A 55,480-nucleotide genomic window follows, 5' to 3' on the forward strand; every position below is an offset into this window, starting at 1 on the left:
GAGGATGTCGTCGGACTTCACGGTGAGCAGCTCCTGCAGCGCGTACGCGGCGCCGTAGGCCTCGAGGGCCCACACCTCCATCTCACCGAAGCGCTGGCCGCCGAACTGGGCCTTGCCGCCGAGCGGCTGCTGGGTGATCATCGAGTACGGGCCGGTCGAGCGCGCGTGGATCTTGTCGTCGACCAGGTGGTGCAGCTTGAGGATGTACATGTAGCCGACCGAGATCGGGTACGGGTACGGCTCGCCCGAGCGGCCGTCGAAGAGACGGGTCTTGCCGCTGGAGTCGATGAGACGCTCGCCGTCGCGGGTGAGGAGCGTCGAGTCGAGCAGACCCGCGATCTCCTCCTCCGAGGCGCCGTCGAACACCGGGGTCGCGACCTTGGTGCCGGGAGCGGCCTCGAGCGCCTCGGGCTTCAGCTTCGCGGCCCACTCCGGAGCGCCCTCGACCTTCCAGCCCTGCTGGGCGATCCAGCCGAGGTGCACCTCGAGCACCTGGCCGAAGTTCATGCGGCCGGGGATGCCGAGCGGGTTGAGGATCACGTCGACGGGCGTGCCGTCGGCGAGGAACGGCATGTCCTCGACCGGCAGGATCTTCGAGATGACGCCCTTGTTGCCGTGGCGGCCGGCGAGCTTGTCGCCCTCGGTGATCTTGCGCTTCTGGGCGATGTACACGACCACGCGCTGGTTGACGCCCGAGCCCAGCTCGTCGTCGTTGTCGTTCTCGGCGTCGAACACCTTGACCGCGGTCACCGTGCCCGAGACGCCGTGGGGCACCTTCAGGGAGGTGTCGCGCACCTCGCGGCTCTTCTCGTTGAAGATCGCGCGGAGCAGGCGCTCCTCGGCCGACAGCTCGGTCTCGCCCTTCGGGGTGACCTTGCCGACGAGGATGTCGCCCTGCTTGACCTCGGCGCCGATGCGGATGATGCCGCGCTCGTCGAGGTCCTTCAGCGCCTCCATGCTGGCGTTGGGGAGATCGCGGGTGATCTCCTCCTTGCCGAGCTTGGTGTCGCGGGCGTCGATGTCGTACTCCTCGATGTGGATCGAGGAGAGGGTGTCGTCCTTCACCAGGTTCTGGCTGAGGATGATCGCGTCCTCGAAGTTGTGGCCCTCCCACGACATGAACGCGACCAGCAGGTTCTTGCCGAGCGCGAGCTCGCCGTTCTCGGTCGCGGGGCCGTCGGCGATGACCTCGCCGGCCTCGATGCGCTCCCCCGCCTTCACGATGACGCGGTGGTTGTAGTTCGTGCCCTGGTTCGAGCGGTCGAACTTGCGCATGAAGTAGGTCTTCGAGCCGCCCTCGTCGTGCTGCACGGTGACGAAGTCGGCCGACACCTCGGAGATCACACCCGACTTCTGGGCGGTGACCACGTCACCGGCGTCGACGGCCGCGTAGCCCTCCATACCGGTGCCGACGACCGGCGACTCGCTCATGACGAGCGGCACGGCCTGGCGCTGCATGTTCGCGCCCATGAGCGCGCGGTTCGCGTCGTCGTGCTCGAGGAACGGGATCAGCGAGGTCGCCACCGACACCATCTGGCGGGGCGAGACGTCCATGTACTGCACGCGCTCGGAGTCGACCAGCACCACCTCGGAGCCGCGGGGGCGCGCGAGCACCTGCTTCTCGGCGAAGTGGCCGTCGGCGGTGAGCGGGGCGCCGGCCTGCGCGATGAGGTACTCGTCCTCCTCGTGCGCGGTGAGGTAGTCGACCTGGTCGGTGACCTTGCCGTCGACGATGCGGCGGTACGGGGTCTCGATGAAGCCGAAGGCGTTGATGCGCGCGAAGGTCGCGAGCGCGCCGATCAGGCCGATGTTCGGACCCTCAGGGGTCTCGATCGGGCACATGCGGCCGTAGTGCGAGGGGTGCACGTCGCGCACCTCGACGCCCGCGCGGTCGCGCGAGAGGCCGCCGGGGCCGAGCGCCGAGAGGCGGCGCTTGTTGGTCAGGCCCGCGAGCGGGTTGTTCTGATCCATGAACTGCGACAGCTGCGAGGTGCCGAAGAACTCCTTGATCGCCGCCAGCACAGGGCGGGTGTTGATCAGGGTGTTCGGGGTGATCGCCTCGATGTCCTGCGTGGTCATGCGCTCGCGCACCACGCGCTCCATGCGGCTGAGGCCGGTGCGCACCTGGTTCTGGATGAGCTCGCCCACCGCACGGATGCGGCGGTTGCCGAAGTGATCGATGTCGTCGGTGTCGAGGCGGAGCTCGATCTCCTTGCCGTCGCGCACGCCGGGGAGCGTCTCGGTGCCCGCGTGCAGGCCGACGAGGTACTTGATGGTCGCGACGATGTCCTCGAGCGACAGCACCGAGTCGGTGATGGGGGCGTCGAGGCCGAGCTTGCGGTTGATCTTGTAGCGGCCGACCTTGGCGAGGTCGTAGCGCTTCGGGTTGAAGTAGCTGTTGTCGAGCAGCGCGCGCGCGGCCTCGATGGCCACCTGCTCGCCCGGACGCTGCTTGCGGTAGATGTCCTTGAGGGCCTCCTCCTGCGTGAGGATGCCGTCCTTCTCGAGGGTGAGCGCGATCGACTCGTAGCCGGCGAACTCCTCGAGGATCTCCTCGCTCGTCATGCCGAGCGCCTTCAGGAACACGGTGACCGACTGCTTGCGCTTGCGGTCGATGCGCACGCCGACCTGGTCGCGCTTGTCGACCTCGAACTCGAGCCACGCACCGCGGCTCGGGATCACGCGGGCGGTGAAGACGTCCTTGTCGCTCGTCTTCTCCTGGGCGCGCTCGAAGTAGACGCCGGGGCTGCGCACGAGCTGCGACACGATGACGCGCTCGGTGCCGTTGATGATGAAGGTGCCCTTGTCGGTCATGATGGGGAAATCGCCCATGTAGACCGTCTGACTCTTCAGCACCTGGGTCTCGGTGTTGTAGAACGCCGCCTCGACGTAGAGCGGGGCGGCGTAGGTCTTGCCGCGCTCCTTGCACTCCTCGATCGTGAACTTCTGCTCGTCGAGGATCGGATTCTCGAACGACAGCTGCATGGTGCCGGCGTTGTCCTCGATCGGCGAGATCTCGTCGAAGATCTCCTCGAGGCCGCTCTTGAGCGCGATGTCGTCGCGCCCCTCGGCCTGAGCCTCGATGACGCGCTCCTTCCACGCGTCGTTGCCGACGAGCCAGTCGAAGCTCTCGAGCTGCAGTGCCAGCAGATTCGGCACCGACAGCGTGTCGGAAATCTTGGCGAAGGAGAGCCGCGAGTGATTGCGACCGTTCTTCGGTTGGGTGGTTGACGATGCGTTGCGCGCAGCAGCCAAGGAAACTACCTCCGTGGGCCCCGTCGGGCCGGTTGACCTGGTCTTGCGAGAATTGCATCGGATCACGCGGGCGAGGCTCATCTGCGCTTTCGCGCCAGCTCCCGGGGCCTACCGCTATATGAAGGCATACTGGTGTCCGTAGTGCAACTATCAACTGTAACACCATCGTTACAAGCTGTCCAGCCCGCATCGGGATCGTCAACCGCTCCCAGCATATTCCCTGCTCGCCCCGTTCGCGAACCGGGATCGCCGATCGGAGGATGCCGCATGCGGTGCCGCTCAGGGGGCATGGATAGCGTAGAGGCCATGTCCGAGTCGCCCACCGCCGCCGTGCCGCCCGCGCACCTGCGCAGAGCGGTGCCGTGGGCCGTGCTCGGGCTCGTCGCCGTGCTCGCCCTCGGCGCGTATCTGCGCTTCGCGGATCACGGGCCGCTCGGCATCGACGAGTGGTGGCACGGGATCGCCGGCGTGACACGGGGCTCCGCCGCCTACGCGATCGCGGTGTTCATGGCGGAGGTGGGCGGCGGCGTCGGCGCGGCGGCGTGCACGGCGATCGCCGCCGCGCTGCTGTTCGCCGTGCGCCGCACCCGCGACGCGATCGCGGTGGCGACGACGATGCTGCTCGGCGTCGTCTGCTCCGAGATCGTCAAGGCGCTGGTGCTGCGCCCCCGCCCCTGGGATCAGCTCTACGCCTCCCACGGCGGCTCCTACCCCTCCGGCCACTCGATGGGAGCGGCGGCGCTGGCCGTCTCGCTCACGCTCGTGGTCGCCGGGTTCCGCACCCTCCCCCGCGCGGCGGGGAGATGGGCCGCGGTCGCCGCCGCCTGCTGGATCCTGCTCATGATGTGGAGCCGCACGGCGCTGCACGTGCACTGGCTGAGCGACACGATCGCCGGCGCGGTGCTGGGGCTCTGCGTCGCGATCATCGTGCGACGGATCTGGTTCGGCCCGGCGCGGGCCGCGCGCGTCAGACGGTGAGCAGCTCCTCGGCCGTGGCCGCGGGGAGCGACAGCGTGACCTGGGTGCCCCAGGGATCCTCGACCACGATCGAGCGCCCAGTGTCGGCGAACGCGAGGCCACGGCCGCGCAGTCTCGCGGCGAGCGCGTCGAGGTCCTCGCGGGCGGGGAGCTCGATCGCGACGTCGCCGAGCCCGAGCCGCGCCGCGCGCGGGCCGGCGCCCCGGCTGTTCCAGGTGTTCATCGCCACGTGGTGGTGGTAGCCGCCCGCCGAGGCGAAGAGCGCACCCGGGTAGCCGGCCACGGTCGCCTCGAAACCGAGTGCGCCCACGTAGAAGTCCCGCGCGCGGGCGACGTCCCCCACCTGCAGGTGGACGTGGCCCACACCTCCCGACTGCCGCTCCGCGTTCGCGAGCACCGTCTCGTCGAGGTGCGCGGCGAGGTAGGCGTTGGGATCGAGGTGCAGCGTGTCCATCCTGAGCTCGCCGTTCTCGTAGCGCCACGCCTCGCGGGGCCGGTCGACGTAGAGCTCGATGCCGTTGCCCTCGGGATCGGTGAAGTAGAAGGCCTCGCTCACCAGGTGGTCGCTCGATCCCGCGAACCGGCTGCGGGGATCCCGCGCGGCGCGGTAGACCGTCGCCGCGAGGCTCGCCGCGTCGTCGAAGAGGAACGCGGTGTGGAACAGGCCGGCGTCGCGCGGGTCTGCCTCGGGCAGGTCCGGCGTGTGGACGAGCCGCACCATCGGCGTGCTCCCGCGGCCGAGCACACGATGCACCTCGCGGCCGATCGGACGCTCCTCGATCGGCACCAGCGCGAGCGCATTCCCGTAGTAGGAGCTCATCTCCTCGAGGTCGCCGACGCGCAGGCTGACGGCGCCCATGGCGAGTGCGGCCGAGAGCGTGCTCTCGGAGACCGGTGCGATGTCCGGGGTCATGTGATTCGATCCTTTCCGGCCGATGGGAGGGCGCGCTCAGTCGTCGATGGAGAAGCCGCCGGTCCAGGAGATCTTCTCCGCCGCCGCGAGCGTGAGCTGCAGGAAGCCGATCGCCTCGAGCTCGTGCGCGCGGGCCAGCGAGCCGGCATCGATCGCACGGAGCCCGCCGGCCACGACATCGGCGATGAGGACCGCCTTGGCCTCGGCGTCGTCGCCCGCGACCAGCACGGTCGTCGCACTCCCGCCGACCGTGCCCGAGGCGAGGGTCGCGGCGAAGTTGGTGTTGAACGCCTTGAGCACGCGGGCGCCGGGCAGAGCGCGCTGGATCTCGGCCGCGGCCGAGCTGCCGAGGGGCACGACGAGGCCGTCGAAGGTCTCGAAGTCCAGCGGGTTCGTGATGTCCACGACGGTCCGGCCCGAGAGCTGATCGGCGTAGGCGCCGAGGATCTCGGCGACCGCGGGGTAGGGCACCGCGAGCACGACGACCTCTCCGTTCACCGTCGCGCCGGCGCCCTGCTCGTGCGAGATGTGCTCCACGGACGCACCGCCCGCCGCGAGGACGCCCCCGATCGCGACGGCCATGTTGCCGGTGCCGAAGATCGTGTATGCAGTCATGTTAGTGGTCTCCTTCTGTTCTGCCGTCCCGCTCTGCGCGCAGCGCCCCAGCGCTCTCCCAGAGAGCGCCCGGTCGCCCTGCGCGCCCGACGCCGTCGCATGGGCGGAACCGCTTTGCTTGCAGGTACAACTAAATAATAGACACGCTTTACTTGCGAACGCAACTAAATTGCTAGAATGGCCGCATGACCGCACCGCTCTCCCATCCCGAACGGGTCGCCGTCGCGCGTCTGCACGCGCTCCTCGAACTGCTGCCGACGGCCCTCGACAAGCGGCTCGCCCCCCTCGGGATCACCGCGTTCGAGCACGTCCTGCTCGAGCGGCTCGCGGAGAGCGAGGAGCACCGGCTGCGCCTGAGCGCGCTCGCCTCCCGCACGAACGCCTCGCTCCCCCGCATCTCGCGCGTCGCCTCGTCCCTCGAGCGCCGGGGGCTGATCGAGCGCGCGCCCTGCCCGGAGGACGGCCGCGCCACGAACGCCGTGCTCACCGCGCGCGGCGCCGAGCTCCACGGGCGCTCCCGGGACCTCTACGCCGCCGCCGTGCGCGAGCTGATCCTCGACGGCCTCGCGGTGCTGCCCGGAGACGGTGTGGCCGGTCTCGCCGAGCTCGCCTACGCCGTGCTCGGCAGCCTCGACCCGGAACGCCGCGGCGGCGCATGGGATCTCGCGCCGGGCGGGGCTCCTGCGCCGGGCGGCGCCTGCGCCGCGGATCCGGCCCCCGAGGCCGCCTCGAAGCCCGAGCCCCCTTCGGGCCCCGTGACCGACGAGTGCCCGGCCGACCCCCGGCCCCCGGCCGATCCGGGCCACCGGGCAGCGGGCGGGTCCGGGTGCCCGGCCGATCCGGAGGCCGGATCCGCGGCGGAGGCGGCACCCGGTCCGGATCGCGCGTCCGGCGCGCCGTCCGATGGCGTAGAGTCGGGTGCCATGGAATCCGAGGGAACGAACGAGCGGGCCGCCGCGCGCGATGACGCGCCCACGGGCGGAACGATCATCTTCGGCGCCGACTGGTGCGGCGACTGCCGCCGCGCGAAGCTCGTCTTCGACCGCGCGGGCGCGCCCTACACCTACGTCGACCTGGTGCGGGATCCGGCGGCGGCCGACGTGGCCCACGACATCAGCGGCCGCACGAACATCCCCGTGATCCTCTACCCCGATCGCAGCCACCAGGTCGAGCCCTCCAACGCCGACATGCTGCGCAAGATCGAGGAGCTCGGACTCGCGGCCGGCGCGGAGTCGCGGGCGTGATCCTGCCCGGCCCGATCACCCTGAGCTCGGGCCTCACCGCCGAATTCGAAGAGGATCGCTGGGTGCCAGGAGCGGTGCAGCTGGTCGTCGACGGCACGCCGCAGTCCCATGTCAACCTGCGCGACCCGTCCGAGCTGTTCTTCGAGTACATCCGGCGCATCGGCCACGTCATCGACCTGTTCCGGCCTGCCGCGCAGCCGATCTCGGCGCTGCACCTCGGCGGCGGGGCGTTCACGCTGCCGCGCTACGTCGAGGCCACCCGCCCGGGCAGCCGGCAGCAGGTGGTCGAGCTCGAGGGCGGGCTGGTCGACCTCGTGCGCGAGGCGGCGCCGCTGCCGAAGCGGGCGAGCATCCGCGTGCGTCGCGGCGACGCCCGCGAGGTGCTGGCGCGACTCCCCGAGGGGATGCGCAGCGCGATGGACCTCGTGGTCGTCGACATCTTCGCGGGGGCCCGCACGCCGGCCCACGTGTCGAGCGTGGAGTTCTACGAGCTGGTGCGACCGCTGCTCGCACCGGACGGCGTGGTCGTGATCAACGCGGCCGACGGCAAGGGCCTGCCCTTCGTGCGCGGCCAGGCCGCGACGCTCGCGAGCCTGTTCTCCACGGTGACCGCCATCGCGGAGCCCCAGGTGCTCAAGGGGCGCCGTTTCGGCAACGTGGTGCTCGTCGCCTCGGACGACGATCAGGGCACGCTCGACTGGCTGCCCCGCCTGCTCGCGGGCGGACCGCACCCGGCGCGCATGCTCGTGGGACGCGAGTTCGACGAGCTGCTGCGCGGCGCGAAGCCGGTGACCGACGCGACGGCGGCCGACTCGCCGGCGCCCGCGCGCGAGCTGTTCGAGCGGGGCTGAGATGCGCCTCACGGGGACCGGCGGGATCGGGGCGCCGCGTGGCTGAGCTCTCACGCGTGCGCGTCTGGGCGGAGGCGCTCATCCGCCTGCACCTCGACCCGGTCGAGTGGAGCTTCGGCTTCGACCACGCCAAGCGCCGCGCCGGCCTCTGCAACTACACCGAGCGCCGCATCACCGTATCCCGCTACCTGGCCGAGAAGTTCGACGACGACGAGATCCACCAGGTGCTGCTGCACGAGGTCGCCCACGCCATGGCCGGGGCCTCGGCCGGCCACGGACCGCGCTGGAAGCGCATCGCGGCCGAGATCGGCTACGTGGGGGGACGCACGCACGACGGCGACATCGCCCACGAGCGCGCGCCCTGGATCGGCTCGTGCCCCGCCGGGCACGAGCACTACCGCTTCCGGCGGCCCACCCGCATCACCTCGTGCGGCCGGTGCGCCCGCGGCTTCTCCGACGCGCACGTCATCGCTTGGCGCAGGCGCTCGGGATCCTGACCGCCCGCGCGAACCCCGCTCAGCAGCCGATCGTCGACAGCGCCTGGCGCAGCAGGGCCCCGCGGCCGCCCGGCAGCTCGTCGAGGGTGTCGGGCGCGAGCGCCTCCTCGGGCGACATCCAGCTCACCTCGAGCGCGTCCTGGCGCGGGCTGCAGGTCCCGGTGACGGGTACGACGTAGACGAGCGACACGGCGTGCTGCCGCTCATCGACGTAGGCCGATATCCCGGGCATCGGGAAGTACTCGGCGATCTGCGCCGGCACCAGCGCGGTCGGCATCTGCGGGAACGCCATGGGCCCGAGGTCGTTCTCGAGGTGCCGGAACAGCGCCTCGCGCAGCGTCTCCCCGTAGCGCACCCGGCCCGAGACGAGCGCTCGCGTCATCACCCCGTCGGGGGTGCTGCGCAGCAGCAGCCCCACCTCGATCACCTGGCCCAGCCCGTCCAGGCGCACCGGCACCGCCTCCACGTACACGACCGGCAGGCGGCCTCGCACGAAGCGCAGCTCATCGTCGCTCAGCCAGCCGGGATTCCCCGCGGGCGCCGGGCGGTCCTCGGGTCCCTCGGGATCCGGCAGTTCGGCCGTGTCGATGCTCATGCAGCCATTCTTGCACCCGGCGGCGGGTGAGTAGGCTGGCGGCATGAACGCGAGCACCGATCCCACCACTCGCCGCATCGCACTCGTGCAGATCGCCAGCCCCACGGGCGAGTCGCGCGAGGACCGCATCGATCGGGTCGAGGGCCTGCTGCGCCGACACCCGGGCGTCGATCTCTTCGTGCTCCCCGAGCTGTGGAGCGCCGGCTACTTCTCCTTCGAGCGCTACGACGAGCTGGCCGAGACCCTCGACGGGCCCACCGTCGCCATGTGCCGGCGCGTCGCCCGGGATCTCGGCGCGTCGATCCACCTCGGCAGCATCGTGGAGCGCGGGAGCGACGGTGCGCTCCACAACACCGCCGTGCTCGTCGACGGGACGGGCCGGATCGCGCAGACCTACCGGAAGATCCACGTCTTCGGCTACCAGTCGCTCGAGTCGGAGCTGCTCACGCCGGGCTCCTCGCTGAGCGTGGTGCCCGGGCCGCTCGGCCCCACGGCGGGCACCACCTGCTACGACCTGCGCTTCCCGGGCTTGTGGCAGGAGCTGAGCGCGCGCGGCGCCGAGGCCGTGATCGTGCCGGCTGCGTGGCCCGCCGCGCGCCGCGAGCACTGGTGCCTGCTGACTCAAGCCCGGGCCGTCGAGCACCAGCTGTGGGTGCTGGCCTGCAACGCCTGCGGCAGCCAGGGCGACGCCGACGCACCGGTGCAGCTGGGCGGCTTCAGCCGGGTCGTGGACCCGTCGGGCCGCGTAGTGGCCGAGTGCGGCGACGGCGAGGAGGTGCTGGTGGTCGACCTCGATCCCGGTCGCGTCGCCGAGGTGCGCGCGGAGTTCCCCGTGATCGCCGACCGGCTCAGCACCGAGGACTACGCGGCGCTCGGCACGGATCCAGGCACCGACGCCGGAAGTCGCTGACCCCGGCCCGCCGGAGCGCTACCGGGGCAGGAACTCGACCTCGGGGCCGAGGATCGCGGCCGAGGCCTCGATCTGCTGCTCGGGCGCGACGCCGAAGCGCGTGCGCTGCAGCAGCTCGGCCGAGTCGGCCAGCGGCGTGATGGAGAGGCTGTGCCGCGCCAGCAGATCGCCCGCGGCCTCCTCCTCCGCCGTCCAGTCGTAGTGCATGTAGGTGAGGATCGCGGTGGGGCGCTCCACCCGCACCTCGCCCGCCGCGTCGCGCGCGAGCTCGAAGCCGGCGACCACCCCCGTGCGCTGGTCGAGCGTCAGCTGCGTGCTGAGCATGTTGCCGATCGAGTACCACACGAGCGTGCGCCCGCCGTCGGCGCGGTCGAGCCAGGCCACCGGCTGCAGCACGTGCGGCCCCGTGCCGATGATCACGTCGGCGCCGAGGTCCGCGACCCGCTGCGCGAAGGCCTGCTGCTGGCCGTTCACGTCGTGCGAGTCCTCGGTGCCCCAGTGCGCCGAGACGATCACCACGTCCGCCCGATCCCGCGCCTGCGCCATGAGCTCGTCCACCAGCGCGTCGTCGCCCATCATGTTGAGCGTGACGCCGTCGATCGGCGCGTTCGAGTACTCGGCGAACGAGACGAGCGCGATCCGCACGCCGTCCTGCTCGAACACGGTCGGCGCCCGCTGCTCCTCCGCGCTGCGGTTGGCCCCGTCGACCACGGCGGGGGCCAAACCGTCCCAGGCCGCGCGGGTGGCCGCGACGCCCGCAGCGCCCTTGTCGGCGGTGTGGTTGGTGGCGAGGTTGACGAGGTCGCAGCCGGCCGCGCCCTGCAGATCGCGCGCGAACTCCACCGGCGCGTTGAAGGTGGGGTAGCCGCTGATGCCGAACTCGACGCCGGCGCTCGGCACCTCCTGGTTGCAGAACGTCACGTCCGCCGCGTCGAGCTGGGCGCGGATGCCGTCGAAGAAGGGCGCGTAGTCGTAACCGCCGTCGCGCTCCGCGTTCGCGTTCACCGAGTCGTGCGGCAGCATGTCTCCCATCGCGATGACCCGCAGCGGCTCCGGCTCCTCGGGCTCGACGGCCTCGGGCTCCTCGTCCTCCTCGGCCGGGGTGGGCGGCGCCTGCGTCGCGGTCGGGGCCGGATCCGGGTCTCCCCCGCCGCCCAGCAGCACCGCGGTCGCGACACCTGCGCCCGCGAGCACCAGGGCCGCGATCGCGATCGTGATGGCGAGTCGGGTCTTGCGCGGGAGTCGTCGGCCGGATTCGTCGCTCATGCGATTCAGCCTAGGCGCTCCGCTCCACGAGGAGGCCCGCCCGCGCCGCGAGGCGCCGCCGCCCGCGTCCGGTGGTTAGGCTGAGAGGCATGATCCGCACCCGCACCGCCGCAGCCGCCCTGCTGCTCTGCGCCGCCCTGCCGCTGCTCGCCGCGTGCGCGCCCGAGCCGGACCCCGCCCCCGCCGAGGAGACGCGCTCGCCGGAGCCGACGACCGAACCGGAGCCGAGCGCGGCCCCCGAGGAGCCGGAGGAGCCCGCGTTCGACCGCGAGGCCCGCTCGATCGACGACCCCGCCTCGATCTGGGTGGTCAGCAACAAGCAGCGCCCGCTCGCCCCCCTCGACTTCGCGCCCGACGACCTCTCGATGCCCGAGGGCGTCGAGAACGAGTTCTCGCAGCCCCTGCGCGAGCCCGCGGCGCGCGCCGTCGAGGCCCTCGTGGCGGCCGCCGCGGCGGACGGGCTGAACGTGCGCATCATCAGCGCCTACCGCGACTACGCCACCCAGGTCGCGCTCTACGACGGCTACGTGGCGCGCGACGGCCAGGAGGCCGCCGACACCTATTCGGCGCGACCCGGGCACTCCGAGCACCAGACCGGGCTGGCCGTCGACTTCGACGACCACGGCGCCTGCTACCTCGCGTCGTGCTTCGGCGAGACCCCCGCCGGGGTCTGGCTCGCCGAGCACGCGGCCGAGCACGGCTTCGTGATCCGCTACCCCGAGGGCAAGCAGGAGATCACGGGGTTCATGCCCGAGCCCTGGCACTTCCGGTACGTCGGCCCCGAGCTCGCGCAGGAGATGCGGGAGACCGGCACGACGACGCTCGAGGAGTTCTTCGGGCTCCCCGCGGCGCCCGGGTACACGGAGTAGGCTCATCGGGTGAGCAGCACCTCGGAACCCGGCCCCGTCATCCGCGTCAGCGCGGTCGTCATGCGCGACGAGCTGGGGCACGTGCTCAACGTGCGCAAGCGGGGCACCGCCTCGCTCATGCTGCCGGGCGGGAAGCACGAGGCGGGTGAGGACCCCCGCGACACCGCCGTGCGGGAGTTCGAGGAGGAGCTCGGGATCGCGCTCGACCGCGAGCGGCTCGACGCGCTGGGCGTGTTCCGCGCGGCGGCCGCCAACGAGCCGGGGCACACGGTGGAGGCATCGGTGTTCGAGCACCCCTTCGTCGCGGCGGCCGCGTCGGCGAGCGCACGGGCGGAGATCGAGCACCTCGAGTGGGTCGATCCCGCGGTGCCCCGCGCCGACATGGCGCCGCTGAACACCGAGCTCGTGTTCCCGGCGCTGCTCGCGGCGCGCTGAGGCCGGGCCGGATCGGCCGGTCCCCTCGACGAGCTCAGGGAGCGCGGCGCGGCCGGGGCTTCTTCGGCTTCGGCGCGGGGAGCGCCGCGGCGGTCCGGGCGATGAGATCCGTCAGCCAGTCGCGGTCCTCCCAGCGGTCGCCGCCGATGCGGAAGTAGAGCTTGGATCCCGGATAGGCCGGCGCCTCGTCGGGCTCGCCGAGGTAGGCCCGGCCGGCGTCGGTCGGTTTGACGAAGAGCTCGTCGTCGCACACGAAGGCGACCGGCTTGTCGTCGCAGTACAGGCAGTACTCGCCGAACATGCGGCGCGTGCGGATGTTCGGCAGCGCCGTCAGCTGGTCGGCGAGGAACTCCATCGTCTCGGCTCGGGTGCCCATGCCGCCAGCGTACTCCGCCCACCGGGATTCGCACGGGTGGTTCCGCCGAGTACGAGCCCACTGCTCCAAACCGCGCGCAGTATCCGCGCTGAACGGGCCGGTCTCGGCGAATCGGCTCGGTCTCGGCGAATCGGGAGGCGACCGCGATCGGGGGGACCGCGCGCCGCGCGGGCTAGAGCGCCGCGCCCCGCGGCACGTCGAGCCCGAGCAGCGCGTTCTCGACGACCTCCATGAGCGCCGGGTGGATCCAGTACTGCCCGCGCGCGGCCGTGTGCGCGTCGATGCCGAAGCTCATCGCCGTCACGATCGCCTGGATGAGGTTCGACGCCTGGTAGCCCATGGCGTGCGCGCCGAGGATCCGCCCGTCCCGCCGATCCGCCACCGCCTTGAACACCCCGATCGAGTCCTCCATCGCCCAGCCGTAGGCGGTGTCGCCGTAGCGCTGGGTCTTGACGGTGACGTGCTCGGCGCCGATCCGGTCGATGGCCTCCCGCTCCGTGAGCCCCACCTGAGCGAGCTCGGGATCGCTGAACACCGCCGAGGGCACGACCTCCTGCATCGAGCGGCGCAGCTCGCCGGGATGCTCGAGGTTGTGCGCCACCACGCGCGCCTCGTGGTTGGCGACGTGCTTCAGCTGGTGGGGCGAGGAGATGTCGCCCAGCGCGTAGAGGCCGGGGACCGGCTCGCCCCCGGAGAGCACGCGCTGGAAGCCGTCGACCGCGATGCGGCCGTCGGGGTGCAGGTCGAGCCCGGCCTCGGCGGCGCCCACCAGATCGGAGTTCGGGATCCGGCCCACGGCGACGAGCACGACGTCCGCGGCGATCCGCTCCCCGGCCGGTCCGCCGGTCACCGCGCCGGACGGCACCAGCTCGGCGAGGACGCCGTCCCCGGAGGCCTCGATGCCGCGCACCTCGTGCCCGAGCCGCACCTCCCAGCGCCGGGCGGCCTCGGCGGTGAAGCGCTCCGAGATCTCGGCGTCGAGGCCGCGCAGCAGGGCGTCGCCGCGCACCACCTGCACCACCTCGGAGCCGAGCCCCGAGAAGATGCCGGCGAACTCGCAGGCGATGTACCCGCCGCCGATGATGAGCACGCGCCGGGGCTGGGCGTCGAGCCGCATCACGGTGTCGGAGGTGTGCACCCGGGGCAGTCCGATGCCGGGGATGTCGGGGATCACGGGGCGCGATCCCGCCGCGATGACCAGTTGCTCGGCCTCCACGCGGGTGCCGTCCTGCGCGACGAACGACCGCGGCCCGCTCAGGCGCACCTCCTGCGAGACGAGGTCCACGTGGTCGAGCTCCTCGGCGCGGTAGCGCTCACCCGCGGCCGAGATCGCGTCGATGCGGCCGAAGATGCGGTCCCGGATCCCGGGCCAGTCGACGGCCTCGGTGTGCAGGACGACCCCGAGCCGCGCGGCCTCCTCGGTCGATCGCGCCAGCGCCGCCGGGCGCACGTACATCTTGGTGGGGATGCACCCGACGTTGAGGCACGTGCCCCCGAAGACGCCCCGCTCGGCGATCACCACCCGCCGGTCGTCCCAGAAGGGCGTCACGAGCGAGTTGCCCGAGCCCGAACCGATGATCGCGAGGTCGGCGGTGATGGTGCGCATGGGCCTCATCCTGTCAGACCAGGCCCTCCTCGGCGAGCCAGTCGCCCGCGATCCGCTCGGCGGCCAGCTCCTCGCCCACGCTTCGGGCGTTGAGCGCGACGAGATCCTCCGGGCTCATCGCGGCGCTGATCTCGTCGATGATCTCGGCGGCGCCCTCGTCGACCCGATCGCTCGCGAGCGGCACGACGTGGGAGGCCAGGAAGATACCCTTCGTGTCCTCGAGCGGGACGAGATCGTTCTCCGCGACGGTCGGGTCGGCGGTGTAGATGATCGCGAGCTGGATCGCGCCGTCGCGGAGGGCCTTCACGGTGAGCGGCCCGCCGCCGTCCTCGATGGGCGTGAACGAGACCCCCTCGATGCCGTAGACCTCGGCGAGACCCTCCGGCCCGTAGGGCCGGCTCTCCGCCTCGGAGTTCGACCCGAGCGTGAGCGGCTCGGTCACGTCGGCGAGGTCCTCGATGCTCCCGAGGTCCCAGGTCTCGGCGAACTCGCTGGTCACCATGTACGAGTCCTGGTCGGTCGCGGGCGACTGCGCGAGCACGCGCAGCCCGTCGGGGGTCGCCCGCTCCAGCTCGGCGTAGACGTCGTCCGCGAGCCTCGCCTCCGTCTCGGGATCCCAGAACTGCAGCAGGTTTCCGGTGTACTCGGGGAACAGGTCGATCGATCCCGCCTCGATCTCGGGCAGGTAGACCTCGCGCTGCCCGATGCGGAACTGGCGGTCGACATCGTAGCCGCCGGCCTCGAGGGCCTGCGCGTAGATCTCGGCGATGATCTCGTTGGAGTAGTAGTCCTGGGACCCGATGACGATCGTGTCGCCGGATCCCCCGCCCGGGGCGTCCGGAGCGTCCGGAGCGGCGAGGGGGTCGCTGCTCGCGCAGCTCGTGAGCAGCGCGGCGCTGAGCGCGAGCGCGCCCGCGGCGAGCGCGCCCGCGCGCAGGCGGGAGGCACGGGTGGCGGGGGTGGTGCGACGGAGCATGATCAGGGTTCCTCTCGGTCGGTGGTCTGGGGTCGGATGCGGCGGGACGGGCGGCTTCCCGGATGCGCGAAGCGCGCGGTGGCGGCGCGCTGGCACGCCGCGAGCAGCAGCTCGAGCAGCAGCGTCAGCGCGACGACCAGGAGGGCGCCGCCGAGCATCTGGGCGTAGTCGCGCGATTTGAGGCCCGCGAAGAGGTAGCGGCCGAGGCCGAGGTCGGCCGTGTAGGCCGCGAGCGTCGCCGTGGAGACGACCTGCAGGGTCGCCGCGCGCACCCCGCCGAGCATGACGGGGAGGGAGAGCGGCAGTTCGACGCGCATGACCACCTGCGCGGGGGTGAAGCCGACCGCCTGCGCCGCGGCGGGCACGGCGGGGTCGACGGCCTGGACGCCGGCGTAGGCGCCCGCGAGGAGCGACGGGATCGCGAGCACGACGAGCGCGAGCAGCGGCGCCGCGAGTCCGATGCCGAGGGCGAGCCCGAAGAGCGTCAGGAGGCCGAGGGTGGGCAGGGCCCGGGCGGCCCCCGTGAGACCGCCGACGAGGCCCGCCCCGCGGCGGGTGTGCCCGACGAGCACTCCGGCGGGCAGGGCGACGGCGGCGGCGAGCACCAGCGCGAGCGCGGTCACGCCGAGGTGCTGGGCCGTACGGCTGGGGATCCCGCCCGGCCCCGACCAGTTCGCGGCGTCGGCGAGCCAGGCCAGCGCCTCTCCGAAGAGGTTCACGAGGCCGCCTCCCGCGCCGGGACCGCGGCACCCGCCGGTCTCGGAGCCGGCCCGGCTGCCCGCCTCCGCGAGCGCCGCGGTCGCCGCGCCGTCCGGTTCCAGGGCGCGAGGGCTCGGCCGATCCCGAGCACCACCGCGTCGAGCAGCAGGGCCAGCACGACCGTCGCGAGCACGCCGGTCCACACCTCGGCGGCGATGCCCCGCTGGAAGCCGTCGGTCAGCAGCGTGCCCAGGCTCGGCACCCCGATGAGCGCGCCGAGCGTCACGAGGCTGATGGTCGAGACCGTCACGACCCGCACGCCCGACACGAGGACGGGCACCGCGAGCGGCAGGTCGACCCTCCAGAAGAGGCCCCACCGCGAGTAGCCGGTCGCCACGGCGGCGTCGCGCACGCGCCGGTCGACCGAGGAGAAGGCGTCGCAGGCGGTGCGCACGAGCAGGGCCACCCCGTAGACGGTGAGCGCCGCGACCATCGTCTGCCACGACCGCAGCGCGGTGCCGAGGATCGCGGGGATGATGATCAGGAGCGGCAGTGCAGGGATCGCGTAGGCGAGCGTGGCCGCGGAGAGCAGCGGGCCGCCGAGCCGGGGCCGCCGGAACGCGAGGCGCCCCAGGGGCACCGCGATGAGCACGCTGATGAGGATCGCCGGCACGCTCAGGAGCAGGTGGTCGAGCGCGAGGCCCGCCACCGTGTCCCAGTTGGCGATCAGCCAGTTCACGGTTCCAGCACCCCTACCGGCCGGCCGGCGCCGTCGAGCGCGATGCTGCGCCCGTCCACCTCGACCGCGCGCAGGCGGCGCTCGGCTCGATCCGCGCCGACGAAGTCGCGCACGAAGTCGTTCGCGGGGCGGGCGAGGATGTCGGCGGGGGCGCCGCGCTGCGCGATCCTGCCGCCGGCCTCGAGCACCACGACCTCGTCGCCGAGCAGGAACGCCTCCTCGATGTCGTGGGTGACGAAGACGATGGTCTTGCCGAGATCGGACTGCAGCTGCAGCAGCTCCCGCTGCAGCTCGCGGCGCACGATAGGATCGACGGCGCCGAACGGCTCGTGCATCAGGAGGATGTTCGGATCGGCGGCGGGCGCCCGCGCCACGCCGACGCGCTGCTGCTGGCCGCCCGAGAGCTGCCCCGGGTAGCGGCGGCCGAGGGCCGGATCGAGGCCGACGCGCTCGAGCAGACCGGCGGCGGCGGCGCGCGCCGCGCGCTTGGGCGTGCCGGTGAGGATCGGCACCGCGGCCACGTTGTCGATCACCGTGCGATGCGGCAGGAGCCCTCCGTGCTGCATGACGTAGCCGATCGATCGGCGCAGCTCGACCGGGTCGCGCTCGCGCACGTCGCGGCCGTCGATGAGCACCCGCCCGGACGTCGGATCGACCATCCGGTTCACCATCCGCAGCAGGGTGGTCTTGCCCGATCCCGACGACCCCACCAGCACCACCGTGCGGTGGGAGGGGACGACGCACGAGAACTCCGCGACCGCGGTCGCGCTCCCGGGGTACTCCTTCGACACCTGCTCGAACTCGATCATGCCGGCGCCCTCCCTCCGGTCGGCCCGCACCAGTGCTCCTTGCACCACCCTAACGAGGCCCGGAGCGCCGTGGGGAAGGGCTTGTCCGCTCAGAGCGGCATGGTGTAGGGCGAATATGTGGCGACGTTCAGAGGGGCTGGCGTAAACTAGAGCTTTGAACTGGCGGAAGAGGGACGGCGAAGTCCGTCCCTCTTCTTGCGTGTCCGCCGCCGTGCGCGGCGGCGGAACTGATCGAAACGGACCCGCATGAACCCCTCCCTCCCGATGCGCCCTCGGCTGTCCGAGGCCGAATCAGCGAGCGATCACGGCGTCGGCGTCGGCACGGCGCACGCGAAGGCCATCCTCTTCGGCGAGCACGCCGTCGTCTACGGGGCGCCGGCCATCGCGGTGCCGCTGCACCAGCTCGAGGTCGAGACCGTCGTCCGTTCGACGCCGGGCTCCGAGCTGCGCATCGAGAGCGAGCTCTTCGCCGGTACGGCCTCGTCGGCCCCGGACGTGCTGCGCCCCGTCATCACCGCGGTGCGAGCAGCGCTCGCGGGCGTCGGCGCCGCCGGCGAGCAGGTGCAGCTGCGCGTGCGCAGCGCGATCCCCCACGGTCGCGGCCTCGGTTCGAGCGCGGCCGTCGCCGCCGCGATCGCGCGAGCCGCCGCAGACCTGGCCGGCGCCGAGCTGGGCGCGGACGAGTTCCACGAGATCGTGCAGCGGGCCGAGCGCGTGGCGCACGGCAACCCGAGCGGCATCGACGCGCGCGCCGTCGCGGCGGCCGGGCCGATCCGCTTCCACGGTGGGCGCGTGCGGGCCACGGGTGTGGGCGCGCCGCTCACCTTCGTGCTCGCCGACTCGGGTGTGCCCGGATCGACGGCCGAGGCGGTGGCCGGGGTGCGCGAGCGCCGTGCCGCCGACCCGGTGCGCATGGAGCGGGCTATCTCGCAGCTCGCCGACATCGCGGAGGGCTCGGTGCTCGATCTCGAGCTGGGAGACCGGTCGGCGCTGGGCTCGCGCATGCTCGAGGCCCACGAGCTGCTCGGGCGCATCGGCGTGAGCACCGTGAAGCTCGACGCGCTGGTCGACGCCGCGCACGCGGCGGGCGCCCACGGCGCCAAGCTCACCGGCGGCGGCCTGGGCGGCTGCGTGCTCGCGCTCGCCGAGTCCGAGGATCAGGCCGAGCACATCGCGCTCGCGCTGCGCGCCGCGGGCGCCCCCCGCACCTGGACGACCACGGTGGCCGCCGCATGACCGCCGCGAGCGCGGTCCCCGCGCGCCCCTCGGCCACCGCCCGGGCCTTCCCGAACATCGCCCTCGTGAAGTACTGGGGCAAGCGGGACGAGGCGCTCATGCTGCCCGCCGCCGGCAGCCTCTCACTGACCCTCGACGCCTACGCCACCACCACCTCGGTGACGCTCGACGACGGCACCGCCGAGGACCGCTTCGAGCTGAACGGCGAGCCCCAGTGCGGCGACCGGCTGCGCCGCGTCACCCGCTTCCTCGACCTCGTGCGCGAGCGCGCGGGGTCGAGCGCTCACGCGATCGTGCGCTCGCGCAACGAGGCGCCGACGGGTGCGGGCCTCGCCTCCTCCGCCTCGGGCTTCGCCGCGCTCGCGACCGCGGCCTCCGCGGCGTACGGGCTCCCGCTCGATCCGGCCTCCCTCAGCAGGCTGGCGCGCCGCGGCTCGGGATCGGCCGCGCGCTCGATCATCCCCGGAGTCTCGGTCTGGCACGCGGGCGACGGCGACGAGACCTCCTTCGCGGAGCCGGTCGCGGCGCCCGAGCTGCGCATGGTGATCGTGACGGTCGACGAGCGCCAGAAGGCGATCTCGAGCCGCGAGGCGATGCGGCTCACCGCACTCACCTCGCCGTTCTACGCGGGCTGGGTGTCGAGCACCGAGCAGAGCCTCGAGGCGATGCTCGAGGCCTGCCGCGACGGCGATTTCACGCGCATCGGGCGCATCACCGAATCGCACGCCCTGCGGATGCACGCGGTCATCCAGTCGGCCGATCCGCCCGTGCGCTACCTGTCGCCCACGAGCATCGCGGTGTTCGACGCCGTGGCGGCGCTGCGGGATCGCGGCGTCGAGGCGTACGCGACGGCCGACGCCGGTCCCAATGTCTGCGTCGTCGTGCGGCCCGACGAGGCCGGCGCGGTCGCCGACGCGCTGCGGGAGTTCGGCCGCGTACGCGTGGTCGGGCCCGGCGCGGGCGCGGAGCTGATCGACGCCGATCCGGATCTCGCCGCCCCGCGCGACGGCTCCGCCGACGGGGCGCCTCCCGCGACCGGAGCCGGCGCATGATCGAGACCCGCGCCCCCGGCAAGCTCTACATCGCCGGCGAGTACGCGGTGGTCGAACCCGGCGAGCCGGCCGTGCTCGTCGCCGTCGACCGCTACCTCTCCGTGCGCCTGACGGAGGCGAGCGGCGAGGGCCGCGTGCGATCGAGCGCCTACGAGCGCTCCCCGCTCGTGTGGGTGCGGGACCGCGACAGCGGGCGCATCGTGCCGACGCACGAGCCGAGCGACTACGTCTTCTCGGCGATCGCGGCCGTCGAGCAGCTGCGCGCCGAGCGCCGGCTGCGCCCGCGGTACTTCGACCTCGACATCGGCAGCGAGCTCGACGACGAGAGCGGCCGCAAGTTCGGGCTCGGCTCCTCGGCGGCCGTCACCGTGGCCGTGATCGCGGCCCTCGACGAGTTCTACGGCTTCGGCCTCGGCCTGGTCGACCGCTGCAGGCTCGCGCTCCTCGCCACCGTCGAGGTGGCCCCGCGGGCCTCGGGCGGCGACCTGGCGGCGAGCACCTTCGGCGGCTGGATCCGCTACACCTCGCCGGATCGCGAGACGCTGCGCGCGCACCGCGGCCGGCACGGGATCACGGCGACGCTCGAGTCCGAAGAGGCCTGGCGCGGCTTCGGCGTGACCCGCCTGCCGGAGCCCGAAGGGCTGCAGCTGCTGGTCGGCTGGACGGGCTCGCCCGCATCCACCGAGCTGCTCGTCGCGGAGGTCGGCCGCACGGCGCGCGTCGCCTCCGAGGGCCGTGCGGACGAGGGCGCCTCCTTCGTCGAGCGCAGCCGCGCCCGCGTGGATGCGCTGGTGCACGGCCTCGCGCGGGATCGCACGGGGGCGCTCGACGCGGTTCGCGGCGCCCGCGGGCTGCTGCAGGAGCTCGGCGCGTCGTCGGGCATCCGGATCGAGACCGAGCAGCTGCGCGCCCTCTGCGAAATCGCCGAGCGGCACGGCGCCGCGGCGAAGCCGTCCGGAGCCGGCGGCGGAGACTGCGGGATCGTGCTCGCCCCCGCCGATCTCGACCCGAGCGGTATCCTGCGTGAGTGGGAAGCGCACGGCATTCTGAGGCTGCCCCTCTCGGTGCACCCGGTGGAGGGCGACGCCGAGAACCGGAAGCACCGGCGAGGAGGCACCGATGAGCTCTGAGCGCGCGTCGCGCAAGGACGACCACGTGCGCCTCGCCCGCGAGCAGCGCGGCGATGCGCCCGGGCGCAACGAGTTCGACGACCTCGAATTCGTGCACCACGCCCTCGCCGGGGTCGACGCGAGCCGCGTCGACCCCTCGGTGCGGGTCGGCGAGTGGCACTGGGCCACCCCCTTCTACGCGAACGGCATGACCGGCGGCACCGAGTGGACCACCCGGATCAATCGCGAACTGGCGATCGCCGCCCGCGAGACCGGCATGCCCATGGCGTGCGGCTCGGTGTCGGTGGCGCTGGACCACCCCGAGGCGGCGCAGGGCTTCGCGGTGATCCGCGAGGAGAACCCGACCGGCTTCGTGATGGCGAACCTGGGCGTCGGACGCAGCGCCGACGACGCGGTGCGCGCCGTCGAGCTGCTGCACGCCGACGCGCTGCAGCTGCACCTCAACGCCGTGCAGGAGACCGCGATGCCCGAGGGCACGCGCGACTTCTCGAGCTGGGAGCGCTCCGTCGAGCGCGTCATCGCGGCGTCGCCGGTGCCCGTCATCGTGAAGGAGGTGGGCTTCGGCCTCAGCCGCCGCACACTGCAGCGCCTCGCCGAGCTCGGAGCACGCGTCGCCGACGTGAGCGGCACCGGCGGCACCGACTTCCTGCGCATCGAGAACGCGCGGCACGACGCCGACTCCCGGCGCGACGGCGACGACTTCTCGATGCTCTCGGGCTTCGGCCAGTCCGCCCTCGCCTGCCTGCTCGATGCGCCCGCGGACGGCCCGGCGCTGCTGGCGTCCGGCGGCGTGCGCAACCCCTTCGACGTGGTGAAGGCCCTCGCCGCCGGCGCCGGCGCCGTGGGCGTGGCCGGCAGCTTCCTCGAGGCCGTGCTCGACGGCGGCGCCGAGACCCTCGTGCCGCTGATCGAGCGCTGGATCGCGCAGACCACGGCGATCCTCGCGCTGCTGGGCGCGGCCTCGCCGGCCGAGCTCGCCGCCACCGACCTGCTCGTGCGCGGCCGTCTGGCCGAGTTCTGCCGGCTGCGCGGCATCGACACGGCCGCGCTCGCCGCGCGATCCGGACCCTGACGCCGCAGGATCCCGGGCACCCCGACGCCCTCCCCGAGCCCCGCAGCCCCTTCCAGAAGAGAGACGCCGTGAACGATTCCGACACCATCGTCACCGAGATCCCGACCCGCTGGGTCGGCCCGCTGCGCGTCAGCGGCGACGCGATCACGACCGATGCGCCGCACAGCGAGATCGCCGTGCCCCTCGCCACCTACGAGACCCCGCTCTGGCCGTCGGTGGGGCGCGGCGCCAGCATCTCCCGCGAGATCCCGGGCGGCATCCGCACCGTCGTCATCGGCGAGCGCATGACCCGCTCCGTGCTCTTCGTCGCCGACGGCGCCGTCGCCGCGGACGCCGGCGCCCGCATCATCCAGCAGCGCCTGAGCGAGCTGCAGGAGGTCGTCGCGGCGGGCAGCCGCCACGCGCAGCTGCTCGAGGCGCACCCCGAGGTCGTGGGCAACCTGCTCTTCGTGCGCTTCGCCTTCCTCACGGGCGACGCATCGGGGCACAACATGGTCACGGGCGCCTCCGACGCCCTCATGCAGCGCATCCTGTCGTGGGGCCTCGGGCTCGACTACGGCTCCATCTCGGGCAACTTCTGCTCCGACAAGAAGGCCACCGCGGTCAACGGGATCCTCGGCCGCGGCCGCAACGTCGTCGCCGAGATCCTCCTCCCCCACGAGGTGGTCGAGCGCCGGCTGCGCACCACCGCCCGCCGGATCGCCGACCTCTCGGTGCGCAAGAACCTCGTGGGCAGCACGATCGCCGGCGCGATCCGCTCGGCCAACGCGCACTACGCCAACATGCTGCTGGCCTTCTACCTGGCCACCGGCCAGGACGCGGCCAACATCGTCGAGGGTTCGCAGGGCATCACCTACGCCGAGGAGCGCGAGGAGGGCCTGTACTTCTCGTGCACGCTGCCGCACCTCATCGTCGGCACCGTCGGCAACGGCAAGCACCTCGCGCACGTGAACGCCAACCTCGAACGGCTCGGCTGCCGCGACGAGCGCGAGCCGGGCGCGAACGCCCGCCGCCTGGCCGCCCTCATGGCCGCCACCGTGCTCTGCGGGGAGCTCTCGCTCCTCGCGGCCCAGACCAACCCCGGTGAGCTCATGGCAGCGCACCTGCTCATGGAGCGGAAGGAGAAGCCGAGCGCATGACCTCGATCGGCATTCACGATCTCGAACTCGCGACCGCGCACCACGTGGTCGACCTCACCCGGCTCGCCGAGTCCAACGGCACCGATCCGGCCAAGTACCACCTCGGTCTCGGTCAGGATCAGATGAGCTTCCCCGCGCCCGACGAGGACATCATCACGATGGGGGCCTCCGCGGCGCTGCCGATCCTCGAGCGCAACGGCGTCGAGGGCATCCGCACGATCCTGTTCGCCACCGAGTCGGGCGTGGACCAGTCGAAGGCCGCGGGCGTCTCGGTGCACCGCCTGCTCGGTCTGCCGAAGCAGGTGCGCGTCACCGAGTTCAAGCAGGCCTGCTACGGCGGCACCGCGGCGCTCCAGGCCGCGATCGGCATCGTCAGCCGCTTCCCCGACGAGCGGGTGCTCGTCATCGCGAGCGACGTGGCGCGCTACGAGCTCGACTCCCCCGGCGAGCCGACGCAGGGCGCCGGTGCCGTGGCCATGCTCGTGAGCGCCGATCCCGCGCTCATGGAGATCGAGCCGGCGGCCGGTCTCTACACCGACGACGTCGACGACTTCTGGCGCCCCAACGACTCGTCGACCGCGGTGGTCGACGGCGCGCTGTCGGTCTCCGCCTACCTCGACGCGCTCACCGGATCCTGGGACGACCTGCTGTCGCGGGGCGGCCCCGGCATCGACGAGGTCGACCGGATCCTCTACCACCAGCCCTTCACCAAGATGGCGAAGAAGGGGCAGCAGCGCCTCGCCGAGCACACCGGCGCCGGCCTGAGCGCCGCGCTCACCGAGGCCGAGCAGGCCGCGGCCGGCGAGGCCCGGGACACCGGCCTCTTCACGGGGTCGATCTACAACCGGCGCCTCGGCAACAGCTACACCGCCTCGCTGTACGCCGCGCTCGCCGCGCTGCTCGACCACGACGCCGACCTCGCCGGCCGTCGCGTCGGCATGTTCAGCTACGGCTCGGGCAGCGTGAGCGAGTTCCTCACGGGGGTCGTGCAGCCGGGCTACGAGACGCGGGGAGGCGCCGCACGGGTGAGGGCCGCGCTCGACGCCCGCGCGCCGCTCGAGGTACCCGAGTACCGCGAGCTGCACGCCCGCGCCTATCCCAGCGCCCAGGACGTCGAGACCCCGCGCGTCACCCGCGCGCCCTTCCGCTTCGCCGGCCTGCGCGGGCAGGCACGCCAGTACGAGCGCACCGCGGGTTGAGGGACCGGAGCGGCCGCCCTCAGCGCGCTTCGACGGCCCGATCCGATTCCCGCTGCGCCCGCTCCGCGAGGCGCTTCGCCCACGACCGGGTGTCGTGGAGGCCGTGCTCGTCGAGGTAGGCGCGGATCACCGCCTGGGCGGAGCGGACTCGCGACTCGCGTCCCATGCTGGCCTGCATGGTTCCCACGTTCGGGGTGGGGGCGCCGTCGACTCGTTCGAGCGCCTCCCGGATGATGTCCTCACCCGCGCCCGCGCCCATCGCGCGCTGCATCGCGCCGAGCGTCGGACGGCCCTGTTCCTGCTGCTGTGTGCTCTGCATCGGAGCTTCCTATCTGGTCGTGTTCCGGGGGCCGGGAGGGCGGCGTCGATGTGACCGCCGCCCTCCCGGTCGATACTGGGAGGTGGTGCTCGGGCTACCGGGACGCGCCGACGGGGTCGGCGGCCTCGGCGGGCTCATCCGCGGGCGCCCCGGTGCCGGTGAGGGCGGCGCGCAGCGCGCCGCCGAGACCGGCGTCGACGCTGGTCCAGTACCGGATCGCCCGCTCGCGGATCTCCGCGCTCCGCACGGCCCCGACGGCGCCGGTGATCGTCGCCAGGAAGCGCGCCTTCGCCGCGTCGTCGAAGACCTCCCGGTACAGGGTTCCGGCCTGCCCGAAGTCGTCGTCCTCGGCGTGCAGGGCGACCGCCGAGCGGATCAGCTCGCCGTCCGACTCCCAGGATCCGGAGCCCGCGAGCTGCGCGTCGGCGACGGGGCCGCCCGTCGAGTTCGGCGCGTACACCGGCGCGTCGGCCGGCTTGAAGCCGTGTCGCGCAGCGCCGTCCTGCGAGTAGTTGTGCACCGGCGCCACGGGTGCGTTGACGGGCAGCTCGTTGTAGTTGGTGCCGACCCGGTAGCGCTGGGCGTCGGGGTAGGAGAACACGCGGGCCTGCAGCATCTTGTCGGGGCTGATGTCGATGCCGGGCACCGTGTTCGCAGGGGAGAACGCGGCCTGCTCGATCTGCGCGAAGAAGTTCTCCGGGTTGCGGTTCAGCGTGTGCACGCCCACCTCGATCAGCGGGTAGTCGGCGTGCGGCCACACCTTGGTGAGGTCGAAGGGGTTGAAGCGATAGGTCTTCGCGTCCTCGTACGGCATGACCTGCACGGAGAGCCGCCACGCCGGGAAGTCGCCCCGCTCGATCGCCTCGTAGAGGTCGCGGCGGTAGGAGTCGGCGTCGGCGCCGGCGAGCGCCTCGGCCTCCTCGCCGCTCAGCTCCTCGTTGCCCTGCAGCGCGTCGAAGTGGTACTTCACCCAGAAGCGCTCGCCCGCGGCGTTGATCCACTGGTAGGTGTGGGATCCGAATCCGGGCATGTGCCGCCACGAGCGCGGCAGGCCGCGGTGGCCCATGAGGTAGGTGACCTGGTGGGCCGACTCGGGCGAGAGGGTCCAGAAGTCCCACTGCATGTCGGCGTCGCGCAGGCCCGAGCCCGGGAGCCGCTTCTGCGAGTGGATGAAGTCGGGGAACTTGATGCCGTCGCGGATGAAGAACACCGGGGTGTTGTTGCCCACGATGTCGTAGTTGCCCTCGCTCGTGTAGAACTTCACCGAGAAGCCCCGGACGTCGCGCCAGGTGTCGGGCGACCCCATCTCGCCGGCGACCGAGGAGAAGCGCTGCAGTGTGCCGGTGACGGCGCCGGGCTGGAAGACGGCCGCCCGCGTGTAGGCGGAGACGTCGCCCGTGACCACGAACTCGCCGAACGCTCCCCCGCCCTTCGCGTGCACGATGCGCTCGGGGATGCGCTCGCGGTTGAACTGGGCGAGCTTCTCCACGAGATAGCGGTCGTGGAGGGCGATGGATCCATCGCGGCCGGCGCTCAGGGAGTGCGCGTCGCTCGCGACCGGCGTTCCCGTCTGGGTGGTGGTGGGTGAGGTGGACATGGGTCTCCTTCGAGGTTTTCAGGCATGGCGAAGCAGCGCCCCGCGCGGGGCGAGAGCGGCGTCGACTACGCGGCCGGGGCCTTCTGACAGTCGGGGCAGAGCCCCCAGAAGGTGACCTCGGCGGTCTGAATGGTGAATCCCGTCGTGGAGGACGGGTCGAGGCACGGCGCATGCCCGACAACGCAGTCGACGTCGGCCAGCGCTCCGCAGCGGGAGCAGACGACGTGGTGGTGGTTGTCTCCGATGCGCCGCTCGTAGAGCGCTGCGGATCCGGCCGGCTCGATCCGGCGGATGAGACCCGCCGCCGTCAGATCCGCGAGGATGTTGTGCACCGACTGGATCGAGGTCGTCGGCAGCTCGCGAGCGACCACCTGGAACACCTGCTCGGCGTCCGAGTGGGGCATGGAGGCCAGGGCTTCGAGCACGGCCACCCGGCCCGCGGTCGCCCGCAGCCCGGCTGCGCGCAGCGTCGTGTCGATTCCGGCTTCCATGCTTCCACCATAGCGCTTGTTTTTAATTATTCAAAATACTATTTTGAGTTGTTCACCAGAATGTGCGGCTTCCCGCGCGAACGCAGCCCGCCATTCGGCGTGTCGTCCCACCATTCCGCGCGCCCCGGTCATTCCGCGCCCCTGTCATTCTGCGCGCAGAATGACAGGGGCGCAGGACGACCCGGGGGAAACACCGGGGGCAAACACAGCGCAGGGCTACGAGCGCACTCCCCCGAGACACCGGGTCCCCCGTTAGGCTCGAGGCGTGAACGCCGCACCCGCCGCACCCGCCCGGCCCGGGCCCGTCTTCACGATCGGGCGCGCGGTGCTGCGACCCCTGCTGAGGCTGCGATTCCGGCCCCGGATCACGGGCCGCGAGCACATCCCGGCGACGGGGCCGGTGCTGCTCGTCAGCAACCACCTCTCGGGACTCGACACGATCCTCATCCCATCCTTCTCACCGCGCAAGGTGCAGTTCCTCGCGAAGGCCTCGCTGTTCCGCACGCGGATCGGGGGCTGGTTCTTCCGGCAGATCGGAGCGATCCCCGTGCACCGCGAGGCCTCCTCGGCGGCACAGGCCGCCCTCGACGCGGGCCGGGAGGTGCTCGCGGCCGGCAATGTGTTCGCGGTGTTCCCCGAGGGCAGCCGCTCCCGGGACGGCCGCCTCTACCGCGGGCGGAGCGGCGCTGCCTGGATGGCGCTCGAGACGGGTGCCGCCGTGGTGCCCGTGGGGCTCATCGGCACGAACCGCAAGCTGCCCGACCCGTCGACCGGGCGGCCCGATCGGGTCCAGCTGCGCTTCGGCGCGCCGATCCCCCTCGACGACCTCGCCGGAATGCCCGGCGGCCGGGCACGACGCGAGGCCACGGCGCGCATCATGGCCGCGATCCACGCGCTCACGGGTCAGGAGCTCGCCGACGAGTACGCCGCCGGCACCGGCGACTGATCCCGTCCCCCGCGCGCGCACCGCCCGTCTCTTCCCGGTGCCCCGTCCTCGCCCCCTCGAGACGGCCCGGGCGGCCGCTCCGCCCTGCACTCCCGGGGCGCCGCCTCGACCACGCGCGCCGAGCGCGGGGCGGACGCGCTCGGCTGCGAGGCGGACGCGGGATGCGCCGGCAGCGGCGCAGCGTGCACAATGGGGAGCATGGACGCCGACGTCATCATCGTGGGTGCCGGGCTCTCCGGGCTCGCCGCCGCACGCGAAACCCACCGCGCCGGGCTGCGCACCGTCATCGTCGACCAGGAGGGCCCGCAGGATCTCGGCGGCCAGGCCTGGTGGTCGTTCGGCGGGCTCTTCCTCGTCGACTCCCCCGAGCAGCGCCGCCTGGGCGTGCGCGACTCCTTCGATCTCGCCTGGCAGGACTGGCGCGGCAGCGCGCGCTGGGACCGCCTCGACAGAGAGCACCCGGATGACGGCTGGGCGGAGCGCTGGGGCCGCGCCTACGTCGAGTTCGCCGCCGAGGAGAAGCGGGCGTGGATCCGCGAGGCCGGCATCGAGCTCACGCCGGTGGTCGGCTGGGCCGAGCGCGGCGACCTGACCGCCGACGGGCACGGCAATTCGGTGCCGCGGTTCCACGTGCCCTGGGGCACCGGCACCGGGGTCGTCGACCCGTTCATCGCCGCCGCGCAGGGCGCCGTGGACGACGGGCGCACGCGGATCCTGCACCGCCACCGCTGCGACGGGATCGTGGTCGAGGACGGACGCGTCGTCGGAGTGCGCGGCAGCATCCTCGCGGACGACGCGAACGCGCGCGGCGCCGTCTCCTCGCGGGAGGTCTCGGGCGACTTCGAACTGCGCGCGGGGGCCGTGATCGTGGCGAGCGGCGGCATCGGCGGCGACCACGACCTGGTGCGCCGGTTCTGGCCGGACCGGCTCGGCACCCCGCCGCGGCGGATGGTGACGGGGGTGCCGGCCTACGTCGACGGTCGCATGCTCGGGATCGCGGAGACCGCGGGAGCACGGCTTGTCAACCGAGACCGCATGTGGCACTACACGGAGGGCGTGCGCAACTGGAACCCGGTGTGGCCGGGGCACGCGATCCGGATCCTGCCCGGCCCCTCCCCGCTCTGGCTCGACGCGCTCGGCCGCCGGCTGCCCCCGCCCGGACTGCCCGGGCACGACACGCTCTCGACCCTGCGGATGCTGCGCACGCGCGAGGGGCTCGCGGAGCACGACCACTCCTGGTTCATCGTGACGAGCCGCATCGCCGCCAAGGAGTTCGCGCTCTCCGGATCCGAGCAGAATCCCGACGTCACCGGCCGCGATCGGAAGCTGCTGCTCAAGACCCGGCTGGGGCGCGGTGCGCCCGGCCCCGTGCAGGCGTTCATCGACCGCGGCGCCGACTTCGTCGTGGCCGACGGCGTGCCGGATCTCGTGGGGCGGATGAACGGCCTCACCGACGAGCCCCTACTGGACGCCGGCGAGGTGGAACGCGTGATCCGGGATCGCGACGCCGAGATCCGCAACCCGTTCTCGAAGGACGCCCAGGTGATGAGCATCCGCAACTCGCGTCGCTACCTCGGCGACCGCCTCACGCGCACCACCGCCCTGCACCGGCTGCTCGACCCCGCCGCGGGTCCGCTCATCGCGGTGCAGCTGCACGTGCTCACCCGCAAGACCCTGGGCGGCATCCAGACCGATCTCGGCTCGCGGGCGCTCGGCGCGGACGGCGATCCGATCCCCGGTCTCTACGCGGTGGGCGAGGCCGCCGGCTTCGGCGGAGGCGGCGCGCACGGCTACAACGCGCTCGAGGGCACGTTCCTGGGCGGCTGCCTGTTCTCGGGGCGGGCCGCGGGCCGCGCGGTCGCGGAGGACATCGGCGGATAGCCGCGGCCCGCCGCATCGGCTCCGTCTATCGAGTGCGAGATCCCGATTTCTGTCGCTCTGCGGCTCCGGCGACGGCGGGAATCGGGATCTCGGTGCTTGCGGGCCGCTCGGGCCGCTCCCTCACTCCGGCAGCACGTCGTAGACGAGGCGCGCGAACTGGCCCACCGCGCGTGCGGAGACCAGCCTCAGGCGATCCGGGCCGACACGGCGCGGGAAGAGCGGGGCGCCCGCTGTGAGCGCCGCCGGCGCGACGGAGAGCTCGATGCGGTCGAGCGCGCCCGCCTCGAAGAACTGCCCCGCGAGGTCGCCGCCGCCGACCACCCAGATGTCGCCGCCGCCGGCCGCGGCCCGGATCTCGGGCAGCACACGCGCGACATCACCCGAGACGAGGCGCACGTCGGCCCCCTCCGGCACGGGCACCCGGCGCGAGGTGAAGACGTAGGTGGGCTTGTCGCCGTACAGCTCGCGCCAGCGTTCGGGCCGCTCGAGGAGGTTCTCGTACCGCAGCACCCACTCGTAGGTCGAGGACCCCTCGACCAGCACGGCGGCGTCGGCCGGGTAGAGGCCGTCGGCCGGCGCGTCGCCGTTCTCGACCGCGAACAGCCAGTCGAGGGAGTGCTGCTCGTCGGCCAGGAAGCCGTTGATCGTGGTGGCGGTGTCGAAGATGATGCGTCCCATGGCGGCGACGCTACTCCGCACCTCTGACAATCTCTCTCCCATGAGAGATTGCCTGCCGTTCCGCGCAGCCACAGGATTCCGGACCTGGATCCTGCGACTCGTACGCTCGCGCAGGATGACCGGGAACGTGGATCCTGCGACTCGTGGACTCGCTCGGGATGACGAGAGTGGAAGCGGCCCCTCTCTGGAACGGTGGCACCACCGCGACATGCGCGGGATGCCGACGCGGTCCGCTTCACCATCCCGCGCGCAGGCGACCGCCTCGGGCGCGCCTCCGAGTTCCGAGGCCGGCCACCCGACATCCGCGCGTCAGTACATGTCACCAAACCGGAGGAATGGCAGCAACTACTGGCGCGCGTAGGTGGAGGGACGAGGGGTGGACCGGCATTGCCCACGCGCACGCCGAGCGGTCGACACCGGGTATCCCGGAGGATGACAGGGGCAGGGCCGCCCTCACGCGCCCCGGCTGCGCGCCAGGCGGTCGAGGCTCCACTCGTAGCGCTCCAGCCAGACGAAGGCGTGCATCCAGGTCTCGACGAGGTGCACGGCCGGGTGGGCCCGGATCATCCGGACGATCTCGGTGTAGTCGGCCAGCGACCGGGCGGCGATGGTGGCGATGAGCCCGTAGCGACCCAGCGTGCGCGCGGCGAACTCGATGGTGGGGATCCCGAGCAGCAGCTCCTCGGCCGAGGCCGCCCCCTCGGCGTCTCCTCTCAGCACGATCCCGACGCCCGAGAGCACGGAGCTCGTCGCGCTGCGGCGGCTGCGCACCGCGCCGATGCGCATGACGCCCGACTCGAGCAGCCGCAGCACGCGCGCGCGGCACGCCGACGCGGACCGGCCGGTGCGCCGCGCGAGCTCGCCGAAGGTGAGACGACCGTCGATCTGCAGTTCCGCCATCAGGGCGATGTCGAAGTCGTCGAAGAACAGGTCGCTGAGCTCCGGATCCTCGCCCAGCCGCAATCTGCGCAGCACCCGGTCGTAGAGCGAGAACTGCATCTCGACGACCCCCTCGATCGCCTGGATCGCCCGCACGGAGCGCCCCACGTCCTCGCGGTCCGCCGCCCAGACCTCGACCACCGCCTGCGACTGACCGCTGATCTCGGACAGGAACACGACGTTGGTGAACTCGCTCAACCGCTCGAAGACCGGCGACGTCGGCCCGCTGATGCGCAGTTGCAGGTTGGCCTGGATCGGAAGCCCCACCGCGCGCGGGTGCACCGCGGCGAGGATCCGGATCTCCCCCGACTCGAGCAGCTCGCGCACGCGCTGCGCGACGAGGGTGCGGTGCACGCCGAGCTCCGCCGCGAGCGCCGAGAACTGCGCCCGGCCGTCGAGCTGCAGGGCGCGGATGAGGTCCTCGTCGAAATCGTCCATGCTCAGAATCATGCCAGAATGCGCGCGTCGGCGAGCGACAGAACATCTTCGAGATGATGCCGATCAGCGCTTCTGGTGGCGAAAATGGCGTCAACAGCCGACATAAACGCCGAGACCCGCGATTCAACGCATTTTCTGCTTCTCATGAGAGCGCAACTGTGCGTACCCTCGTATCGATTCGAGACGAAGGAGTTCCCCCGTGCGCAAGCTCGCGTTCACCCAGGCCCCCGCCCTGACCGCGCCGAAGATCGTCACCGCCGCGCGTATCCACGCCCTCGACGAATCGGAGAGCGCCCCCGAGGCGTTCCTCGTGATCGGGGACCGCATCAGGCACGTGGGCGCCATCGACGCGTGCCGCACCGCCGCCGCCGAGGTGAGCGCGCTCGCGCCCGAGATCGTCGATCTCGGCGACGCCGTCGTCGTCCCCGGCTTCATCGACGCGCACGCGCACCCGCTCATGCTGGGCCAGATGATGAGCTGGGTCGACTGCGGCCCGGACCGGGCCGGCTCGATCCCCGAGATCGTCGAGCTGCTGCGCGAGGCGGCGAAGACCCTGCCCGCGGGGCGCCCCATCCGCGGCTACGGCTACGAGCAGCGCAACCTCGCCGAGCGCCGCCACCCCACCCGCTTCGAGCTCGATCGGGTCGCGACCGACCGCGAGGTCTACCTCATGAACGCCTCCGGTCACGGCGGCGTGGTCAACTCGTACACCTTCGAGCTGCACGGCGTCACGAGGGACACCCCGAATCCGCAGGGCGGCGAGTTCTTCCGCGACGAGCAGGGCGAGCTGACCGGCGAGCTCTCCGACGCCGCCTGCAACGTGCTCACGGGCCTCGAGGGGGTGAAGATCGGCCACCACGGGCCGAACTTCCACCTCGCCGACGAGCCGGAGGAGCACAAGCGGCAGCTCTCCGCGGCCCAGGAGAACTTCCTCGCGGGCGGCGTGACCACGATCGGCGACGCCCAGGTGAGCCGCCGCGAGTTCGACATGTACCTCCGCCTGGCGGAATCGGGCGACCTCAAGGTGCGCGTGAGCATGTACCTGCTCTCGCACCTGCTCGACGAGGCCATCGAGATGGGCCTCCACGGCCAGTTCGGCAACGAGCACCTGAGCTTCGCGGGCATCAAGTTCTACTCCGACGGCACCCTCGGCGGATGGACGGCCTACTTCCCCGACGGCTACGTCGGCGATCCCTGCCGCACCGGGCAGCTGTACCACGACCCGGCCGACTACGCCGAGCTCATCCGGAAGGCCCACCGCGTCGGGCTGCAGACGGCGACGCACTCCCAGTCGCCCACCGCGCTGGAGATGGTGATCGGGGCGATCGAGGCCGCACTCGCCGACCGCCCCGACTCCGACGCCCGGCACCGCATCGAGCACTGCGGCCTTCCCACCCCCGAGCAGATCGCGCGCATGGCGGCGGCCGGCATCTACCCCGTGAACCAGCCCCAGCACCACTACAACTGGGGCGAGGGCGTGGAGCAGGCCGTCGGCACTCCGGGCGAGCGCTTCAACCCGCTGGGCGAGTTCGAGCGCGCGGGCGTTCCCGTCACGATCTCCTCCGACGCGCCCGTCGCCGATCCGCGCCCGATGGAGGCCGTGCAGGCCGCGGTCTCGCGGATCACCCGGCGCGGCACGCAGCTCGGAACCGACGACCTCGCGGTGTCGGTCGACACGGCACTGCGCGCGCACACGGTCACCGCGGCGCGCGCCCTCGGCCGCGAGGACGAGCTCGGCAGCATCGAGACCGGCAAGCGAGCCGACTTCGCGGTGCTGGACCGCGACCCGTACGAGGCCGAGACGGCGAGCATCTCCGCGATCCGCGTCACCTCGACCTGGGTGGGGGGCGAGCGCGTCTACGCGCGCTGATCCGCCCCCTCGACGGGCTCGGGCGCGGAACCCGCTCCCCGAGCCCGGCCCCGTTCCCCGATCCTGTCGACGGGAACCCGCAAGACCCCGACCACCAGACCACCAATCCGAGACACCCCAGCAAAGGAGCTCACATGTCCGCATCCACGGCCGCAGCGCCGAACACCCACAGAAGGGCGCTGAAGGGCGGCATGGCCGCCCTCGTCGGCACCTCCATCGAGTGGTACGACTTCTACGTCTACGCCACCGCCGCGGCGATCATCTTCCCGCACGTCTTCTTCCCCGAGGATCTCGATCCCGCGCTCGCGACCCTGGCGTCGTTCGGCACCTACGCCGTGGCGTTCTTCATGCGCCCGCTCGGCGGCATCATCTTCGGGCACATCGGCGACAAGCTCGGCCGCAAGCCGGCGCTCACCATCACGCTGGTGCTGATGGGCGTCGCCACGACCCTCGTCGGCGTGCTCCCGGGTTACGCGACCATCGGCATCTGGGGCCCGATCCTGCTGATCCTGTGCCGCATGGCGCAGGGCCTCGCCGTCGGCGGCGAGTGGGGCGGCGCGAGCCTTATGGCGGTCGAGAGCGCGCCCCAGAAGTGGAAGACCTTCTACGGCGGCTTCACCCAGGTCGGCAACCCGCTCGGCGCGCTGATGGCGACCGGCGCGTTCTGGGCCCTCTCCGCGCTCGGGCAGGACGCCCTGCTGAGCTGGGGCTGGCGCGTGCCCTTCATCTTCAGCATCGTGCTGATCGGCGTGGGCTTCTGGGTGCGCTACCGCGTCGAGGAGACCCCCGTGTTCGCCGAGAAGGTCGAGGGGCACGAGCAGTCCACTCCGCTCCTGTTCGCGCTGAAGAACAACTGGGCCCCGATCCTGCTCGGCTTCTGCATCATCGCGATGTCCTCGGGCGGCTACGTGATCGCGACGACCTTCGTGCAGAACTACGCCGACTCCCCCGAGATCGGCCTCGATCCGACCATCATCCTCGGCGCCCTGACCATCGCCTCGCTCGTCGAGATGCTCGTGACCCTGCCGATCGCCGCCCTCGGCGACAAGATCGGCCCGAAGATGGTCATGTACCTCGGCATCATCCCGTCGTTCCTCGTGATCATTCCGCTGGTGCTCTCGATCCAGGCCAAGAACGTGGCGCTGATCTGGCTCTTCGTCATCCTCATCCGCGTCACGCTGAGCGGCGCGTGGGCTCCGCTCTCGACCCTCATGGCGCAGATGTTCCGCCCGCAGTCGCGCTACACCTCGATGTCGCTCTCCTACGGCATCGGCGCGGCGGTCTGGGGCGGCCTCTCCCCGGCGATCGCCTCGCTGCTGCTCGTGCTCACCGACGGCAACTTCTGGTCGGTGGTCGCCTTCTTCGGCCTGCTCACCGTCGTCGCGTGGATCGGCGTGCGCTTCGCGCCGCAGCACTCCGACGCGGCTCCGGTGACCGGATCGTTCACGCCGCGGCTCGACACCACGACGATCGACAATCCCGGCAAGTAGCCCCCGGTCCTCCGCGAGCCGCGCCGCTCGCGGAGGACCGACCCCACCACGCGGTGCAGCACCGCAGAACCGAGACGTGAGGAATCATGGAAACCGTCCGCAAGCGCACGACCGGCTGGGTGATCATCGAGGCCCTGCACCACTACGGCATCGACACCGTGTTCGGGATCCCGGGCACGCACAATCTCGAGTTCTACCGCCCGCTGCACGCGCTGGGCATCCGCGCCGTCACCTCGCGTCACGAGCAGGGCGCGGGCTACGCGGCCGACGGCTGGTCGCTGCAGACCGGCAAGCCCGGCGTGGTCATCACGACGAGCGGCCCCGGCCTGCTGAACGCGCTCTCGGCCGCCGGGACCGCGTACTGCGAGTCGCGTCCGATGATCATCCTCTCCCCCGGGCCCGCTCGCGGCGCGGAGTTCGCCGATGTCGGCACGCTGCACGAGACGAAGGATCAGCTCGGCGCCGCCTCCGCCATCGTGGAGTGGGGGCGCCGCGTGCAGACGGCGGAGGAGGCCGTCGAGGCGGTGCACGACGCGTTCGAGCTCTTCGCGACCACCCGGCCGCGGCCGGTCTACATCGAGGTGCCCCTCGACCTGCTCGAGGAGACCACCGAGATCGCGGGCGGCGCCCTCGTGGCGCGCGAGTTCGCGCCCGTGGCGGATCCCGATCCCGCCGCCGTCGCCGAGGCGGCCTCGCTCCTCTCGAGCGCGCAGGATCCCGTGATCCTCGCCGGCGGCGGATCCCGCGGCGCGGCCGCGGAGCTGCGCGCGCTCGCCGAGCGGCTGGGCGCGCCGGTCGTCACGACCGGCAACGCGAAGGGCGTGCTCGACGAGCACCACCCGCTCGCGCTCGGCGCGAACCTCCGCCTCGCGGCCGCCCGGAACCGGGCCCGCGACGCGGACGTGCTGCTCGTCGTGGGCTCGAAGCTCGGCGAGGCCGAGCTCTGGGTCGAACGTCTGGAGGCGCGGGGCGCGGTGATCCGGATCGACCTGCTGGAGTCTCAGATCGACAAGAACCAGCCGGCGACTGTCGGCCTCGTGAGCGACGCGAGGACCGCGCTGGCCGCGCTCCTCGACGAGCTCGGCGAGGGCACGCCCCTCGACGGCGCTCCCGGTGCGGCGCAGACCCTCGTCGCAGCGCGCGCCGAGTGCGCGGAGCTGTCGCCCGAGAACACCGCGCTCGCCGAGGTCATCGCAGCGGCGCTGCCCGACAACGCGATCGTGTCAACCGACTCGTCCCAGATCGCCTACTGGGGTCTGCTGAACGTGCTGCGCGTGTCCGAGCCGAACTCCACCCCCTACATGACCACCTACGCCACGCTCGGCTACGGCCTGCCGGCCGCCCTCGGGTCGCGGATCGCGCGCCCGGACCGCCCGTCGTTCGTGGTGATCGGCGACGGCGCGCTGATGTTCTCGATGAACGAGTTCATCACCGTGGTCGAGCAGCGCGAGGACGTCACCGTCATCGTCGTCGACAACGGCGGCTACGGGGAGATCAAGCAGAACGAGGCCGACGCGGGCATCGCCCCCATCGGCGTCGACCTCGTGCAGCCCGACTGGGCCGCCGTCGCCACGGCCTTCGGCGGCACCGGCCGCCGGGCCGGCACGCCCGCCGAGCTGGCCGCGGCCGTCGAGGCCGCGGTCGGTGCGGGCGGTCTGCAGCTGATCCACATCGACCAGGCGGGCTTCGAGCTCCCGGAAGGGGCGTGACCGCATGACCGCCGAGAGCGCACGACCGATCGCGGTCTACACCGACATCGACGACACCGATCCGGCGATCGGCATCCGCCTGCTGGAGGAGCACGGCTTCGAGGTGCGGGTGCTCGGCACCCGCGATCCCGACGAGATCATAGCGGGCGCCCGGGACGCGGTCGCGCTGCTGCCCGGCTACGCGTCGGTGACCCGCGAGATCATCGAGGCGCTGCCCGAGCTGCGGATCGTCTCGCTGATGTCGATGGGCTTCGACTACGTCGATGTCGAGGCCGCGAGCGAGCGGGGCGTCTGGGTGACCAACGTACCCGGCGCCGCCACCGAGGAGGTCGCGACGCACGCGCTCGCGATCCTGCTCGGCAGCGTGCGCCAGCTGCCCTTCTACACGGCCTCCGCCACCCCCCGGGACTGGAACGACCGGGCGCCGTCGGCGCCGCCGCGCTTGAGCGAGACGACGCTGGGCATCGTCGGCCTCGGCAAGATCGGGCGCGAGCTCGCGCGGATCGCGGGCCCCCTCTTCGGCTCGGTGGTGGGCTACGACCCGCTGCTGCCGGACACCGCCGAGGTGCGCGCCGACCTCGAGGCGCTCGGCGTCACCCGCACGACTCTCGAGGAGGTGCGCCGCACCGCGAACGTGCTCTCGCTGCACCTGCCGCTCACCCCGGAGACCTCGCGCATGATCGACGCCGGCTTCCTCGCGGAGATGCCCCGCGGCTCGGTGCTGGTGAACGTCTCGCGCGGCGGGCTCATCGACAACGACGCGCTCGTCTCGGCCCTCGACGCAGGGCGGCTCTCCGGGGCCGCGCTCGACGTGCTGGACCAGGAGCCCCCGGCGCCCGGCCACCCCCTCCTCGATCGGGACGACGTGGTGCTCACGCCCCACATCGCCTACTTCTCTGCGCGCACGGAGATCGAGTACGTGCGGATCCAGGCGCAGAACGCCGTCGCGCTGCTCGAGAACGGAGCCCCCGACTCGCCGGTCAACCGGCCGGCCTAGCCCGGGTCGCCGGCCTCCCGGCGCCCCCTCCCTCTCCCCCTCCCTCCCCGCGGCACTTCGAACGAACGGGAGTCCGGACGAACGGGAGTCCCGAATGGCCGCCTCCCGCGCGAGCGAAGCAGCCGTTCGGGACTCCCGTTTCCGGTTGCGCGAGGGTGAGCATCCGTCCGGGCGTGCGAGACTGGTGTGCACGCCCGGATCGGAGCCCGCAGCCGCACGCGAGGAGGGGAACGATGAGCAACCCGGAACGCACCCCCGAGGAGACCGTCTGCGTCTCGCCGGGCCCGGAGCCCGACCGCGCCGTCGAGATCCTCGAGCCCCGCGATGTGCCGCTCGGCGGCCTGCGCGCCATGAACGTGCGCCGCACGCTGCCGCAGCGCTCGCGCTCCCTCATCGGCGCCTGGTGCTTCCTCGACCACTACGGCCCCGACGACGTGGCCGCCACCGGGGGCATGGACGTCGCGGCGCACCCGCACATCGGCCTGCAGACCGTGAGCTGGCTGTTCTCGGGCGAGATCGAGCACCGCGACAGCGCGGGCTTCCACGCGATCGTGCGGCCCGGCGAGCTGAATCTCATGACGGCGGGCCGCGGCATCAGCCACTCGGAGCGGTCGACGCCGGGCACGACGACGCTGCACGGCGCGCAGCTGTGGGTCGCCCTGCCCGAGCGGCGGCGCGGCGTGGACAAGGGCTTCGAGCACTACGCCCCGCCGGTGCTGGCGGGCGACGGCTGGCGCGCGCAGGTGTTCCTGGGGGCGCTGCTGGGCGATGCCTCCCCGGTGCGCACGCACACGCCGCTGCTCGGAGCTGAGATCGGTCTCGATCCCGGCGCGTCGATGGATCTCGAGCTCGACGCGGTATTCGAGCACGGGGTGCTCGTCGACACCGGTGCCGTGGTGATCGAGACGCCGCGGGGCGACGGGGATCGCGGATCCCGGGCCGTCGCGAAGGATCAGCTCGCGTTCGTGCCGGCCGGTCCCTCGCGCCTGCGCCTCACCGCGTCCGCCGAGGGCGCGCGCCTGCTGCTGCTCGGCGGCGAACCGCTGGGCGAGCGGATCGTGATGTGGTGGAACTTCATCGGGCGGGACCACGACGAGATCGTGCAGGCCCGGGCCGACTGGCAGGCGCAGCTCGCGGCCGCCGGGGTGGCGGAACCGGCGGAGCGGGGCGTGCCGGGCGGCCCGACCGGCGGAGCGGCGGCCGGAACGCGCTCCGCCGCGGCGGAGGCGACGGATCCGGACCGCTTCGGCCTGCCGCAGGACGAACCGGAACCCCCGCTCCCGGCTCCCGCGCTGCCCGTCGCACGGCTCCTTCCCCGGAAGCAGTGAGAGAGTGGGGCTCCCAGCGCCGCTGCGGCGCCCCGGCCCCGCAGCGAGCACCGCATCCGACTCGGAGGAGGCACCCATGAACGACCAGGAGACCGTGACCGTTCGGGAGGACGCCGAGGCCCATCGCTTCGTCATCGAGGTGGACGGCGCACTCGCGGGCTTCGCGAGATACCGCGAGCGCGACGGCGGATCGACCTACGACTTCATCCACACCGAGATCGACCCGGCCTTCAGCGGCCGGGGCCTCGGCAACACGCTCGTCTCACGGGCGCTGGAGCACACGCGGGAGCTCGGGCACACGATCGTGCCCCACTGTCCGTTCGTCGCCGCCTGGCTGCGGCGTCACCCCGAGTTCGTCGCCGCGGTGGAGTGGCCGGGCGGCGAGGGGCCGGTGGGCGGCTCGTCCGGCGAGTAGGCGGGCTGCGCGGGGCAGTCCGCGAGCACGCGCCGTATCGCATCGCGCTCCGCCGCGGTCACCCACAGACCATAGGCCGCCTTCACCGACACCTGGCGCGCCACGTACTCGCACCGGAAGCCGCGCTGCGGCGGCAGCCAGCTCGCCGCGTCGGCATCGCCCTTGCGGTTGTTCGTGGGACCGTCGACCGCGAGGAGGTTGAGCGGATCGTTCGCGAACTCCACGCGCCGATCCGCCGCGAGCGACTGCGCGCCCTTCTGCCAAGCATCCGAGAGCGCGACGACGTGGTCGATCTGCACGGCCTGCGAGGTGGACTGCCCGCGCACGAAGTCGATCCGGGTGCCGGTGTAGGGGTCGGTCAGCACCCCCGCGAGCACCTTGCAGGGGCCGTCGAGCACCGCGTCGGCGAGGTCCCGCTGCAGCGTGTCGTTCCTGGCGTCGCAGCCGTTGCGATCCGGGTCCTTCCAGCCCTTGCCGAACTGCTCCGCGCGGTCGTATCCGGTCTTCGGCGCGCGCCCCTTCACCGGCAGCGTCTCGAGCAGCGCCTCGGCGGTCCGGGTGCCGGGATCCGGCGCGGGATCGGCTTCCGCGCCCGGATCGGTCTCCGCGCCGGGATTCGTCCCCGCATCCGCGCCGGGATTCGACCCCGGATCCGCGCCGGGATCCCCCTCGGACCCGACGTGCGCGCTCCCCTCGACGACCGCGCCGCTGCCCGCAGCTCCACCGCTTCGAGCGGCGTCCTGCGCGGCACCGCTCACCGCCCACACGAGCGCGGCGAGCAGCAGCGCGCCGATCACCGCCCACGACCTCTTCTTCAGTGCTTTCGCCTCTCTCTGCATCGCCTCCACGGTATCCGGAACCGCCGACGCACCGATGTGCCCGCGCGCACCGTCCGTGCCGGGCGGTTTCCGACCGGGTGATTCGCGGCCGGTGATTCCCGGCCGGTGATTCCCGCCGAACGCTCCTACGCGACCGGCGAGAGCCCGCCGCTGAGGAAGAGCACGGCCGCCACCGCGCCCCAGCCCACGAGGCTCGCGACGGCCGTGGCCCCGATGATGCGCGCCCGGCTCCAGCGCAGGCGCGATCCGTCCTCGCCCACGTACGCCGGGTCCGCCGAGCGGTCGTCGCGGTAGCGCCGGGTCTGCCGGGCGGTGCCTCGCCCGAGCGCGTCGTCGAGGCCGAGCGCGAAGTCCGTGACCGCGGGATCGGTCATGTCGAAACCCTTGCGCCCGTAGACGTAGAGCCAGTCGTCGATCACCTCGACGTCGAACCCCGCGGCGTGGTCGACGAGCAGGGCCATGAGATCGGGGGTGAAGACGTAGAGCGCGTCGCGCTCGTACTCGCGGGGGCAGTAGAGATGGAACCAGCGATCGAAATCACCCTCCAGCGAGAGCCGCTGGTGCTTGCCGAACGGGATGCGGATCGCGTTCGGCTTGCCGGTCCAGGTGCGCGACTGCAGATACATGTGCGGCAGGCGGCGGGGCAGCTCGATGCGCACGAAGCCCACCTCGGTGCGGGGGTTCTCGAGCTGAGACGTCGAGTAGCTGTAGTTCGCGACCTCGAGGTAGCGCTCCCCGTGCCAGTGCAGGCTGTTCTCGACCCGGGCGCGATTGCCCACCCGGAACAGCAGCGCCCCGAAGTTGCTCAGCGGGGGCTCCGCGACATAGTGCCAGCCGCTGCGCTCGGCCCACGCGGCGATGCGCCGACGCGCCCGCCACTCCCGCGCCACCGCGATCCACCCCGAGATCGGGGCCGCGACGACCATCAGCGCGACGGTGCTCGTTCCCGCCGCCATCAGGAATCCCACGAGCGGCGGCTCGGGCTCGCGGCCCTCCGGCGCATAGCCCGTGAGCCAGACCCAGAAGGCGAAGACGGTGATCGCGCCCAGCAGCGGCACGACCAGCAGCAGGAGCAGGATCGATGCCACCAGCATCTGCCGTTCCCGGCTGCGCAGCCCCGGCGACTCGGCCAGCACCGCCCTGCGGAATCCGCGTCTCGTGGCCGTATTCCGAGTTCCCCCCATGCCTCCACCCTACGGGAGCGCGCAGCGTCCTCGGCACGAGGACCGTAGCGGCTCGACCGGGTTCGTGCAACGGGGTGACGCGCCGCCCTCCGAACCGCTTGTCTGGAAGCGTTCGAAACGACCGACGACAGTCAGGAGAGCAAGATGACCCATCTCACCGGCAAGCGCGTGGCGATCCTCGCGACCAACGGGTTCGAGGACTCGGAGCTGACCGAGCCGATCTCGGCCCTGCGCGAGCACGGCGCCGAGATCGAGATCGTCTCCACGAACACCGGCACCATCCGGGGCAAGAACGGGTACGAGGCGCACGTCGCCCGGGCCAGCTCGGCCGTGCGGGCCGACGACTACGATGCTCTGGTGCTGCCGGGCGGCGTGGAGAACGGCGACCGCATCCGGCTCGACCAGAACGCGGTCGCGTTCGCCCGCGGCTTCTTCGAACAGCACAAGCCGGTGGCGGCGATCTGCCACGGCGGCTGGATCCTCACCGATGCCGACGTGCTGCGCGGGCGCACGGTCACCTCCTACCCGAGCCTGCGCACGGATCTGCGCAATGCGGGGGCGACCTGGGTCGACGACGAGGTCGTCGTGGATCAGGGGCTCGTGACGAGCCGCACGCCCGACGATCTGCCGGCGTTCAACGCGAAGCTCGTCGAGGAGATCGCCGAGGGGAAGCACCCGGGCCAGACCGCGTAAGGGCGGCGCACCCGCTGCCCGGTTCCGGGATCCCGCCGCGGCAGCGCGGCCTCGTCCCCCGCGCACCGAACGGACCCGATCCGGGTCCCGAACGGACCCGCCGTGCCCGCTCGTGCATGTCCGCGTGCGGGTGCGGGGTGGGATCAGCCGCGCGGGCCTCCCGCGACGTAGAGCACCTGCCCCGAGACGAAGCCGCTCGCCTCCGAGGCGAAGAACGCCACGGCGTTCGCGATGTCCTCGGGAGTCCCCACCCGGCGCACGGCGGTCGCCGCGGCCTCGCGCTCCACGAGCTCGTCGAAGCCGATCCCCAGCCGCTCGGCCACCGACCGCGTCATGTCGGTCGCCGTGAAACCGGGGGCGACCGCGTTGGCCGTGATCCCGAACCGGCCCAGTTCGAGGGCCAGCGTCTTCGTGAAGCCCTGGATCCCGGCCTTCGCGGTGGCGTAGTTGGCCTGGCCGGCGTTGCCGAGGGCCGAGGTGCTCGAGATGTTGACGATGCGGCCCCAGCGGTGATCGACCATGTGCGCCTGCGCCTCGCGGCTCATCAGGAACGCCCCCTTGAGGTGCACATCCATGATCGTGTCCCAGCTCTGCACGGTCATCTTGAACAGCAGGTCGTCGCGCAGCACGCCGGCGTTGTTGACGAGGATCAGCGGCGGCCCGAGGCGCTCGGCCGCGCCGGCCACGCCCGCGCGCACGCTCGACTCGTCGCTCACGTCGACGGCGAAGGACTCGGCCGCTCCCCCGCTCTCGCGCACCAGCCGCGCGGTTTCCGCCGCGCCCTCGGCGTCCCGGTCGAAGAGCGCCACCGGCTCGCCCCGCCGCGCCAGCTCGAGCGCGATCGCGCGGCCGAGCCCGCGCGCGGACCCCGTGACGATCGCCGCGCGGGTCGCCGTCTCCCGGCTCATCGCGCCAGCGCCTCTGCGATGGGCCGCTCGCCGTCGTTGAAGCGGATCGTGCGCCGGATCGTGCCGTCGTCGGCGAGCGTCGCCGCGACGACGCGCGCCACGTTGCCGCGAGACACCCGGCCCGACTCGGCGGCCTCGGCGTCGATCCGGCCGCTCGGCGGGTCGAGGGTCAGGGTGCTCGGACCGAGCACCGTCCACTCGAGATCAGTGGCGCGCAGGTGCTCGTCGGCTGCGGCCTTCGCCTCGGCGTAGTGGAAGAACGGGTGCTGCGGATCCACCCCGTGCTCGGGTGACGAGCGGAAGTAGGACACCATCACGTACCGGCGCACGCCCGCCAGCCGGGCGGCCTCCATCGAGCGGATCGCCGCGTCGCGGTCGACGGCGCGCGTGCGCTCGGGATCGCCGCCGCCGGCGCCCGCCGACCAGACCACCGCGTCGTGCCCGCGGATCAGATCCGCGATCCCCTCCGCGTCGAGCCGCTCGACGTCCGCGACCAGCGGGCGGGCGCCTGCCGCGCGCACCTCCGCGGCGTGATCCGGATTGCGGATCACCGCCGTGACCTCGTCGCCGCGTTCCGCCAGCAGCGGCTCCGTCAGCAGTGCGATCTTGCCGTGTCCCCCGAAGATGATGATCCGTGCCATGCCTCCACCCTACGCGCGCGGCGGCCGGAAGTCCCGGGTCGGAGCGCCACCGCGAGGGGCGGATTTCGAGGGGAATCCCCCGGATTCAGCCGCGTTGTCCGCCACTCGCGCGGTCTTCCCGGAGGTGGAGAGCTCGGAGCGGTATTCCCGAAGATCTGCGCCCCCGGACCTGCGCCCCCGCGGGACCGGGCTCCTCGGGAGCTGCGCCCCCGCGGGACCGGGCTCCCCCCCCCCGACCTGCGCCCTCGAATCCCCGGGGAACCGGATCCGCAAGCCTACGTGCCGCAGTAGGTGATGTGCCGGCTGGATCCGGGTGGCGCCGGGCGCTCGTAGCGCTCGAGGCCCTCGCGCAGCGCGAATGGGCGCGCCACCGCGTCGAGCGCGCGCTCGAACGGCCCGAGATCCCCGTCCGTCGCAGCGGCGAGCGCCTCGTCGACGAGGTGGTTGCGGGGGATGTAGACCGGGTTCACGGCGTTCATCGCCTCGGCGTCGGGCGCCAGCGCCAGCCACTCCGCGAACCACGCGCCGGGGTCGCCGCCCGAGAGAGCCCGATAGGCGGTCTCGCGCCCGCCTGCCGCCTCGCCGAGCGCCCGGAACGCGGTCGTGTAGTCGATCCCGTGCGCCTGCAGCTCCTGCAGCAGTCCCGAGCTCAGCCGGGCGAGCGTCTCGTCGTCGACCGGCCGGCGCGAGGCCTGGACCGCGACGATGCCGAGCTTCGCCCGCATCCCGTCGGCCCAGGCCTCGCCGTAGTGCGCGGCGAATCCGTCGAGCGCGCCGAGGGCGAGCTGCTTCGCCGCCTCGGGATCCCCGGCTCCGGCCGTCCCGGTCCCCGCCGCACCGGCTCTCCCATCGCCGGACCCGACAGCGCCGTCCCCCGCCGCACCGCCGTCCAGGAGCGGCAGCAGCGCCTCCGCGAAACGGGTCAGGTTCCACAGCATGATCCCGGGCTGATTGCCGTAGGCGTAGCGGCCGCGATGGTCGATCGAGCTGAACACGGTCGCGGGGTCGTAGGCGTCCATGAACGCGCACGGCCCGTAGTCGATGGTCTCGCCCGAGATCGTCGTGTTGTCGGTGTTCATGACGCCGTGCACGAAGCCCACGAGCATCCACGAGGCGACGAGGCGTGCCTGGGCCGCGATCACCGCCTCGAGCAGCCCCAGGTAGGGCGCCTCGCTCCGCGCGAGCTCCGGGTAGTGGCGCTCGATGGCGAAGTCCGCGAGGCGGCGCAGCACCCCGATGTCGCCGAGGGATCGCGCGTACTGGAAGCTGCCGACGCGCAGGTGGCTGCTCGCCGCGCGCACCAGCACCGCGCCCGGCAGCGCGTCGAGGGAGTCGTCGCGCAGCACGCGCCGCCCCGTGCCCACGACGGCCAACGCGCGGGTCGTGGGGATGCCGAGCGCGTGCATCGCCTCGCCCATCAGGTACTCCCGCAGCATCGGCCCGACCGCCGCGAAGCCGTCTGCGCCGCGCGCGAAGGGGGTGCGCCCCGAACCCTTCAGGTGGAGGTCGCGCGGCCGTCCGCGGGCGTCCGCGATCTCGCCGAGCAGCAGCGCCCTCCCGTCCCCGAGGCGCGGCACGTACGCGCCGAACTGGTGCCCCGCATAGGCCTGCGCCACGGGAGCCGCGCCCTCCGGCAGCTCGTTGCCCAGGAGGAGGCGCACGCCGCGCTCCTCGCGCAGCCACGAGGGATCGAGGCCGAGTTCGTGCGCCAGCGGTTCGTTCAGGGCGAGGATCGCCGGGTCCTCGGGCCGCATCGACGTCCAGGGCACCGCGAGCTCGGGCAGCGCGCGGGCGAATGCGTCGCCGAGCAGGAGCTCGGTATCGGTTGTACGGGAGGCCATGCCCCGAGGCTACGCCGCCCGCCTCCGCGAGCACTCAGCTTGAGCCCGCCGGCCCCCGGTCGGGATCCGTCCCGAGCTCGGGTCCGGTGCCGTACTCGAACCCGAGCCCGGTGCTCGAGCCGCGCCCGTGCTCGAGCCCGAGCCCGAGCCCGATGTGCGAGCCCGCACGAAACATCGGCGCTGCAGGCCTCGGTCCCGCAAGATCGGCTCGGTTTCGGCCTCGCGGACCGCGCAGCGCCCACGCGCCCTCGGCGCGGGCCGCCAGGATAGGCTGAGCGGGACGGACGGGAGGTGCCGATGGGCGGCGATGGCGGGAACCACTCCGACGGAGACCCGGCGCCGCGCACCGCGGGCCGGCGCTGGCTGCGCGCCCTGCTGCCGGCGGTGCTCATCCTCGTCTGGCTCGTCGCGGCCGGCATGGGCGGTCCGCTCTTCGGCAAAGTGGACGAGGTCTCCTCCAACGATCAGACGTCGTACCTGCCCGAGTCCGCGGAGGCGACCGAGGTGCGGGAGGCCCTCGGCGGCTTCCTCGGCGACGACAGCATCCCCGCCGTCGTGGTCTTCTCGGCCGAGGGCGAGCTCGGCGACGAGCGCCTGGCCGCACTCGACGACGCCCTCGGGCAGGCGGCGACGGTCGAGGGCGTCGGCGAGGCGGTCTCCCCCCTCATCCCCTCCGAGGACGGACGGGCGGCGCAGGCGTTCGTGCCGATCGAGTCCGAGGCCGACGTCTCCGACGCCGTCGAGGCGCTCGGGGAGGCGCTGCGCGCGGAGGCTCCGGACGGCGTCTCCGTGCACGTCACCGGGCCGGCCGGCTTCACGGCGGACCTCGTGGCCGGCTTCGCCGGGATCGACGGCATCCTGCTGCTCGTGGCGCTGCTCGCGGTGCTCGTGATCCTGGTGATCGTCTACCGCTCGTTCCTGCTGCCGCTCGTGGTGCTCGGCACGAGCCTCTTCGCCCTCTGCACCGCGCTGCTCGTGGTGTGGCACCTCGCCGATGCCGGGGTGCTGCTGCTCAGCGGCCAGACCCAGGGGATCCTCTTCATCCTCGTGATCGGCGCCGCCACCGACTACTCGCTGCTGCTCGTCGCACGATTCCGGGAGGAGCTGCGGGTGTCCCGGGATCGGGGCGCGGCGATCCTCGCGGCGGTGAGGGGCTCCGTCGAGCCGATCCTCGCCTCCGGCGGCACGGTGATCGCCGGCCTGCTCTGCCTGCTCCTCAGCGACCTCAAGTCGAACAGCACGCTCGGGCCGGTCGCATCGATCGGGATCGTCTTCGCGATGCTGTCGGCGCTGACCCTGCTGCCCGCGCTGCTCTTCGTGTTCGGCCGCGCCGCCTACTGGCCGCGGCGACCGGCGTACGAGCCGGAGGCGGTGCGGGCCGAGCAGGGCATGCCGAGTCGCGGGATCTGGCCGCGGATCGCCCGCTTCGTGCGCCGCCGCGCGCGTCCGGTCTGGATCGTCACCGCCCTCGCGCTCGCGCTCGGGGCGGCCGCGGTGCCGCAGCTGCAGGCGCAGGGGGTGCCGCAGTCGGATCTGGTGCTGGGCGCGTCGGAGGCGCGCGACGGCCAGGCGATCCTCGGCGAGCACTTCCCCGGCGGATCGGGCAGCCCCGCGTACGTGCTCGTCGACGAGGAGCGGCTGCAGCCGACCGCCGACGCGCTGCTCGGCCACGACGGCGTGGAGAGCATCTCGGTGACGAGCGCCGACTCGCCGAGCGGTGCCGCGCCGGTGACCGAGGACGGCATCCAGGCGTTCGGCCCGCCGGGCACTCCACCGCCCGAGCCGACCGTCAGCGACGGCAAGGTGCTGCTGCAGGCCACGCTCGCGGACGCCGCGGACTCGGATGCCGCGGCCGAGACGGTCGTGAGCCTGCGCGACGAGCTGGACGCGACGGGCGCGCTCATCGGCGGCGTCACGGCCACGGCCGTCGACACGAATCAGGCGTCGATCCACGATCGCACGCTCATCATCCCGCTCGTGCTCGCCGTGATCCTCGTGATCCTGATGCTGCTGCTGCGCTCGATCCTCGCGCCGGTGCTGCTGGTCGCCACCACCGTGCTGTCGTTCGGCACCGCGCTCGGCGTCGCGGCGCTCGTGTTCAACGGCGTCTTCCGGTTCCCCGGCGCCGATCCCGCTGTGCCGCTCTACGGCTTCGTGTTCCTGGTCGCGCTGGGCATCGACTACAACATCTTCCTCATGACCCGCGTGCGCGAGGAGACGAAGCGGCACGGCACGCGCGAGGGGATCCAGCGCGGGCTGGCCATCACGGGCGGGGTCATCACCTCGGCGGGGCTGGTGCTCGCCGCGACCTTCGCCGCGCTCTCGGTGATCCCCATCCTGTTCCTGGTGCAGATCGCGTTCATCGTGGCGTTCGGCGTGCTGCTCGACACCTTCGTGGTGCGCTCGCTGCTCGTGCCGGCGCTCGCGACCGATATCGGCCGGGCGATCTGGTGGCCGTCGCGGCTGTGGCGCGAGGACGGGGGTTCCGGGGCTGCCGATCCCGGGACCGCCCGCGCGCCGGATGCGGTTGCGGATCCCGTCGCCCACGGTCGCCACGCGGCCTCCGAGTCGCAGGAGGAGGTGCGCCCGTGAGGATCTGGTCGCTGCACCCGTCGCATCTGGACCGCATGGGTCTGCTCGCCTGCTGGCGGGAGACGCTGCTCGCGCAAGCCGTGCTGGCCGGGCGCACGAAGGGATACCGCAACCACCCGCAGCTCGAGCGCTTGCGGGCGCAGCCCGGCCCCCTCGGCACGGTCGGGGCCTATCTGCGGGTGGTCGCCGACGAGGCCGGGGATCGCGGCTACCGCTTCGACGCCTCGCGGATCCTGCATCCGGCTTCCATCCGGGGAGCCGGGGAGGACGCCTCTTCCGCGCCGCCCGACACCCCGGCGCCGTCGGACGAGGCTCACCCGCTCGTCGTGCCGCGGATCCCCGTCTCGCAGGGCCAGCTCGACTTCGAGTGGCAGCATCTCGGGCGCAAGCTCCGCGAGCGCAGCCCGGAGTACGCGGCCCGCTGGGAGGCCGCCGCGCCGACCGCGCACCCGATCTTCCGGGTGGTGCGGGGAGGCATCGAACCGTGGGAGCGGCCGTAGCGCGCGGCGGCCCGAAGACGAGGGAGGCAGAGTGATGAACGGCAGACGAGTGGTGATCGCCGGCGGGTCCGGCCTGATCGGCGGGGCGCTCACGTGGTCCCTGCGGTCCGACGGCATCGAGGTCGTGCACCTGGTGCGGCGCCCTCCGCGCGCCGCGCACGAGGTGGAGTGGCTCACCGACGACCGCCCGCTCGACCCGGGCGTGCTTGCGGGGGCGGACGCCGTCGTCTGCCTCAACGGGGCGAGCATCGGGCGGCTGCCCTGGACGCGCGCGTACCGCGAGGAGCTGCGCGAGTCGCGCCTGATCCCGACGCGCACCCTCGCCGCCGCGCTGCGCGAGCTCGGCTCGGACCCGCCCGCGTTCCTGTGCGCCTCCGCCGTCGGCTACTACGGCGACCGCCCGGGCGAGGATCTCGACGAGTCGAGCGATCCGGGCCGCACGTTCCTGGCCGGCCTCTGCGTGGAGTGGGAGCGCGAGGCCGCGGCCGCCGGGCCCGGCTCGCGGGTCGTGCACCTCCGCACCGCCCCCCTGCTGCACCGCCGCGGTGTGCTGAAGCCGCTGCTCGCGCTCACCCGCTTCGGTCTGAGCGGTCCGCTGGGACGCGGCACGCAGATCTGGCCGTGGATCTCGCTCGACGACGAGGTGCGCGCGATCCGCCACCTCATCGACTCCGACGTCGAGGGAGCCGTGAACCTCACGGGCCCGGCCCTCGCCTCGGCCTCGGAGATCGGCCGGGAGCTGGCGCGCCGTATGCACCGGCCCTTCCTGCTTCCCGCCCCCGCCCCGGCCCTGCGGCTGGGACTCGGTCGCGACGCGGCGGACTCCCTGCTGCTCGCCGACGCGCGCGTGCGGCCGGCGGTGCTGGAGCGCACTGGCTTCGCGTTCGAGCACCGCACCGCCCCGCAGGCGATCGAGGCGGCGCTCGCCGAATAGCCGCGGCCGGCGGTGGCGCAGTCACCGCCGCGCACTGGGATACACTGCCAACGGCTCGACGGGAGGCGGAGACATGGCACAGCACGCGCAGCACGGCGCACGGCGCGGAGGTCGCGCCGCGGGAGGCGGCACCGGGCGGAGCGCCATGGTGCAGTCGGGCGGTCGCGTGTCGATCCTCACCCGCCGCATCGTCGACGGAAGGCCGCAGCAGCTCTCGACCGAGACGGGATTCGCCGAGGCGCTCGCGTTCGCGGACTCGGACGCCGACCGCATGGCCCTCACGGTCGTGCCCCGGCCGACCCCCGAGAACATCGCCGAACTCGCCTCGGCCTGGCAGCTGCACCCCCTGCTCGTCGAGGACCTGCTGCACGCCGGTCAGCGACCCAAGCTCGAGCGCTACGGCGACACGCTGTTCCTGGTGCTGCGGTCGGCCCGGTACATCGACGAGGCCGAGGAGGTCGAGTTCAGCGAGTTCCACCTGCTGGTGCGTCCGCGGGCCCTCGTGATCGTCTGCCAGGACGGGCGCCTGATCGACGGCACCGAGCTCGACGGCACCGAGATCACCGCGGGCTCCGATCGGTCGCGCAACGCCCCGCTCGGCAGCGGGGCGCCACTGCTCGAGAACGAGCAGTTGCTGCGGCTCGGTCCGGAAGCGATGGTCTACCAGTTGCTCGATGCGATCGTGGACGGCTACTTCCCCGTGCTCGACGGCGTGCAGACCGATAAGGAGCAGATCGAGCGGCAGGTGTTCAGCGGCGACGCCGCGGCCGCCGAGCGCATCTACCACCTGAGTCAGGAGGTGATCGACGTGCTGCACGCCACCACGGCGCTCACCCGTGTGCTGCACAAGCTGCAGCAGGGAGCCGACAAGTACGGCATCCCCGACCCGCTGCAGGCCTATCTGCAGGATGTCTCCGACCACCTGACGCGTGTCGTCACCGAGACCGTGGAGCTGCGCGACGCCCTCTCGCAGATCCTCAACGTCAACGCGACCCTGGTGGCGCAGCGCCAGAACGAGGACATGAAGAAGATCTCGGGCTGGGCGGCGATCCTCTTCGCTCCGACGCTCGTCGCCGCGGTCTACGGGATGAACTTCGATCTCATGCCCGAACTGGGCTGGAGATTCGGGTATCCCCTGGCCGTGGGCGCGATGATCGGCTTCGCCGCGCTGCTGTACGTGGTGTTCAAGCTCAAGAAGTGGATGTAGCCGGGTCCCCTCCGGATCGGCCCGCGAGCTCCAGCGACTCCACCACCTCCGCGACGCGGTCGCGCCGGGCCTCGTCGAGACCCCGGATCGGCAGCGGCAGGCACCGCGGCGGGGCGATGCCGAGCCGCTCCGCGATCGCGGCGACCACCCGCAGGCTGCCGCCGCACTCCGCGAAGAGCTCCCACAGCGGGGCCAGGCGATCCGACTCCGCTCGCGCTTCGGCCGCGCGGCCCTCCCGCGCGGCGCGCGCGATGCGCAGCGCCGGCTCGGGCAGCGTGCCCCCGATCACCGAGTACCAGGCGTCGCACCCGGCGTTCAGGCCCGCGGCCGCGGAGGCGTCGCCCGAGACCCCGACCGTGACGTGCCCGGGCACCGCCGCCCGGATGGCGGCGACGCGATCCCGGGCCGCCCCGGGATCCCCCGGCACGCCCGGGATCTTGATCGAGGCGATGCCGGGGAGACGGGCGATGCGCCCGTAGAGCTCGGTGGTGAACGCGAAGTGCGTCGTGCCCGGGTTGTCGTAGACGATCACCGGCAGCTCCGTGCGCTCGGTCACCGCGCGGAACAGCCCGAGCACGTCGTCCTCGGTGAGCGGCTGGTAGGTCACGGGCGCGAGCAGCAGGCCGCGGGCACCGGCGGCCTCGGCGTCGCCCACGTGCTCGAGCACCTGCGAGGTGCGCAGCGCGCTCACTCCCACGAACACGGGGACGTCGCCCGCATGCCGCACCGCGAGCCGGGCGGCGCGCGCCCGCTCCCCGGCCGTGAGATAGGCTGCGCACCCGGTCGACCCGAGCGCGGTGATGGAGTCGACGCCCGAGGCGGCGAGGCGCTCGACGATGCCGGCGAACGCCCGCTCGTCGAGACGGTCGTCGGCGAGCGGGGTGAGCGGGAACGCGCTGAGGCCGGTGAACACGGAAGTCACGGCGGTCACTCGCTCGCCGGGGCGGGATCGGGAACGTGCTCGAGCCCGAGAGCCGGGCTGCCGTAGACCGAGCGCACCTCCGAGATGACCACGCGGTACTCGCCCAGCCACTCCCCGTACCGGCTCTTCGCCAGCCGGTGCGTGTCCATGGCTATGAGCTGCTGCAGCGACTCGAGGCCCGACCAGTAGTAGACCTCGGCGTGCAGCCCGGTCTCCGCGTTGTGCCACGCCTCCTCACCGAGGAAGCCCGGGATCCGGCGCGCCCGCTCGGCGATCTCCCCGTCGATCCGGTGGAACTCCTCGTCGAGCTCCCCCACCTCGAAGATGAAGGTCGAGCTGTATCTCGGAGCGTCGTCCTCCGAACGGCCGCGCCTCGGGGCGCCGTTCTCCGGTTCCGCGTTCACGGCGTCTCCTCTCCCGGGTGGGCCTCGAGCCAGGCCAGCACCTGCTGCGCGTGGGTGTCGGGCGGGAAGATCGGGTAGAACACATGCTCGATCCGGCCGTCGGCGACGATCAGCGTGAGCCTGGTGTAGAGGCGGTCGTGCCCCGGAGCCGCGAAGGTCGGCAGCCGAAGGCGGTCGGCGAGCGCCAGCCGTTCGTCCGAGATCATCGCGAACGGCAGCCGCAGCCGATCCGCCACCTCGCGCTGGTACCCGGGGGACTGGCTGGAGAAGCCGTACACGCGCGCCGCGCCGGCACCGCGGAGCTGCTCGAAATGATCGCGGAAGTCGCAGGCCTCGGTGGAGCATCCCCGCGCACCGGGGATGCCATCCCACCCCTCCGGCAGGTCGACGCCCGGGCGACCCGTCAGCGGGTAGAGGTAGATGACGGTGCGGCCGGCGCCGAGCGCGTCGAGGCGCACCGCGCGCCCGTCGCTCGTCGGCAGCTCGAGCGCCGGCACGGCGAGGCCCGGAAGATGCTCGGCGGCACCGTCGTCCACGGGAACCGGCAGGCCCTCCGGCAGGATCGTGTAGTCGGCCACCGGCGCATCCTCCGTCCCGTCCTCCCGCGGGAAGCCGCTCGACGCGCCCGCATCGAGCCTGCGCCGCAGTTCGCTCCTCCGCGCGCTCAGAGCGTCGATCGCGCGGTCGAGCTCCGCGATCGCGTCCCGGTACACCGCGAGCGAGCTGACGCACTCGTCGCCGTGCTCGTGGCCCGCCTCCAGGCACTCCACGAAGGGCGCGGCCCGCCCCGGCGCGATGCCCAGCTCGCCGAGCTCTCGGATCTCCCGCACCGCCCGCACGTGCCGCTCCGCGAAGTCCCGGTAGCCGTTCGGTTCGCGGTACGCCTCGATCAGGCCGATCCGCTCGTAGTAGCGAACGGCCTTGACCGAGACCCCTGCGCGTCTCGCGAGCTCTCCGATGCGCATGTTCCACCTCCGCTCCCACGGTAGACCCTCCCCCGAGGGGCAGGGTCAAGCCGTGCGGCCCGAAGCCGGCCCCGCGACCGCTCCCTAGCCCTCGGCGAGCCGGGCGTAGTGGTCGGCGGCCTCGGCCACCCGGTTGTTGTACTCCACCGTGTCGTTGTAGGCGGCGACCGCCGCGATCCAGCTGCCGGGATCGCGCAGGTCCCCGCCGATCCCGCAGAGGTAGCGGGCGGCGGAGTACACCGCGTCGTCGATGTCCTGCGGGTCGACGATGCCGTCGCCGTCGCCGTCGCTGCCCCACTCCGCCCAGGTCGACGGGATGAACTGCATCGGCCCCACCGCCCGGTCCCACACGGTGTCGCCGTCGAGCTCGCCGCCGTCGGTGTCGGGGATCGCCATCGTGCGGGTGCCGTCGAGCGCGATCCCGCGGATCGGCGGCGCCGCTCGTCCGTTGTCGGCGAGCACGCTTCCGTCGATGGTGCCGTGCTCCGACTCCACGAAGCCGATTCCGGCGAGCGTGTTCCAGCCGATCCCGCACTCCGGCTGCTCGACCGCCATGCGGCTCGCGGTCTCGGCGTACGCGGCGAGCGCGCGCTCGCCGATGCCGGTGCGCGCCGACATGTCGGCCAGCCAGACGGGATCCACGGCGAGCCCCGGCTCGTCCGAGGCCTCCGCCCCGGGCTCGAGGGCGGCGCGAGGAGCCTCGGGAAGGGCGCTCGGCGCGCGGGGCGCGGCCTCCACCGCGGTCGGTGCGACCACTCCGCTGCCGAAGAGCAGCGCCACCGCGACCGCGACGACGCCCAGGATCCCGACGCCGATGGACGCGAAGAGCAGCCAGACGTCTCCGCGCCGACCTCCGCTCATGCCCGTGTTCCTCCCGGTGCCCCGATATCGCCGATCCGGCGCACGCCCCAGATGGCCCCGCCGATGATCCCGCCGAGCATCAATGCCCCACCGCCGACGATACCCGCTATGGCCGCCGGATGCATCTCGGTCGCGAGGAGCGCGTCGAGCCCCGCGCCGCCCTCCCGGGCCGCACGGCGCTCGTCGCCCGCGAGCGCCGCTCGCGCACCGCCACCGGCGCGCTTCCCGCTCTTCGACCGCGAAGCGCTCTCGGCCTGCGACGCCGCCACGGCGTGCGCCCCGGCGGCCCGCACCGCGGCCCCGACCGCCGCGCCCGCGGCCGCGGCGTCCGGGTTCACGCGCACATCGCAGAACACGTCTCCGAGCGCTACGTCGCCGACCTGGAACACGTAGGTGTGGGGCGCCGTGGTGAGCGACCGGCCGTCGCCCGGGTTCGTCGCGACGGCGTGGGCGGTGAGCGTGTAGACGCCCTTCTGGGAGAACACCCACGCGGCGTGGGTGTGCGCGGGCGACGGTTCGTGCAGCGTGCCGGGGAGCGCGTATCCGTTCGTGAGGATCGGGGTCCACTCGCCGAACGATCCCTGGGTCGCCATGAGCACCCGCCCCGGGCCGTCGACCGCGGTGATGTGGATGGAGACGTCGCTGTATCCGCTCGCGGAGGTGCGGTTGGTGTCCCACCCGGGCCAGAGGAGGTTCGGATCCATCGTGAGGGGCAGCATGTAGCCGCGACCGGGCGCGCCGGAGATGCCGGCCGGGATCGGCCCGTAGGCCGCTTCCTTGACCCGCAGCAGCACGCTCTCGGCCTCGCGGATCACCTGGGACCCCGTCACGTCCTCCTTGATCTGGAGCACGGCCTGGCCGCCGCCCGCCGACACGTTGAAGATGTCCGCGTGCCCGTGATCGAGCGTGACCTCGGGAGTGCAGTGCTGCGTCGGCGCCCTGGGAGCAGACGGGGGCGGCGCGGTCGTGGTGCCACCACCGCCGCCAGAACTGTTCCCGCCGCCACTCGCCGCCTTCGTGACGGTGAGCGCGTCCCAGCCGATCAGCACGCCCTCGCGATCCTTCAGCACGAGCCGCTGCTCGCCCGCCGCCGTGCCGCTCGGCACGGTCGCGCTGAAGTCGCCGCCGGTCGTCGTGCGCACCCACCCCAGCCACACCGGCTTCGCCGCGTGCAGCCACACGGAGACCCAGTCGCCGCGCAGCTCCTGCTTCGTCGTGCGGGCGGTGAGGAGTGCGCCGGCCTGAACGGTCTTCTTCGCGCTCGTCACCCGCACGCCGACGCCGCTCTGCAGCCTTCCCAGCTGCGCGTCGGTGGCCGGCGCGGTGTCGTTCTGGCGGGGTCGCGTCTTCGCCTCGCCGCTGACGTCGAGCACCGTCTCCTCCGACTCCGACGCCGCGAAGTCGTTGCTCCAGCTCGGCACGAACTCCGC

52 protein-coding genes and 1 pseudogene (1 of these 53 cut by a window edge) are annotated in these 55,480 nt (G+C 72.7%); 27 read left to right on the top strand and 26 right to left on the bottom strand.

Annotated elements, in window-relative coordinates; translation table 11 throughout:
• Window positions 1-3,255, bottom strand: a 3,255-nt coding sequence (rpoB, locus tag ACWKZU_RS01485) for a DNA-directed RNA polymerase subunit beta (protein WP_449280616.1), incomplete at its 3' end; no start/stop codon positions are given.
• A gap of 306 nt (window positions 3,256-3,561) precedes the next feature.
• On the opposite strand from rpoB, the gene ACWKZU_RS01490 reads away from it, so the two are divergent.
• The gene (locus ACWKZU_RS01490; RefSeq protein WP_449280617.1) at window positions 3,562-4,233 is read left to right on the top strand and encodes a phosphatase PAP2 family protein; all 672 of its coding nucleotides are present in this window, start codon (window positions 3,562-3,564) and stop codon (window positions 4,231-4,233) included.
• On the opposite strand, the gene ACWKZU_RS01495 is transcribed toward ACWKZU_RS01490, so the two are convergent.
• Together ACWKZU_RS01495 and ACWKZU_RS01500 are read right to left on the bottom strand one after the other, a co-directional pair.
• Window positions 4,223-5,146, bottom strand: coding sequence for a VOC family protein (locus tag ACWKZU_RS01495; protein WP_449280618.1), 924 nt, complete (start codon window positions 5,144-5,146; stop codon window positions 4,223-4,225). The two genes, ACWKZU_RS01490 and ACWKZU_RS01495, sit on opposite strands and share 11 nt — an antisense overlap.
• 36 nt (window positions 5,147-5,182) lie before the next feature.
• Window positions 5,183-5,761, bottom strand: coding sequence for an NADPH-dependent F420 reductase (locus ACWKZU_RS01500; protein ID WP_449280619.1), 579 nt, complete (start codon window positions 5,759-5,761; stop codon window positions 5,183-5,185).
• Window positions 5,762-5,946: 185 nt separating this feature from the next.
• On the opposite strand from ACWKZU_RS01500, the pseudogene ACWKZU_RS01505 reads away from it, so the two are divergent.
• The 4 genes and pseudogenes from ACWKZU_RS01505 to ACWKZU_RS01520 form a co-directional block, all read left to right on the top strand.
• A pseudogene (locus ACWKZU_RS01505) lies at window positions 5,947-6,219 on the top strand (MarR family winged helix-turn-helix transcriptional regulator); the annotation flags it as partial.
• Window positions 6,220-6,684: 465 nt separating this feature from the next.
• Window positions 6,685-7,005 carry a glutaredoxin domain-containing protein gene (locus ACWKZU_RS01510; RefSeq protein ID WP_449280670.1) on the top strand — a complete coding sequence of 107 codons (321 nt, stop codon included), beginning with the start codon at window positions 6,685-6,687 and terminating at the stop codon, window positions 7,003-7,005.
• Complete coding sequence (locus ACWKZU_RS01515; RefSeq protein ID WP_449280620.1) at window positions 7,002-7,856, top strand: spermidine synthase; 855 nt, start codon at window positions 7,002-7,004, stop codon at window positions 7,854-7,856. The genes ACWKZU_RS01510 and ACWKZU_RS01515 overlap by 4 nt, the downstream gene beginning before the upstream one ends.
• 38 nt (window positions 7,857-7,894) lie before the next feature.
• Complete coding sequence (locus ACWKZU_RS01520; RefSeq protein WP_449280621.1) at window positions 7,895-8,353, top strand: SprT-like domain-containing protein; 459 nt, start codon at window positions 7,895-7,897, stop codon at window positions 8,351-8,353.
• Window positions 8,354-8,372: 19 nt separating this feature from the next.
• Here the strand turns inward: ACWKZU_RS01520 and ACWKZU_RS01525 are convergent, their stop codons facing one another.
• Window positions 8,373-8,948 (bottom strand): DUF4916 domain-containing protein, encoded by a 576-nt coding sequence (locus tag ACWKZU_RS01525; protein ID WP_449280622.1) that lies wholly within the window; start codon window positions 8,946-8,948, stop codon window positions 8,373-8,375.
• Between the two features lie 43 nt (window positions 8,949-8,991).
• Here ACWKZU_RS01525 and ACWKZU_RS01530 point away from each other — a divergent pair, with 43 nt between their 5' ends.
• Window positions 8,992-9,858, top strand: a complete 867-nt coding sequence (locus tag ACWKZU_RS01530; RefSeq protein WP_449280623.1) for a carbon-nitrogen family hydrolase — start codon at window positions 8,992-8,994, stop codon at window positions 9,856-9,858.
• Between the two features lie 18 nt (window positions 9,859-9,876).
• Here the strand turns inward: ACWKZU_RS01530 and ACWKZU_RS01535 are convergent, their stop codons facing one another.
• Window positions 9,877-11,124, bottom strand: coding sequence for a CapA family protein (locus ACWKZU_RS01535; protein ID WP_449280624.1), 1,248 nt, complete (start codon window positions 11,122-11,124; stop codon window positions 9,877-9,879).
• Window positions 11,125-11,213: 89 nt separating this feature from the next.
• On the opposite strand from ACWKZU_RS01535, the gene ACWKZU_RS01540 reads away from it, so the two are divergent.
• A complete protein-coding gene (locus ACWKZU_RS01540) occupies window positions 11,214-11,993 on the top strand; it encodes a M15 family metallopeptidase (protein WP_449280625.1) in 780 nt (259 codons plus the stop codon).
• Window positions 11,994-12,002: 9 nt separating this feature from the next.
• The gene (locus ACWKZU_RS01545) at window positions 12,003-12,428 is read left to right on the top strand and encodes an NUDIX hydrolase (protein WP_449280626.1); all 426 of its coding nucleotides are present in this window, start codon (window positions 12,003-12,005) and stop codon (window positions 12,426-12,428) included.
• 34 nt (window positions 12,429-12,462) lie between these two features.
• Here the strand turns inward: ACWKZU_RS01545 and ACWKZU_RS01550 are convergent, their stop codons facing one another.
• From ACWKZU_RS01550 to ACWKZU_RS01575, 6 genes are all read right to left on the bottom strand, one after another.
• Complete coding sequence (locus ACWKZU_RS01550; RefSeq protein ID WP_449280627.1) at window positions 12,463-12,804, bottom strand: TfoX/Sxy family protein; 342 nt, start codon at window positions 12,802-12,804, stop codon at window positions 12,463-12,465.
• Window positions 12,805-12,976: 172 nt separating this feature from the next.
• Window positions 12,977-14,410, bottom strand: coding sequence for a mycothione reductase (locus tag ACWKZU_RS01555; RefSeq protein WP_449280628.1), 1,434 nt, complete (start codon window positions 14,408-14,410; stop codon window positions 12,977-12,979).
• A gap of 13 nt (window positions 14,411-14,423) precedes the next feature.
• Entirely contained in the window at window positions 14,424-15,386 is a 963-nt protein-coding gene (locus tag ACWKZU_RS01560; RefSeq protein ID WP_449280629.1) for an ABC transporter substrate-binding protein, read from the bottom strand.
• A 2-nt stretch (window positions 15,387-15,388) separates the two neighbouring features.
• Window positions 15,389-16,105: an ABC transporter permease gene (locus ACWKZU_RS01565; protein ID WP_449280630.1), complete on the bottom strand. Its 717-nt coding sequence runs from the start codon at window positions 16,103-16,105 to the stop codon at window positions 15,389-15,391.
• On the bottom strand, window positions 16,102-16,824 hold the full coding sequence (locus tag ACWKZU_RS01570) for an ABC transporter permease (RefSeq protein ID WP_449280631.1): 723 nt from the start codon (window positions 16,822-16,824) through the stop codon (window positions 16,102-16,104). Before ACWKZU_RS01570 ends, ACWKZU_RS01565 begins: the two co-directional genes overlap by 4 nt.
• Window positions 16,821-17,633 (bottom strand): ABC transporter ATP-binding protein, encoded by an 813-nt coding sequence (locus ACWKZU_RS01575; protein ID WP_449280632.1) that lies wholly within the window; start codon window positions 17,631-17,633, stop codon window positions 16,821-16,823. Before ACWKZU_RS01575 ends, ACWKZU_RS01570 begins: the two co-directional genes overlap by 4 nt.
• Window positions 17,634-17,879: 246 nt before the next feature.
• Between ACWKZU_RS01575 and mvk the strand changes: the two genes are divergently transcribed.
• The 6 genes from mvk (at window position 17,880) to ACWKZU_RS01605 (ending at window position 24,461) form a co-directional block, all read left to right on the top strand.
• The gene (mvk, locus tag ACWKZU_RS01580) at window positions 17,880-18,869 is read left to right on the top strand and encodes a mevalonate kinase (RefSeq protein ID WP_449280633.1); all 990 of its coding nucleotides are present in this window, start codon (window positions 17,880-17,882) and stop codon (window positions 18,867-18,869) included.
• Window positions 18,866-19,921: a diphosphomevalonate decarboxylase gene (mvaD, locus tag ACWKZU_RS01585; protein WP_449280634.1), complete on the top strand. Its 1,056-nt coding sequence runs from the start codon at window positions 18,866-18,868 to the stop codon at window positions 19,919-19,921. Before mvk ends, mvaD begins: the two co-directional genes overlap by 4 nt.
• Complete coding sequence (locus ACWKZU_RS01590; protein WP_449280635.1) at window positions 19,918-21,051, top strand: phosphomevalonate kinase; 1,134 nt, start codon at window positions 19,918-19,920, stop codon at window positions 21,049-21,051. The genes mvaD and ACWKZU_RS01590 overlap by 4 nt, the downstream gene beginning before the upstream one ends.
• Window positions 21,041-22,123, top strand: coding sequence for a type 2 isopentenyl-diphosphate Delta-isomerase (gene fni, locus ACWKZU_RS01595; RefSeq protein ID WP_449280636.1), 1,083 nt, complete (start codon window positions 21,041-21,043; stop codon window positions 22,121-22,123). The genes ACWKZU_RS01590 and fni overlap by 11 nt, the downstream gene beginning before the upstream one ends.
• Before the next feature lie 68 nt (window positions 22,124-22,191).
• Window positions 22,192-23,262 carry a hydroxymethylglutaryl-CoA reductase gene (locus ACWKZU_RS01600; protein WP_449280637.1) on the top strand — a complete coding sequence of 357 codons (1,071 nt, stop codon included), beginning with the start codon at window positions 22,192-22,194 and terminating at the stop codon, window positions 23,260-23,262.
• Entirely contained in the window at window positions 23,259-24,461 is a 1,203-nt protein-coding gene (locus ACWKZU_RS01605) for a hydroxymethylglutaryl-CoA synthase (protein ID WP_449280638.1), read from the top strand. The genes ACWKZU_RS01600 and ACWKZU_RS01605 overlap by 4 nt, the downstream gene beginning before the upstream one ends.
• A 19-nt stretch (window positions 24,462-24,480) precedes the next feature.
• Here ACWKZU_RS01605 and ACWKZU_RS01610 read toward each other — a convergent pair whose 3' ends face one another.
• From ACWKZU_RS01610 to ACWKZU_RS01620, 3 genes are all read right to left on the bottom strand, one after another.
• Window positions 24,481-24,780, bottom strand: coding sequence for a hypothetical protein (locus ACWKZU_RS01610; protein ID WP_449280639.1), 300 nt, complete (start codon window positions 24,778-24,780; stop codon window positions 24,481-24,483).
• Between the two features lie 94 nt (window positions 24,781-24,874).
• Window positions 24,875-26,377 (bottom strand): catalase, encoded by a 1,503-nt coding sequence (locus tag ACWKZU_RS01615; RefSeq protein ID WP_449280640.1) that lies wholly within the window; start codon window positions 26,375-26,377, stop codon window positions 24,875-24,877.
• Between the two features lie 65 nt (window positions 26,378-26,442).
• Complete coding sequence (locus ACWKZU_RS01620; protein WP_449280641.1) at window positions 26,443-26,868, bottom strand: Fur family transcriptional regulator; 426 nt, start codon at window positions 26,866-26,868, stop codon at window positions 26,443-26,445.
• Window positions 26,869-27,133: 265 nt separating this feature from the next.
• On the opposite strand from ACWKZU_RS01620, the gene ACWKZU_RS01625 reads away from it, so the two are divergent.
• Both ACWKZU_RS01625 and ACWKZU_RS01630 read left to right on the top strand, forming a co-directional pair.
• Window positions 27,134-27,814: a lysophospholipid acyltransferase family protein gene (locus ACWKZU_RS01625; protein WP_449280642.1), complete on the top strand. Its 681-nt coding sequence runs from the start codon at window positions 27,134-27,136 to the stop codon at window positions 27,812-27,814.
• A 198-nt stretch (window positions 27,815-28,012) separates the two neighbouring features.
• The gene (locus ACWKZU_RS01630) at window positions 28,013-29,695 is read left to right on the top strand and encodes an FAD-binding dehydrogenase (RefSeq protein WP_449280643.1); all 1,683 of its coding nucleotides are present in this window, start codon (window positions 28,013-28,015) and stop codon (window positions 29,693-29,695) included.
• Window positions 29,696-29,815: 120 nt separating this feature from the next.
• Here the strand turns inward: ACWKZU_RS01630 and ACWKZU_RS01635 are convergent, their stop codons facing one another.
• Complete coding sequence (locus tag ACWKZU_RS01635) at window positions 29,816-30,373, bottom strand: dihydrofolate reductase family protein (protein WP_449280644.1); 558 nt, start codon at window positions 30,371-30,373, stop codon at window positions 29,816-29,818.
• 453 nt (window positions 30,374-30,826) lie between these two features.
• Entirely contained in the window at window positions 30,827-31,750 is a 924-nt protein-coding gene (locus tag ACWKZU_RS01640) for an Lrp/AsnC family transcriptional regulator (RefSeq protein WP_449280645.1), read from the bottom strand.
• A 199-nt stretch (window positions 31,751-31,949) separates the two neighbouring features.
• Here ACWKZU_RS01640 and ACWKZU_RS01645 point away from each other — a divergent pair, with 199 nt between their 5' ends.
• The 6 genes from ACWKZU_RS01645 to ACWKZU_RS01670 all read left to right on the top strand — a co-directional run bounded on the left by ACWKZU_RS01645 (window position 31,950) and on the right by ACWKZU_RS01670 (window position 39,559).
• Window positions 31,950-33,620, top strand: a complete 1,671-nt coding sequence (locus ACWKZU_RS01645; protein WP_449280646.1) for an amidohydrolase — start codon at window positions 31,950-31,952, stop codon at window positions 33,618-33,620.
• Between the two features lie 134 nt (window positions 33,621-33,754).
• Window positions 33,755-35,110 carry an MFS transporter gene (locus ACWKZU_RS01650; RefSeq protein WP_449280647.1) on the top strand — a complete coding sequence of 452 codons (1,356 nt, stop codon included), beginning with the start codon at window positions 33,755-33,757 and terminating at the stop codon, window positions 35,108-35,110.
• Between the two features lie 86 nt (window positions 35,111-35,196).
• Window positions 35,197-36,819 (top strand): thiamine pyrophosphate-binding protein, encoded by a 1,623-nt coding sequence (locus ACWKZU_RS01655; protein WP_449280648.1) that lies wholly within the window; start codon window positions 35,197-35,199, stop codon window positions 36,817-36,819.
• Between the two features lie 4 nt (window positions 36,820-36,823).
• Window positions 36,824-37,816 carry a C-terminal binding protein gene (locus ACWKZU_RS01660; protein WP_449280649.1) on the top strand — a complete coding sequence of 331 codons (993 nt, stop codon included), beginning with the start codon at window positions 36,824-36,826 and terminating at the stop codon, window positions 37,814-37,816.
• Window positions 37,817-38,049: 233 nt separating this feature from the next.
• Window positions 38,050-39,144: a pirin family protein gene (locus ACWKZU_RS01665; RefSeq protein ID WP_449280650.1), complete on the top strand. Its 1,095-nt coding sequence runs from the start codon at window positions 38,050-38,052 to the stop codon at window positions 39,142-39,144.
• A gap of 76 nt (window positions 39,145-39,220) precedes the next feature.
• The gene (locus tag ACWKZU_RS01670) at window positions 39,221-39,559 is read left to right on the top strand and encodes a GNAT family N-acetyltransferase (protein ID WP_449280651.1); all 339 of its coding nucleotides are present in this window, start codon (window positions 39,221-39,223) and stop codon (window positions 39,557-39,559) included.
• On the opposite strand, the gene ACWKZU_RS01675 is transcribed toward ACWKZU_RS01670, so the two are convergent.
• Entirely contained in the window at window positions 39,487-40,398 is a 912-nt protein-coding gene (locus tag ACWKZU_RS01675; protein ID WP_449280652.1) for an HNH endonuclease family protein, read from the bottom strand. The genes ACWKZU_RS01670 and ACWKZU_RS01675 overlap by 73 nt on opposite strands.
• 125 nt (window positions 40,399-40,523) lie before the next feature.
• Window positions 40,524-41,582 (bottom strand): hypothetical protein, encoded by a 1,059-nt coding sequence (locus tag ACWKZU_RS01680; protein ID WP_449280653.1) that lies wholly within the window; start codon window positions 41,580-41,582, stop codon window positions 40,524-40,526.
• A gap of 144 nt (window positions 41,583-41,726) precedes the next feature.
• Between ACWKZU_RS01680 and ACWKZU_RS01685 the strand changes: the two genes are divergently transcribed.
• Window positions 41,727-42,275, top strand: coding sequence for a type 1 glutamine amidotransferase domain-containing protein (locus ACWKZU_RS01685; RefSeq protein ID WP_449280654.1), 549 nt, complete (start codon window positions 41,727-41,729; stop codon window positions 42,273-42,275).
• A 143-nt stretch (window positions 42,276-42,418) separates the two neighbouring features.
• On the opposite strand, the gene ACWKZU_RS01690 is transcribed toward ACWKZU_RS01685, so the two are convergent.
• The 3 genes from ACWKZU_RS01690 to ACWKZU_RS01700 form a co-directional block, all read right to left on the bottom strand.
• The gene (locus ACWKZU_RS01690) at window positions 42,419-43,183 is read right to left on the bottom strand and encodes an SDR family oxidoreductase (protein WP_449280655.1); all 765 of its coding nucleotides are present in this window, start codon (window positions 43,181-43,183) and stop codon (window positions 42,419-42,421) included.
• The gene (locus ACWKZU_RS01695; protein WP_449280656.1) at window positions 43,180-43,824 is read right to left on the bottom strand and encodes an SDR family oxidoreductase; all 645 of its coding nucleotides are present in this window, start codon (window positions 43,822-43,824) and stop codon (window positions 43,180-43,182) included. Before ACWKZU_RS01695 ends, ACWKZU_RS01690 begins: the two co-directional genes overlap by 4 nt.
• Window positions 43,825-44,099: 275 nt before the next feature.
• Window positions 44,100-45,665, bottom strand: coding sequence for a protein adenylyltransferase SelO (locus ACWKZU_RS01700; RefSeq protein WP_449280657.1), 1,566 nt, complete (start codon window positions 45,663-45,665; stop codon window positions 44,100-44,102).
• A gap of 297 nt (window positions 45,666-45,962) precedes the next feature.
• Between ACWKZU_RS01700 and ACWKZU_RS01705 the strand changes: the two genes are divergently transcribed.
• The 4 genes from ACWKZU_RS01705 to ACWKZU_RS01720 all read left to right on the top strand — a co-directional run bounded on the left by ACWKZU_RS01705 (window position 45,963) and on the right by ACWKZU_RS01720 (window position 50,898).
• Window positions 45,963-48,257 (top strand): MMPL family transporter, encoded by a 2,295-nt coding sequence (locus ACWKZU_RS01705; protein WP_449280658.1) that lies wholly within the window; start codon window positions 45,963-45,965, stop codon window positions 48,255-48,257.
• Complete coding sequence (locus ACWKZU_RS01710) at window positions 48,254-48,757, top strand: pyrimidine dimer DNA glycosylase/endonuclease V (RefSeq protein WP_449280659.1); 504 nt, start codon at window positions 48,254-48,256, stop codon at window positions 48,755-48,757. The genes ACWKZU_RS01705 and ACWKZU_RS01710 overlap by 4 nt, the downstream gene beginning before the upstream one ends.
• Window positions 48,758-48,791: 34 nt before the next feature.
• Window positions 48,792-49,691: a TIGR01777 family oxidoreductase gene (locus tag ACWKZU_RS01715; protein ID WP_449280660.1), complete on the top strand. Its 900-nt coding sequence runs from the start codon at window positions 48,792-48,794 to the stop codon at window positions 49,689-49,691.
• A 73-nt stretch (window positions 49,692-49,764) separates the two neighbouring features.
• Window positions 49,765-50,898, top strand: coding sequence for a magnesium and cobalt transport protein CorA (locus tag ACWKZU_RS01720; protein WP_449280661.1), 1,134 nt, complete (start codon window positions 49,765-49,767; stop codon window positions 50,896-50,898).
• Here the strand turns inward: ACWKZU_RS01720 and ACWKZU_RS01725 are convergent.
• The 5 genes from ACWKZU_RS01725 to ACWKZU_RS01745 form a co-directional block, all read right to left on the bottom strand.
• Window positions 50,882-51,811 (bottom strand): dihydrodipicolinate synthase family protein, encoded by a 930-nt coding sequence (locus tag ACWKZU_RS01725; protein ID WP_449280671.1) that lies wholly within the window; start codon window positions 51,809-51,811, stop codon window positions 50,882-50,884. The two genes, ACWKZU_RS01720 and ACWKZU_RS01725, sit on opposite strands and share 17 nt — an antisense overlap.
• A gap of 14 nt (window positions 51,812-51,825) precedes the next feature.
• Window positions 51,826-52,224, bottom strand: a complete 399-nt coding sequence (locus ACWKZU_RS01730; protein WP_449280662.1) for an antibiotic biosynthesis monooxygenase family protein — start codon at window positions 52,222-52,224, stop codon at window positions 51,826-51,828.
• Window positions 52,221-53,189, bottom strand: a complete 969-nt coding sequence (locus tag ACWKZU_RS01735; protein ID WP_449280663.1) for a MerR family DNA-binding transcriptional regulator — start codon at window positions 53,187-53,189, stop codon at window positions 52,221-52,223. Before ACWKZU_RS01735 ends, ACWKZU_RS01730 begins: the two co-directional genes overlap by 4 nt.
• 84 nt (window positions 53,190-53,273) lie before the next feature.
• Window positions 53,274-54,050, bottom strand: coding sequence for a lytic transglycosylase domain-containing protein (locus ACWKZU_RS01740; protein WP_449280664.1), 777 nt, complete (start codon window positions 54,048-54,050; stop codon window positions 53,274-53,276).
• Window positions 54,047-55,480 carry the 3' portion of a choice-of-anchor M domain-containing protein gene (locus tag ACWKZU_RS01745; RefSeq protein ID WP_449280665.1) on the bottom strand. 1,374 nt of this gene lie beyond the right edge of the window, so only the last 1,434 of its 2,808 coding nucleotides appear in the window; its start codon lies beyond the right edge, outside the window; its stop codon occupies window positions 54,047-54,049. The genes ACWKZU_RS01740 and ACWKZU_RS01745 overlap by 4 nt, the downstream gene beginning before the upstream one ends.

The organism is Leucobacter sp. (genome assembly GCF_053528595.1).

Coding starts and splice junctions, on each gene's coding strand:
- ACWKZU_RS01690 (WP_449280655.1), bottom strand. CDS start 43,183: ATGAGCCGGGAGACGGCGACCCGCGCGGCGATCGTCACGGGGTCCGCG.
- ACWKZU_RS01700 (WP_449280657.1), bottom strand. CDS start 45,665: ATGGCCTCCCGTACAACCGATACCGAGCTCCTGCTCGGCGACGCATTC.
- ACWKZU_RS01490 (WP_449280617.1), top strand. CDS start 3,562: ATGTCCGAGTCGCCCACCGCCGCCGTGCCGCCCGCGCACCTGCGCAGA.
- ACWKZU_RS01540 (WP_449280625.1), top strand. CDS start 11,214: ATGATCCGCACCCGCACCGCCGCAGCCGCCCTGCTGCTCTGCGCCGCC.
- ACWKZU_RS01665 (WP_449280650.1), top strand. CDS start 38,050: ATGAGCAACCCGGAACGCACCCCCGAGGAGACCGTCTGCGTCTCGCCG.
- ACWKZU_RS01695 (WP_449280656.1), bottom strand. CDS start 43,824: ATGGCACGGATCATCATCTTCGGGGGACACGGCAAGATCGCACTGCTG.
- ACWKZU_RS01655 (WP_449280648.1), top strand. CDS start 35,197: ATGGAAACCGTCCGCAAGCGCACGACCGGCTGGGTGATCATCGAGGCC.
- ACWKZU_RS01680 (WP_449280653.1), bottom strand. CDS start 41,582: ATGGGGGGAACTCGGAATACGGCCACGAGACGCGGATTCCGCAGGGCG.
- ACWKZU_RS01510 (WP_449280670.1), top strand. CDS start 6,685: ATGGAATCCGAGGGAACGAACGAGCGGGCCGCCGCGCGCGATGACGCG.
- ACWKZU_RS01735 (WP_449280663.1), bottom strand. CDS start 53,189: ATGCGCATCGGAGAGCTCGCGAGACGCGCAGGGGTCTCGGTCAAGGCC.
- ACWKZU_RS01620 (WP_449280641.1), bottom strand. CDS start 26,868: ATGGAAGCCGGAATCGACACGACGCTGCGCGCAGCCGGGCTGCGGGCG.
- ACWKZU_RS01575 (WP_449280632.1), bottom strand. CDS start 17,633: ATGATCGAGTTCGAGCAGGTGTCGAAGGAGTACCCCGGGAGCGCGACC.
- ACWKZU_RS01530 (WP_449280623.1), top strand. CDS start 8,992: ATGAACGCGAGCACCGATCCCACCACTCGCCGCATCGCACTCGTGCAG.
- ACWKZU_RS01610 (WP_449280639.1), bottom strand. CDS start 24,780: ATGCAGAGCACACAGCAGCAGGAACAGGGCCGTCCGACGCTCGGCGCG.
- ACWKZU_RS01685 (WP_449280654.1), top strand. CDS start 41,727: ATGACCCATCTCACCGGCAAGCGCGTGGCGATCCTCGCGACCAACGGG.
- ACWKZU_RS01615 (WP_449280640.1), bottom strand. CDS start 26,377: ATGTCCACCTCACCCACCACCACCCAGACGGGAACGCCGGTCGCGAGC.
- ACWKZU_RS01740 (WP_449280664.1), bottom strand. CDS start 54,050: ATGAGCGGAGGTCGGCGCGGAGACGTCTGGCTGCTCTTCGCGTCCATC.
- ACWKZU_RS01630 (WP_449280643.1), top strand. CDS start 28,013: ATGGACGCCGACGTCATCATCGTGGGTGCCGGGCTCTCCGGGCTCGCC.
- ACWKZU_RS01650 (WP_449280647.1), top strand. CDS start 33,755: ATGTCCGCATCCACGGCCGCAGCGCCGAACACCCACAGAAGGGCGCTG.
- ACWKZU_RS01635 (WP_449280644.1), bottom strand. CDS start 30,373: ATGGGACGCATCATCTTCGACACCGCCACCACGATCAACGGCTTCCTG.
- ACWKZU_RS01495 (WP_449280618.1), bottom strand. CDS start 5,146: ATGACCCCGGACATCGCACCGGTCTCCGAGAGCACGCTCTCGGCCGCA.
- ACWKZU_RS01590 (WP_449280635.1), top strand. CDS start 19,918: ATGATCGAGACCCGCGCCCCCGGCAAGCTCTACATCGCCGGCGAGTAC.
- fni (WP_449280636.1), top strand. CDS start 21,041: ATGAGCTCTGAGCGCGCGTCGCGCAAGGACGACCACGTGCGCCTCGCC.
- ACWKZU_RS01675 (WP_449280652.1), bottom strand. CDS start 40,398: ATGCAGAGAGAGGCGAAAGCACTGAAGAAGAGGTCGTGGGCGGTGATC.
- ACWKZU_RS01500 (WP_449280619.1), bottom strand. CDS start 5,761: ATGACTGCATACACGATCTTCGGCACCGGCAACATGGCCGTCGCGATC.
- ACWKZU_RS01550 (WP_449280627.1), bottom strand. CDS start 12,804: ATGGGCACCCGAGCCGAGACGATGGAGTTCCTCGCCGACCAGCTGACG.
- ACWKZU_RS01715 (WP_449280660.1), top strand. CDS start 48,792: ATGAACGGCAGACGAGTGGTGATCGCCGGCGGGTCCGGCCTGATCGGC.
- ACWKZU_RS01535 (WP_449280624.1), bottom strand. CDS start 11,124: ATGAGCGACGAATCCGGCCGACGACTCCCGCGCAAGACCCGACTCGCC.
- mvk (WP_449280633.1), top strand. CDS start 17,880: ATGAACCCCTCCCTCCCGATGCGCCCTCGGCTGTCCGAGGCCGAATCA.
- ACWKZU_RS01705 (WP_449280658.1), top strand. CDS start 45,963: ATGGGCGGCGATGGCGGGAACCACTCCGACGGAGACCCGGCGCCGCGC.
- ACWKZU_RS01560 (WP_449280629.1), bottom strand. CDS start 15,386: ATGCTCCGTCGCACCACCCCCGCCACCCGTGCCTCCCGCCTGCGCGCG.
- ACWKZU_RS01640 (WP_449280645.1), bottom strand. CDS start 31,750: ATGGACGATTTCGACGAGGACCTCATCCGCGCCCTGCAGCTCGACGGC.
- mvaD (WP_449280634.1), top strand. CDS start 18,866: ATGACCGCCGCGAGCGCGGTCCCCGCGCGCCCCTCGGCCACCGCCCGG.
- ACWKZU_RS01720 (WP_449280661.1), top strand. CDS start 49,765: ATGGCACAGCACGCGCAGCACGGCGCACGGCGCGGAGGTCGCGCCGCG.
- ACWKZU_RS01605 (WP_449280638.1), top strand. CDS start 23,259: ATGACCTCGATCGGCATTCACGATCTCGAACTCGCGACCGCGCACCAC.
- ACWKZU_RS01670 (WP_449280651.1), top strand. CDS start 39,221: ATGAACGACCAGGAGACCGTGACCGTTCGGGAGGACGCCGAGGCCCAT.
- ACWKZU_RS01525 (WP_449280622.1), bottom strand. CDS start 8,948: ATGAGCATCGACACGGCCGAACTGCCGGATCCCGAGGGACCCGAGGAC.
- ACWKZU_RS01660 (WP_449280649.1), top strand. CDS start 36,824: ATGACCGCCGAGAGCGCACGACCGATCGCGGTCTACACCGACATCGAC.
- ACWKZU_RS01555 (WP_449280628.1), bottom strand. CDS start 14,410: ATGCGCACCATCACCGCCGACCTCGCGATCATCGGTTCGGGCTCGGGC.